The organism is Mycolicibacterium tokaiense (assembly GCF_010725885.1).
Classification (GTDB): Bacteria; Actinomycetota; Actinomycetes; order Mycobacteriales; family Mycobacteriaceae; genus Mycobacterium; species Mycobacterium tokaiense.
Genome location: NZ_AP022600.1, coordinates 798,577 through 856,247 on the forward strand (window position 1 = coordinate 798,577; position 57,671 = coordinate 856,247).

Annotated in this window: 52 protein-coding genes (2 of these 52 only partly in view); 24 read left to right on the forward strand and 28 right to left on the reverse strand. The window is 68.1% G+C overall.

Annotated elements, in window-relative coordinates; translation table 11 throughout:
• Positions 1-389: the 5' portion of a formate-dependent phosphoribosylglycinamide formyltransferase gene (gene purT / locus G6N58_RS03825; protein WP_264036056.1), read on the reverse strand. 883 nt of this gene lie to the left of the window's left edge; the window shows 389 of its 1,272 coding nt (coding positions 1-389); the start codon lies at positions 387-389; its stop codon lies beyond the left edge, outside the window.
• A gap of 98 nt (positions 390-487) precedes the next feature.
• Here purT and G6N58_RS03830 point away from each other — a divergent pair, with 98 nt between their 5' ends.
• Positions 488-2,047 (forward strand): Na+/H+ antiporter, encoded by a 1,560-nt coding sequence (locus G6N58_RS03830; protein ID WP_115279652.1) that lies wholly within the window; start codon positions 488-490, stop codon positions 2,045-2,047.
• A gap of 2 nt (positions 2,048-2,049) precedes the next feature.
• Here the strand turns inward: G6N58_RS03830 and G6N58_RS03835 are convergent, their stop codons facing one another.
• Complete coding sequence (locus G6N58_RS03835) at positions 2,050-2,520, reverse strand: MarR family winged helix-turn-helix transcriptional regulator (RefSeq protein ID WP_115281832.1); 471 nt, start codon at positions 2,518-2,520, stop codon at positions 2,050-2,052.
• Between the two features lie 54 nt (positions 2,521-2,574).
• Between G6N58_RS03835 and G6N58_RS03840 the strand changes: the two genes are divergently transcribed.
• Entirely contained in the window at positions 2,575-4,563 is a 1,989-nt protein-coding gene (locus G6N58_RS03840; RefSeq protein ID WP_276016455.1) for an MMPL family transporter, read from the forward strand.
• Positions 4,564-4,634: 71 nt separating this feature from the next.
• Here G6N58_RS03840 and G6N58_RS03845 read toward each other — a convergent pair whose 3' ends face one another.
• A complete protein-coding gene (locus tag G6N58_RS03845) occupies positions 4,635-5,408 on the reverse strand; it encodes an IclR family transcriptional regulator (protein WP_068918652.1) in 774 nt (257 codons plus the stop codon).
• 154 nt (positions 5,409-5,562) lie between these two features.
• Here G6N58_RS03845 and G6N58_RS03850 point away from each other — a divergent pair, with 154 nt between their 5' ends.
• From G6N58_RS03850 to G6N58_RS03890, 9 genes are all read left to right on the forward strand, one after another.
• Positions 5,563-6,525 (forward strand): hypothetical protein, encoded by a 963-nt coding sequence (locus G6N58_RS03850; protein ID WP_147289369.1) that lies wholly within the window; start codon positions 5,563-5,565, stop codon positions 6,523-6,525.
• A gap of 8 nt (positions 6,526-6,533) precedes the next feature.
• Positions 6,534-7,484 (forward strand): acetaldehyde dehydrogenase (acetylating), encoded by a 951-nt coding sequence (locus G6N58_RS03855; protein ID WP_115279650.1) that lies wholly within the window; start codon positions 6,534-6,536, stop codon positions 7,482-7,484.
• Positions 7,481-8,485, forward strand: coding sequence for a 4-hydroxy-2-oxovalerate aldolase (gene dmpG / locus G6N58_RS03860; RefSeq protein ID WP_115279649.1), 1,005 nt, complete (start codon positions 7,481-7,483; stop codon positions 8,483-8,485). The genes G6N58_RS03855 and dmpG overlap by 4 nt, the downstream gene beginning before the upstream one ends.
• A 110-nt stretch (positions 8,486-8,595) precedes the next feature.
• Positions 8,596-10,134: an APC family permease gene (locus G6N58_RS03865; protein ID WP_115279648.1), complete on the forward strand. Its 1,539-nt coding sequence runs from the start codon at positions 8,596-8,598 to the stop codon at positions 10,132-10,134.
• Positions 10,135-10,227: 93 nt separating this feature from the next.
• Positions 10,228-10,794 carry a TetR/AcrR family transcriptional regulator gene (locus G6N58_RS03870; RefSeq protein WP_079633276.1) on the forward strand — a complete coding sequence of 189 codons (567 nt, stop codon included), beginning with the start codon at positions 10,228-10,230 and terminating at the stop codon, positions 10,792-10,794.
• A 12-nt stretch (positions 10,795-10,806) separates the two neighbouring features.
• Entirely contained in the window at positions 10,807-12,243 is a 1,437-nt protein-coding gene (locus tag G6N58_RS03875; RefSeq protein WP_197746392.1) for an aminobutyraldehyde dehydrogenase, read from the forward strand.
• Positions 12,230-12,562, forward strand: coding sequence for a RedY/HapK family protein (locus tag G6N58_RS03880; protein ID WP_147289368.1), 333 nt, complete (start codon positions 12,230-12,232; stop codon positions 12,560-12,562). Before G6N58_RS03875 ends, G6N58_RS03880 begins: the two co-directional genes overlap by 14 nt.
• Positions 12,552-14,267: a phytoene desaturase family protein gene (locus G6N58_RS03885; RefSeq protein WP_115279646.1), complete on the forward strand. Its 1,716-nt coding sequence runs from the start codon at positions 12,552-12,554 to the stop codon at positions 14,265-14,267. Before G6N58_RS03880 ends, G6N58_RS03885 begins: the two co-directional genes overlap by 11 nt.
• Positions 14,264-15,997, forward strand: coding sequence for a dihydroxy-acid dehydratase (locus G6N58_RS03890; protein WP_115279645.1), 1,734 nt, complete (start codon positions 14,264-14,266; stop codon positions 15,995-15,997). Before G6N58_RS03885 ends, G6N58_RS03890 begins: the two co-directional genes overlap by 4 nt.
• A gap of 1 nt (position 15,998) precedes the next feature.
• On the opposite strand, the gene G6N58_RS03895 is transcribed toward G6N58_RS03890, so the two are convergent.
• Both G6N58_RS03895 and G6N58_RS03900 read right to left on the reverse strand, forming a co-directional pair.
• Positions 15,999-17,666, reverse strand: coding sequence for a CocE/NonD family hydrolase (locus G6N58_RS03895; protein ID WP_197746393.1), 1,668 nt, complete (start codon positions 17,664-17,666; stop codon positions 15,999-16,001).
• Positions 17,663-19,123: an APC family permease gene (locus G6N58_RS03900; protein WP_115279644.1), complete on the reverse strand. Its 1,461-nt coding sequence runs from the start codon at positions 19,121-19,123 to the stop codon at positions 17,663-17,665. The genes G6N58_RS03895 and G6N58_RS03900 overlap by 4 nt, the downstream gene beginning before the upstream one ends.
• A 288-nt stretch (positions 19,124-19,411) precedes the next feature.
• Between G6N58_RS03900 and G6N58_RS03905 the strand changes: the two genes are divergently transcribed.
• Positions 19,412-20,617: a cytochrome P450 gene (locus G6N58_RS03905; protein WP_115279643.1), complete on the forward strand. Its 1,206-nt coding sequence runs from the start codon at positions 19,412-19,414 to the stop codon at positions 20,615-20,617.
• A complete protein-coding gene (locus tag G6N58_RS03910) occupies positions 20,614-20,805 on the forward strand; it encodes a ferredoxin (protein ID WP_115279642.1) in 192 nt (63 codons plus the stop codon). The genes G6N58_RS03905 and G6N58_RS03910 overlap by 4 nt, the downstream gene beginning before the upstream one ends.
• A gap of 144 nt (positions 20,806-20,949) precedes the next feature.
• Here the strand turns inward: G6N58_RS03910 and G6N58_RS03915 are convergent, their stop codons facing one another.
• Positions 20,950-22,236: an IS110 family RNA-guided transposase gene (locus G6N58_RS03915; protein ID WP_163907886.1), complete on the reverse strand. Its 1,287-nt coding sequence runs from the start codon at positions 22,234-22,236 to the stop codon at positions 20,950-20,952.
• A 358-nt stretch (positions 22,237-22,594) separates the two neighbouring features.
• Between G6N58_RS03915 and G6N58_RS03920 the strand changes: the two genes are divergently transcribed.
• A complete protein-coding gene (locus G6N58_RS03920) occupies positions 22,595-23,971 on the forward strand; it encodes an HNH endonuclease signature motif containing protein (RefSeq protein WP_115279640.1) in 1,377 nt (458 codons plus the stop codon).
• A gap of 50 nt (positions 23,972-24,021) precedes the next feature.
• On the opposite strand, the gene G6N58_RS03925 is transcribed toward G6N58_RS03920, so the two are convergent.
• The 3 genes from G6N58_RS03925 to G6N58_RS03935 all read right to left on the reverse strand — a co-directional run bounded on the left by G6N58_RS03925 (position 24,022) and on the right by G6N58_RS03935 (position 26,674).
• Positions 24,022-24,684, reverse strand: a complete 663-nt coding sequence (locus tag G6N58_RS03925) for a hypothetical protein (RefSeq protein WP_232067722.1) — start codon at positions 24,682-24,684, stop codon at positions 24,022-24,024.
• An 83-nt stretch (positions 24,685-24,767) separates the two neighbouring features.
• Positions 24,768-25,385 (reverse strand): PaaI family thioesterase, encoded by a 618-nt coding sequence (locus tag G6N58_RS03930; RefSeq protein WP_068918664.1) that lies wholly within the window; start codon positions 25,383-25,385, stop codon positions 24,768-24,770.
• Positions 25,382-26,674, reverse strand: coding sequence for an adenylosuccinate synthase (locus G6N58_RS03935; protein ID WP_115279639.1), 1,293 nt, complete (start codon positions 26,672-26,674; stop codon positions 25,382-25,384). Before G6N58_RS03935 ends, G6N58_RS03930 begins: the two co-directional genes overlap by 4 nt.
• A 75-nt stretch (positions 26,675-26,749) precedes the next feature.
• Here G6N58_RS03935 and G6N58_RS03940 point away from each other — a divergent pair, with 75 nt between their 5' ends.
• Entirely contained in the window at positions 26,750-27,355 is a 606-nt protein-coding gene (locus G6N58_RS03940) for a peptidase M50 (RefSeq protein ID WP_172545012.1), read from the forward strand.
• 20 nt (positions 27,356-27,375) lie between these two features.
• Positions 27,376-28,155, forward strand: coding sequence for a site-2 protease family protein (locus tag G6N58_RS03945; RefSeq protein ID WP_115279637.1), 780 nt, complete (start codon positions 27,376-27,378; stop codon positions 28,153-28,155).
• Between the two features lie 152 nt (positions 28,156-28,307).
• Here the strand turns inward: G6N58_RS03945 and G6N58_RS03950 are convergent, their stop codons facing one another.
• A complete protein-coding gene (locus G6N58_RS03950) occupies positions 28,308-28,952 on the reverse strand; it encodes a TetR/AcrR family transcriptional regulator (RefSeq protein WP_232067723.1) in 645 nt (214 codons plus the stop codon).
• A gap of 100 nt (positions 28,953-29,052) precedes the next feature.
• Between G6N58_RS03950 and G6N58_RS03955 the strand changes: the two genes are divergently transcribed.
• Entirely contained in the window at positions 29,053-29,970 is a 918-nt protein-coding gene (locus G6N58_RS03955) for a cation diffusion facilitator family transporter (RefSeq protein ID WP_068918669.1), read from the forward strand.
• Positions 29,971-30,036: 66 nt separating this feature from the next.
• On the opposite strand, the gene G6N58_RS03960 is transcribed toward G6N58_RS03955, so the two are convergent.
• Positions 30,037-30,453 carry a DUF3151 domain-containing protein gene (locus G6N58_RS03960; protein WP_068918670.1) on the reverse strand — a complete coding sequence of 139 codons (417 nt, stop codon included), beginning with the start codon at positions 30,451-30,453 and terminating at the stop codon, positions 30,037-30,039.
• Between the two features lie 96 nt (positions 30,454-30,549).
• On the opposite strand from G6N58_RS03960, the gene G6N58_RS03965 reads away from it, so the two are divergent.
• Complete coding sequence (locus tag G6N58_RS03965; protein WP_179968210.1) at positions 30,550-31,338, forward strand: Rv0361 family membrane protein; 789 nt, start codon at positions 30,550-30,552, stop codon at positions 31,336-31,338.
• A gap of 59 nt (positions 31,339-31,397) precedes the next feature.
• Here G6N58_RS03965 and fbaA read toward each other — a convergent pair whose 3' ends face one another.
• On the reverse strand, positions 31,398-32,432 hold the full coding sequence (gene fbaA, locus G6N58_RS03970; RefSeq protein WP_068918672.1) for a class II fructose-bisphosphate aldolase: 1,035 nt from the start codon (positions 32,430-32,432) through the stop codon (positions 31,398-31,400).
• 179 nt (positions 32,433-32,611) lie between these two features.
• Here fbaA and G6N58_RS03975 point away from each other — a divergent pair, with 179 nt between their 5' ends.
• Complete coding sequence (locus G6N58_RS03975; RefSeq protein WP_232067724.1) at positions 32,612-33,304, forward strand: VTT domain-containing protein; 693 nt, start codon at positions 32,612-32,614, stop codon at positions 33,302-33,304.
• A gap of 13 nt (positions 33,305-33,317) precedes the next feature.
• Here the strand turns inward: G6N58_RS03975 and G6N58_RS03980 are convergent, their stop codons facing one another.
• On the reverse strand, positions 33,318-34,226 hold the full coding sequence (locus G6N58_RS03980; protein ID WP_115279636.1) for a LysR family transcriptional regulator: 909 nt from the start codon (positions 34,224-34,226) through the stop codon (positions 33,318-33,320).
• A gap of 84 nt (positions 34,227-34,310) precedes the next feature.
• Here G6N58_RS03980 and G6N58_RS03985 point away from each other — a divergent pair, with 84 nt between their 5' ends.
• The gene (locus G6N58_RS03985; protein WP_115279635.1) at positions 34,311-35,162 is read left to right on the forward strand and encodes an SDR family oxidoreductase; all 852 of its coding nucleotides are present in this window, start codon (positions 34,311-34,313) and stop codon (positions 35,160-35,162) included.
• 15 nt (positions 35,163-35,177) lie between these two features.
• Here the strand turns inward: G6N58_RS03985 and G6N58_RS03990 are convergent, their stop codons facing one another.
• The 9 genes from G6N58_RS03990 to G6N58_RS04030 are packed head-to-tail and all read right to left on the reverse strand — an operon-like array spanning position 35,178 to position 44,759.
• Positions 35,178-36,083, reverse strand: coding sequence for an LLM class F420-dependent oxidoreductase (locus G6N58_RS03990; RefSeq protein WP_115279634.1), 906 nt, complete (start codon positions 36,081-36,083; stop codon positions 35,178-35,180).
• Positions 36,084-36,094: 11 nt separating this feature from the next.
• Positions 36,095-37,285, reverse strand: a complete 1,191-nt coding sequence (locus G6N58_RS03995) for a vWA domain-containing protein (RefSeq protein ID WP_115279633.1) — start codon at positions 37,283-37,285, stop codon at positions 36,095-36,097.
• Positions 37,285-37,959: an SRPBCC family protein gene (locus G6N58_RS04000; RefSeq protein WP_115279632.1), complete on the reverse strand. Its 675-nt coding sequence runs from the start codon at positions 37,957-37,959 to the stop codon at positions 37,285-37,287. The genes G6N58_RS03995 and G6N58_RS04000 overlap by 1 nt, the downstream gene beginning before the upstream one ends.
• 34 nt (positions 37,960-37,993) lie before the next feature.
• Positions 37,994-38,875, reverse strand: a complete 882-nt coding sequence (locus G6N58_RS04005) for an AAA family ATPase (protein ID WP_115279631.1) — start codon at positions 38,873-38,875, stop codon at positions 37,994-37,996.
• Positions 38,872-39,756: an XdhC family protein gene (locus G6N58_RS04010; protein WP_115279630.1), complete on the reverse strand. Its 885-nt coding sequence runs from the start codon at positions 39,754-39,756 to the stop codon at positions 38,872-38,874. The genes G6N58_RS04005 and G6N58_RS04010 overlap by 4 nt, the downstream gene beginning before the upstream one ends.
• 11 nt (positions 39,757-39,767) lie before the next feature.
• A complete protein-coding gene (locus tag G6N58_RS04015) occupies positions 39,768-42,155 on the reverse strand; it encodes an aerobic carbon-monoxide dehydrogenase large subunit (protein WP_115279629.1) in 2,388 nt (795 codons plus the stop codon).
• Complete coding sequence (locus G6N58_RS04020) at positions 42,152-42,634, reverse strand: (2Fe-2S)-binding protein (protein ID WP_068918679.1); 483 nt, start codon at positions 42,632-42,634, stop codon at positions 42,152-42,154. Before G6N58_RS04020 ends, G6N58_RS04015 begins: the two co-directional genes overlap by 4 nt.
• A 15-nt stretch (positions 42,635-42,649) precedes the next feature.
• Entirely contained in the window at positions 42,650-43,540 is an 891-nt protein-coding gene (locus tag G6N58_RS04025) for an FAD binding domain-containing protein (protein WP_068918680.1), read from the reverse strand.
• Between the two features lie 58 nt (positions 43,541-43,598).
• Positions 43,599-44,759, reverse strand: a complete 1,161-nt coding sequence (locus tag G6N58_RS04030) for an XdhC family protein (RefSeq protein WP_163907891.1) — start codon at positions 44,757-44,759, stop codon at positions 43,599-43,601.
• Positions 44,760-44,804: 45 nt separating this feature from the next.
• On the opposite strand from G6N58_RS04030, the gene G6N58_RS04035 reads away from it, so the two are divergent.
• Positions 44,805-45,770, forward strand: coding sequence for a LysR family transcriptional regulator (locus tag G6N58_RS04035; RefSeq protein WP_115279628.1), 966 nt, complete (start codon positions 44,805-44,807; stop codon positions 45,768-45,770).
• Here G6N58_RS04035 and nhaA read toward each other — a convergent pair.
• The 5 genes from nhaA to G6N58_RS04060 are packed head-to-tail and all read right to left on the reverse strand — an operon-like array spanning position 45,767 to position 52,164.
• Entirely contained in the window at positions 45,767-47,575 is a 1,809-nt protein-coding gene (gene nhaA, locus G6N58_RS04040; RefSeq protein WP_068920154.1) for a Na+/H+ antiporter NhaA, read from the reverse strand. The two genes, G6N58_RS04035 and nhaA, sit on opposite strands and share 4 nt — an antisense overlap.
• Positions 47,576-47,619: 44 nt before the next feature.
• Complete coding sequence (locus G6N58_RS04045) at positions 47,620-49,560, reverse strand: acetoacetate--CoA ligase (RefSeq protein ID WP_115279627.1); 1,941 nt, start codon at positions 49,558-49,560, stop codon at positions 47,620-47,622.
• A complete protein-coding gene (locus G6N58_RS04050) occupies positions 49,553-50,647 on the reverse strand; it encodes a glycoside hydrolase family 76 protein (protein ID WP_115279626.1) in 1,095 nt (364 codons plus the stop codon). Before G6N58_RS04050 ends, G6N58_RS04045 begins: the two co-directional genes overlap by 8 nt.
• Positions 50,648-50,662: 15 nt before the next feature.
• The gene (locus G6N58_RS04055) at positions 50,663-51,307 is read right to left on the reverse strand and encodes a TrmH family RNA methyltransferase (protein ID WP_115279625.1); all 645 of its coding nucleotides are present in this window, start codon (positions 51,305-51,307) and stop codon (positions 50,663-50,665) included.
• Entirely contained in the window at positions 51,304-52,164 is an 861-nt protein-coding gene (locus tag G6N58_RS04060; RefSeq protein ID WP_115281827.1) for a hypothetical protein, read from the reverse strand. Before G6N58_RS04060 ends, G6N58_RS04055 begins: the two co-directional genes overlap by 4 nt.
• A gap of 690 nt (positions 52,165-52,854) precedes the next feature.
• Between G6N58_RS04060 and G6N58_RS04065 the strand changes: the two genes are divergently transcribed.
• From G6N58_RS04065 to G6N58_RS04075, 3 genes are read left to right on the forward strand one after another with little or no spacing between them, the layout of a single operon-like run.
• Positions 52,855-53,607, forward strand: a complete 753-nt coding sequence (locus G6N58_RS04065; RefSeq protein ID WP_115279624.1) for a hypothetical protein — start codon at positions 52,855-52,857, stop codon at positions 53,605-53,607.
• On the forward strand, positions 53,604-55,742 hold the full coding sequence (locus G6N58_RS04070) for an Rv1355c family protein (protein ID WP_232067725.1): 2,139 nt from the start codon (positions 53,604-53,606) through the stop codon (positions 55,740-55,742). The genes G6N58_RS04065 and G6N58_RS04070 overlap by 4 nt, the downstream gene beginning before the upstream one ends.
• Before the next feature lie 4 nt (positions 55,743-55,746).
• Positions 55,747-57,597 carry a putative bifunctional diguanylate cyclase/phosphodiesterase gene (locus tag G6N58_RS04075; protein WP_115279623.1) on the forward strand — a complete coding sequence of 617 codons (1,851 nt, stop codon included), beginning with the start codon at positions 55,747-55,749 and terminating at the stop codon, positions 57,595-57,597.
• 4 nt (positions 57,598-57,601) lie between these two features.
• On the opposite strand, the gene G6N58_RS04080 is transcribed toward G6N58_RS04075, so the two are convergent.
• A protein-coding gene (locus G6N58_RS04080; RefSeq protein WP_115279622.1) for a hypothetical protein crosses the window boundary here: on the reverse strand, positions 57,602-57,671 show its 3' end. It continues 764 nt past the right edge of the window; the window shows 70 of its 834 coding nt (coding positions 765-834); its start codon lies beyond the right edge, outside the window; the stop codon is at positions 57,602-57,604.

A 57,671-nucleotide genomic window follows, 5' to 3' on the forward strand; every position in this document is an offset into this window, starting at 1 on the left:
AGGGACAGCCGGGTGCTGCGCGCACTGGGTACCACCTCGATGCCGGCGGCTTCGGCCGCCTCCAGCGCATCGGCCGCCACGGCGCCGGTGGCGCTCACCACGTAGTCGGGCCGCACCGCCGCGATGAGCGCGGACAGCTGCTCTCCGTCGGCCAGTTCCACCACCCGGGCGTCGTCGGCGACGGCGTGCGCGGATGCGTCGGGCTGGGATTCGGCGGCCACCACGGCAGCGCCCAGGTGCTGCAGTGCCACCACCAGGTCATGGCCGTTCTCCCCGGCGCCCAACAACAGCACCGTCGGAGAGCTGTGTGCCTGCGGATCGTCGGCGACCGTGGCTTCGGGTTCGGTGCCGGACGCGGGCTCAGCCGCGTCGTCAGCCTCCGATGACACCGGTGCCAACTTCCCCCTGGCTCACGCGCACCTCCTGGCTGTGTCCTGCATGCTGTGCGTCCAAGGATAGGTTGCGGACTTCGGGGGGTCGGTCGGACGTGGGTGCCCAGACGGTGGCCGTACTCCTCGTCGCGGTGGCGGTGGCTGCGCTGGCCCGGCGGCGGGGCGTGTCGGCACCGCTGCTGCTGGTCGTGGTGGGCCTGGTGGGCGGGCTGATCCCCGGGGTGCCGACGATCACCCTGGAGCCAGATGTGGTGCTGTTCGTGCTGCTGCCGCCGCTGTTGTGGTCGGCGGGGCTGGAGAGCTCGTATGTGAACCTGCGGCGCAACATCCACCCGATCGGCATGCTCGCGGTCGGCTTGCCCCTGGTCACCACCTTCGCCGTCGGAGTGGTGGCCTTCGAGCTGGTGCCCGACCTGTCGCTGGCCGCCGCCCTGACGCTGGGGGCCATCGTCGCGCCGCCGGACGCGGTGTCGGCCACGGCGATCGGACGCCGGCTCGGGCTGCCGCGCCGGATGATGACGCTGCTGGGCGGTGAGTCACTGCTCAACGACGCCACCGCCCTGACCGCGTACAAGGTGGCGCTGGCCGCCGCCATCGGCACCGCGACGGGCTGGGACCGGGCTCTGGGCACCTTCGCGCTGGCGGTGGCGGGCGGCGTGCTGGTGGGCGTGGTCCTCGGGCGCGTGCTCGACGCGGCCCGGACCCGGCTCGACGACCCGCTGGCCGAGAGCGCGCTGGGACTGGTGGCGCCGTTCCTGATCTATCTGATCGCCGAACAGGTGCACGGTTCCGGGGTGCTGGCCGTGGTGGCCGCAGCCCTGGTGGTGGGACAGCGCTCCACCACGGCGGGCTATGCCACCCGGCTGCAGGACGACGCCGTGTGGAAGGCGCTGCAGCTGCTGCTGGAATCGTTTGCGTTCCTACTGATCGGGCTGCAGCTGCCCACCGTGATCGGCGAGCTGGCCGGCATCTCCGCGGCGACCTTGGTGGTGGCGTCGGCGGGCGTGCTGGCCGCGGTGATCGTGGTGCGGATCGCCTGGGTGTTCCTGGTCGCGTACACGCCGCGGCTGTGGGGAAGGTCCACCGCGCCGGCATCGCATCTGTTCGTGGTGACGTGGGCCGGTATGCGGGGCGTGGTGTCGCTGGCCGCGGCGTTCGCGGTACCTCTGACGACGCTGTCCGGGGACGCGTTCCCGGGCCGGCCGCAGTTGATCTTCCTCACCTTCGTGGTGGTGATCGGAACGCTGCTGTTGCACGGGTTGACACTGCCGTGGCTGGTTCGCGCTCTCGGGGTGGGCGGTGACGAGGCGACGGTCGATGCGCAGCGGGCGGCCGCCGCGCAGTACCGGGCCAGCGCCGCAGCGATCGAGCGGCTGGAACAGCTTCTCGACGAGCGGCGCAGCAGTGGCCGGTCTTCGGAGGTGCACGAGCGCGCCGGGGAGGTGCTGCGGCGGTGGAGCACCGCCCGGGCTGACGCCGCGCTGAACCCCGGGGAGACGACGGCGCCGGTGTTCCGCGACCTGCGTCTGCAGATGCTGGCCGCCGAGCGCGCCGCGCTGATCCAGGAGCGTGACGACGGCCGCATCGACGACGAGGTGTTGCGCGCGCTGTTACACGGCCTGGACCTCGAAGAGGCGACCCTGAACCGGCGCTGAGGTCAGCGAGCTTCGAGTCCAGCCTGGAAGGCGCGCATCGCTCCGATCAACGCCGTGAAGACGCGGTGCGCCGCGGCCAGGTCCTCCTCCGGCAGGTCGACCAGTGCCGCGTGCGTGTGCTCGGCCAGCGGGGTGAAGAAGTCGCGTGCGACGGCCATCCCGTGTTCGTCGTAACGCAGGATCACCTTGCGCCGGTCGTCGGGGTCGGACTCGCGACGCAGATGACCTGAGGCGATCATCCGCTCCACCAGGTAGGTGATGGCACCACCGCTGAGCCCCATCCGCTTGCGCAGTTCGCCGGCGGTCAGCGGTGCGCCGAAGTCGTCGGCGACCAGCACGTGCACCAGGGCCCGGAAATCACCGGCCGACAGGTCATGCTGGCCGGCGAACGTCCGGCCGATCTGTTCCGACTCCGCCGAGAGCGCGCGTACATCGGCAGCCAGCAGCCCTTCCAGCTGCGCGCGGTCGGTCATGGCCCGATCATAGTTCACTTGCTAAATGTTTCAGTAACTGAAATAGTTTTGAGCATGAGTTGGAACCGATTGGCCGACATGGTGACCGGCCGTCGCTCGTGGATCCTCGCCCTCGTCATCGTCGCTCTGTCGGGGCTTCTGATGGGACTGGCCGGCAGTGATGAGTCGGCGGGCCAATCCCCCGTTTCACTGCCCCCCGACGCCGAAGCAGCGCGAGCAGCGGCCCTGCAGACCGAGTTTCCCGGCGGCGACCAGGCTCCGGCCGTCGTGGTGATCACCCGCACCGACGGCGGCGTCCTCGATCCCGCCGACCGGGCCGCGTCCGGAGCGAGCATGTTCTCCGAGGACGGCAAAGCCGGGCTGTCGGTGGTCCCGCTGGACGGTGAGCTGTCCGGGTTCGCCCTCGACGACGCCATCAGCTCGCTGCGGCAGACCACCGCCGAGAATCTGGCGCCGCAGCTGCAAGCCGAGGTCACCGGCGGACCGGCCTTCGGCGCCGACATCGCCAACGCGTTCTCCGGGGCCAACATCACCCTGCTGGCCGTGACGGCGGCGGTGGTCGCGTTGCTACTCATCCTGACCTACCGGTCGCCGGTGCTGTGGTTGGTGCCGCTGGCGGTGATCGGCTTCGCCGACAGGTTGGGGTCGGTGGTCGGTGGTCGGGTGACCGCGCTCGCCGGCCTGATCGCCGACGGGTCGACGGCCGGGATCACCAGTGTGCTGGTGTTCGGGGCCGGCACCAACTACGCGCTGCTGTTGATCTCGCGCTACCGCGAGGAACTGCACCGTGTCACCGATCACCGCGCGGCGCTGCGCACCGCCGTGCGGACCGCGGGCCCGGCGATCGTCGCGAGCAACGCCACCGTGGTGCTGGCGCTGCTCACCCTGCTGTTCGCGGTGTCGCCGAGCACCCGCAGCCTGGGACTCCAGGCCGCATCGGGACTGGTTGTCGCAGCGGTGTTCTCACTACTGGTGCTGCCACCGCTGCTGGCGCTGTGCGGGGTGCGGCTGTTCTGGCCGTTCATCCCGCGCGGCGGCGGCCCGGAACTGGTCGAGTCCGGCGTGTGGCACCGGGTGGCCGCCGGGGTGGCGCGGCGCCCGGTTGCGGTGCTCACCGCGTCGGTGACCGCACTGGCGGTGCTGGCGTGCGGCCTCATCGGCCTGCACATCGGGCTGTCGCAGACCGAGCAGTTCCGGGTCGAGGCCGAATCCGTGAGCGGGTTCGAGACCCTGGCCGCACACTTCCCGAGCGGCCTGACCGACCCGGCGACGGTGATCGGCAGCGGCGATCTCAGCGCCGCCATCGCGGACACCCCCGGCGTCGTCTCGGTGAACGAGACGGGCCGGTCGGACACCGGCCTCACCCGGTGGTCGGTGGTGTTCGACGCCGCGCCCGCCACCGACGAGGCGTTCGACAGTGTTGCCGCTCTGCGCGATTCGGTGCGATCGGTGGATCCCACCGCTGTGGTGGGCGGGTCCGACGCCCAGGCCCTGGATGCTCGCGACGCCGCCGTGCGCGACCGGTGGGTGATCATCCCCGCCATCCTGGCCGTCGTCCTGGCAGTCCTGCTGGTCCTGCTGCGTGCGGTGGTGGCCTCGGCGCTGCTGGTGGGCGTGACCGTGTTGAGTTCCGTTGCCGCCCTGGCTCTCGGCGGCTGGCTCAGCGTGCACGTGTTCGGGTTCCCCGCCCTGGACAACAGCACCCCGCTGTTCGCCTTCCTGTTCCTGGTGGCGCTGGGCGTGGACTACACCATCTTCCTGGTCACCCGCGCCAAGGAGGAGACGGTGGGACACGGGACCCGCGCCGGAATCGTGCGGGCGGTGTCCGCCACCGGTGCGGTCATCACCAGCGCAGGCATCGTGCTGGCAGCGGTGTTCTGCGTGCTCGGCGTGCTGCCCCTGATCGTCTTGACCCAGCTGGGCATCATCGTCGGACTGGGAATCCTGTTGGACACCTTCGTGGTTCGCACGGTGGTGATCCCGGCCCTGTTCACCCTGATCGGTCCGCGCATCTGGTGGCCGGCCCGGCTGGACGCCGCCTGAGCGGCGCCCGAGATAGAGCTCAGTCGACAGACTCGGCGAAATCTGTCGACTGAGTTCTATCTGGAGCTCTGTCAGGGCAACTTCTTGGCGATCTCCGCAGCCCCCGCGATCACCTGTGCTCCAGCGTGTTCCAGGCGTTCGGGCGTCAGCCGGTGGGTCAGGAAGCTGATGCTCAGGGCGTAGCGGGACGGCCCGCCACCGGCCACCGGCACTGCCGCGGCCACGCAGGTCAGCTCCTCGGCGGCTTCCTCCCGGTCCACCGCGAAGCCCTGCTCACGCACCTCGGCGATCTCGGCGGCCATCTTCTTCATGGTGGTGATGGTGTGCGGCGTCAGCTCCGGCAGACCCGCTGACGCCACGATGTCGCGCCAGACACTGTCGGGCATGGTGGCCATCAGGGCCTTGCCCAGCGCCGAGGCGTGCCAGGGGTCTGACTGCCCGACGTTGCTCAGCTTGGTGACCGCGCGCCGGCCCTCGACCACTTCGAGGATGACCACGCTGCGGTCCTTGTTCGCGGCGAAGTTCACGGTTTCGTTGAACTCCAGCATCAGCCGCTCCATGGTGGGTAGCACCGCGTCGGCCGGGACCTGCCCCGAGAAGGCACGCTGCCCCAGCCGGAAGATCTCCCAGCCGAGCCGGTACTGCGCGGTGTTGAACCGCTCCACATATCCCAACGCAGCCAGGCTGTTCAGGTAGCGCAACACCGTGGCCTCGTTCAGGCTTGTCCGCCTGGCGATCTCGGTCAGATTGCCGTTCTCCGCATCGGCGACCGCGCTGAGGATACGGGCTGTGCGCTCCACGCCGATCAGGTTCGACCCCTTCTCGACCTTCGCCTCGTTTTTCACCCAGTGAAGGCTACCAGCACCCAGCGACAGCCCGGTTTGGTTGCTTCCTCTTGACAGGGCGATGGACGTCTTCTAAATTTTTCATTCAGCGCAGTTGTATTTCACTCAATGAAATCACGCGCTTCGCACCGCCGCTTCCCCGAAGGAGAACCCCATGTCCCCCGCAGCCGAGCGCCGCACATCCGAAGTGAACGGAGCCGGCATCCTGGCTTCCCAGGGCCTCTTGTCGGCCGATGACTACACCCTGGCCTCCTCGACCGCCTCGTTCGACGACGGTGGTAAGTACCGGCTGGAAATCTCTGGTGTGGAACGTCTTTCGACGCTGGAGGTGCTGCTGGACGAAGCCGCCAAGCAGGATGTCTTCATTCACCGCATCATCGCGTTCGGCGGTGGCACCACGCTGTTGAACACCTCCGAACTGCGCGACGTCGGCACACTCGCCGCGGAGAACGGCATCGAGCTGATCGCCGTCCCCGGCCCGCGAACGGGTTGGGACACCGGCCGTCAGGCGCTGAGCACCGAAGGCCAGGCCGGCGGGCGTCGCGTCCGGGGCCTGGACAACATCCGCTATCTGCTCGACGATTACCTGCGCATCTTCTCCACCGGTATCCGCGGTGTGCTGGTCTGGGACGAAGGGGTGCTCGACATCCTCAACAAGGCCCGCGATGCCGGCCACATTCCCGCTGACGCGAAGTTCAAGATCTCCGTCTACGCCGGCCACGCCAACCCCGCCTCGATCAAGATCCTGCAGGAACTCGGCGCCGACAGCGTGAACCCGGTGGGCGACCTGAGCCGGCCCATGCTGGGCGCCATCCGCCGCAATGTCGATGTGCCTCTTGATGTCTGGGCCGAGACCTTCGAATCGTTCGGCGGGATGAACCGGCTCTGGGAAGCCGGCGACATCGCCCGCGTCGCCGGGCCGGTCTACTTCAAGATCGAGCCGGGCGAGTCCGAGGCCGTGATGTACAACGGCTGGGTCCGGCCCGAGTTCCACGAGGAACTCATCCGCCACAAGGTGCGGCACGCGGCCATCCTCAACGAGCTGGTCGCCACCAGCACCCCCGACGTGGCCGTGTCACCCCGGCCCCGGCTGGCCGCTACGGCGCTGACGAACTGACGTCACGGATGCACACCACGCGAAGGCGCCCCGCGGCCGCGGTCATCGGCTCGGGGAACATCGGGACCGACCTGATGTACAAGCTGCGACGGTCGGAGGTGCTCGACATCGCGGCCATGGTCGGGATCGACCCGCGCAGTGACGGTTTGGCCCGCGCGGCGGGCCTGGACGTGGCGATCACCGCTGACGGTGTGGAAGGGCTGCTGGCGATGAGCGTCTTCGATGACGTCGACGTCGTATTCGACGCCACCAGCGCCTACGCCCACCGCCACAACGACGCCCGGCTGGAACCCACCGGCCGGCTCGTCGTGGACCTGACCCCTGCGGCCATCGGCCCGTACGTGGTGCCGGCGGTCAACTTGTCCGGATTGGCCGGCCGGCGCAATCTGAACATGGTGACCTGCGGCGGCCAGGCGACGGTGCCCATCGTCGCCGCCCTGTCGCGGGTCACCCGGGTGCACTACACCGAGATCGTCGCGTCCATCTCGTCGCGGTCGGCAGGCCCCGGCACCCGGGCCAACATCGACGAGTTCACCCAGACCACCTCGCGCGCACTGGAAACGGTGGGCGGCGCCGCCCGCGGCAAGGCGATCATCGTGCTGAACCCGGCCGAACCGCCGATGATCATGCGCGACACCGTGGCCGCGCTGGTGGCGAGTGTGGACCAGGCCACCATCAGCGCGGCGGTGGCCGCGATGGTGCACGACGTCGCTCACTACGTCCCCGGTTACCGGCTGCGTCAGGACGTCCAGTTCTCCACCGTCACGGCAGCTGATCCGCGCAGAAGACTTGTCCCCGAAGCGCATCGGACAGCCGATCTCACCCACGTGACGGTGTTCCTGGAGGTGGAGGGAGCCGGCGACTACCTGCCGCCTTACGCCGGCAACCTCGACATCATGACGGCGGCTGCGGTCCGGGTGGCCGAGCACGCAGTCTCCGGTGCGGGGGTGACGATGTGAAAGACGGCCTCTACATCCAGGACGTGACCCTGCGCGACGGGATGCACGCGATCGGGCACTCGTTCACCCTCGACGACGTGCGACGGATCGCCCGGGCACTCGACCAGGCCGGCGTCACCGCCATCGAAGTGGCCCACGGTGACGGTCTGGCCGGCGGCAGCCTGACCTACGGAGCCGGCGCCCACAGCGACACCGAATGGATCAGCGCCGCCGCGGAGGTCATCGACAACGCCCGCCTGACCACCCTGCTGCTGCCCGGTATCGGCACCGTCGACGACCTGCGCGCCGCCGTGGATCTCGGCGTCACGTCGGTGCGGATCGCCACCCACTGCACCGAGGCCGACATCGCCCGCCAGCACATCGGCACCGCAGTCGACCTGGGCCTCGACGTGGCCGGCTTTCTGATGATGGCGCATCTGACGGATCCGGAAACGCTGGCGGCGCAGGCGAAGATCATGGAAGACGCCGGGGCGCACTGTGTGTATGTCACCGACTCCGGCGGCCGGCTCACCATGGCCGGTGTGCGCGACCGGGTGCAGGCCTACCGCGCCGCACTCGACCCGAGCACCACCATCGGGGTGCACGCGCACCACAACCTGGCTCTGGGCGTGGCCAATTCGATCACCGCCGTCGAGCAGGGTGCCCATCGGGTCGATGCGTCCCTGACCGGGCTGGGCGCCGGGGCGGGCAACTGCCCGTTGGAGGCGTTCATCGCAGTGGCCGAACTCAACGGCTGGCTGCACGGGTGCGATCTGTTCGCCCTGATGGACGCGGCCGACGACCTGGTGCGCCCGCTGCACCAGCGCCCGGTGCGGGTGGATCGCGAGACCCTCACGCTGGGCTATGCCGGGGTGTACTCGAGCTTCCTGCTGCACGCCGAACGGGTTGCCGTCGACATCGGTGTCGACACCCGGGACCTGCTGGTCGAGGCCGGCCGCCGCGCGATGGTGGGCGGCCAGGAAGACCTGCTCACCGATCTCGCGCTGGACATGAGGAGGTGAAGAGTCGCTTTCTCCACCGTGCTCAGCGATCGGTCGCCGGGCACCTGGAAACGGATCCAACGCGGATCCGCCCCCCTACGATCGTCCCAAGCCACGAGAGATGAAACACCATGGAGAACGTCACCGCACCTGTGCCTTCCCGACGGCCGACCACGACGGCGCCCGTCACTCCCGCCGAACCCGGCGGGCGCCGTAACCACGGCCTGAAAGAGAACACCCTGGGTGTTCCGAGCATCTTCTTCTACATCATCGCCGCCGCATCCCCGCTGACCGTGGTGGTGGCGCTGTTCCCCATCATCATCGGCGCCGGCAACGGCGTCGGCATGCCCGGTGCCTTCGTCATCGCGGCGGTGGTGCTGATGATCTTCGCCGTCGGTTACGTGGCGATGAGCCGCCATGTCACCAACGCCGGCGCCTTCTACGCTTACGTCACGCTGGGGCTCGGCCGCGTTGCCGGCCTCGGATCGGCGTCGCTGGCCATCTTCGCCTACAACGCGATCCAGGCCGGTCTCTACGGCGGGTTCGGGTACTACGCAGCCGAACTGCTCAATCCGGCCCTGGGCATCAGCCTGCCGTGGTGGGTGTACGCCTTTGTCGGGCTGCTGCTGTGTCTGGGCCTGGGCGTGCAGGGCGTGCATTCGGGCGCCCGCGTACTCGGGGTGTTCATGACCCTCGAAGTCCTCATGATCACCGTCCTGAGCGTCTTCAGCCTGTTCGGCGATGCGGTTCCGGTCTCGGAGTTCAGTTTCGAGCCCTTCAACCCGAGTGTGGTGCTGGCCGGCGCCCTCGGAGTGGCGTTGATGTTCGCCCACGCGTCCTTCATCGGTTTCGAGGGTTCGGCCATCTACGGTGAGGAAGCCCGCGACCCGGCGCGGACCATCCCCCGGGCGACCTACCTGTCCATCGCGTTCATGGGCGTGCTCTACGCCGTGTCGGGCTGGCTGATCATGAACGCCCTCGGCCTGAATGACGTGGTGGCCATCGCCACCGAGACCGGCGGCAACTTCATCTTCGTGGCCAGTGACACCATCATCGGCCACAACATCTCGCTGCTGTTCCAGATCCTGATCGTCACAGCCACTTTCGCGGCGATTGTCACCTTCCACAACAACGTCTCGCGGTACCTGTTCTCGCTGGGGCGCCAACACCTGGTGTGGAAGCCGCTGGGGTGGACCCTGCCGCGCCGGCAGACGCCCTGGGTGGCCTCCATCGTCCAGAGCCTGATGGTCGGGGTGGTCATCGTGGCGTTCGCCATCGCGGGCCAGGATCCGTTCGCCACCCTGTTCACCTGGGCCACCGGCATCGGCACCATCGGCGTCATCGCCTCGCAACTGGTGGCCGGGATCGCGATCTTCGTGTTCTTCCGCAAGTCGAACGTGGACAAGCGGCCGTGGAACACCGTGATCGCTCCGCTGCTGGCGATCGTCGGACTCAGCGGGTTCTTCATCCTGACCCTCAACAGCCTCGACGTGCTGCTCGGTGTGCAGGGCGCCACCGCGGTGCTGATGGTGTCGCTGGTGTTCCTGGCCTTGCTCGGCGGGGTCGCCTACGGTCTCTACCTGCGCTTCTTCGCGCCGGATCGTTACGAGCTGGTGGGCAAGGCGCTCAACGAACGCGACCTCGAGGACCCCGCTCCCGAAGCCGTCTGAGGCAGGTTCCGCCGAAATCGAGCACGCCGGGGCGTCGATAGGTACGTTTGTCCTTATCGATACGTACAGACGTTCCTAAAGGAGGGTCCGACCATGGCCACGGCTCCCCGGCGCGCTCGCCGTCACGACCCCGACAGAAAGGAGCGCATCGTGGAATCGGCGCTGGAGGTCCTGGCCCGCGACGGAGTAGCGGGCATCACCCACCGCGCCATCGGCGAAGCTGCCGACGTCCCACTCGGTTCCATCACCTACCACTTCAAGACACTCGACGACATCGTGCAACTCGCCTTCCGGACGCACGTCGACAAGTTGGCCACCCGCTTCGAAAACCGGCTGGCCGCCTGCGATTCGGAGTCGGATCTGATCGAGTGCATAGCCTTGGCCATCACCGACGATCTGGCCGCCAACCCCAACGAGCTCGCCGTCACCTTCGAACTGTACGGCGACGCGGTGCGCCGAGCCGACACCAAGCGCATCACGCAGGAGTGGATGGAGCGGGCCGAGGACGCCCTGGCCCACCACTTCGATCGTGCCACCGCTCGCCTGATCGACGTCGTGGTCGAGGGCCTGATGGTGCACATGTCCATTGCCCAACAACCGATTTCGAAGGACGCGGTACGCGCCCTGCTGATCACGGCCGCCAATCCCGGCCCGAACTGAACTGGAGCCATCATGACCTTTCACGACAAGATGTTCGTAGGCGGAAGCTGGACCGAAGCCTCCGGAGGAGCAAAAGACCAGATCCTGGCACCCGCCACCGGTGAGGCGTTTGCGGAGGCCGCCCACGGCACGGCCGCCGACGTCGACCGCGCCGTCGCCGCCGCCCACGCCGCATTCCCGGACTGGGCCCGCACTCCCGTCGGCGAACGGGCTCGCGCCTTCCTCGAGCTCGCCGACCGCATCGAAGCCGACGCTCGCAACCTCGCCGAGATCGAGTCTCGCAACGCCGGCAAGCCCATCAGCGGCGCGCTCGAAGAGATGGAGATGATTCCCGACCATCTTCGGTTCTTCGCCGGGGCTGCCCGCACCACCGAAGGCCGTGCCGCCGGCGAGTTCGTCCCCGGTACCACCAGCATCATCCGGCGCGATCCACTCGGGGTGGTCGGCTCGGTCGCCCCGTGGAACTTCCCGCTGTTGATGGCCATCTGGAAGATCGCCCCCGCTCTGCTCACCGGGAACACGTTGGTGCTCAAACCTTCTGAGCACACTCCGTTCTCGGTGCTGCGCCTGGCTGAGCTGGCCGCCGACCTGTTCCCCGCCGGGGTCTTGAACATCGTCACCGGTGACGGCGAGGATGTGGGCGCGAGCCTGGTGTCGCACCCGCTGGTGCGGATGTCCTCGCTCACCGGTTCTGTCGAGACCGGCCGGTCGCTGCTGCGGGCCTCCGCAGATTCCAACCTCAAGCGGCTGCACCTCGAACTCGGTGGCAAGGCACCGGTGCTGGTGTACCCGGACGCCGATGTGGCACTCGCGGTCGAGAAGATCATGCAGGGTGCGTTCGGCAACGCGGGCCAGGACTGCATGGCAGCGTCGCGTATCTACGTCCATGACTCCCTGCATGACGACCTGGTGTCCGGACTCGAGAAGGCAGTCAAGGAGTTGAATCTCGGTGACCTCGCCGACGAGAACACCGTCATGGGTCCGGTGATCACCGCCGCGCACCGCGACCGCGTGGAAGGCTTCGTCTCCCGCGCGAAAGCCACCGGCCACACCGAACTGCTCCAGGGTGACAACCCCGGCACCGGCTTCTACACCGCCCCCACCGTGGTGGTCGGCACCAAGCAGGACGACGAGATCATCAGCGCCGAGGTGTTCGGCCCGGTGACGTCGGTGACCCGGTTCAGTGACAACGACGACGTGCTCGCCTGGGCGAACGACACCGAATATGGCTTGGCTGCTTCGGTGTTCACCCGGGACGTGGGCCGTGCCATGGTCACCTCCGGCGCACTCCAATTCGGCACTGTGTGGGTCAACGACCACGCTCCGGTGACGCCGGAGATGCCACACGGCGGCTTCAAGCAGTCCGGCCACGGCAAGGACATGTCGGTGTACGCACTCGAGGCCTACACCGAGATCAAGCACGTGATGATCAACCATGCGACCGCCTGACATGACGGTCAGCGCCATCAACACGTTCCGTCTGCGGCCGGGTGTTCCGGTCGCCGACTTCGAGCAGTTCTCCGCGGGACTCGATCGCCCGGTGTGCCTGGGCTTCGACGAGGTGCTGGGGTTCGACGTCTATCTCTCCGACGACGGCGTGGTCGTCGAGGTGATGACGGTGACCTCCTGGCCCGACTGGGAGCAGGTGCGCGACAACGCACCCGAGCTCAAACCCGTCGTCGCCCGCTTCGACGAGCTCGTGGAACCAGGCAGCGTCAGCACCATCTTCACCCGTCATTCCCCACTCAGGAGTTCCGATGCCCACTGACTACGACGCCGTCATCATCGGCGCCGGCCACAACGGCCTCGTCACCGCCAACTACCTGGCCCGCGCAGGCAAGTCGGTGCTGGTGCTCGAGGCGCGCGACCTCGTGGGCGGCGCCTGCGTCACCGAGGAGCTGATCCCCGGCTCCAAGTGGTCGTCGTGCGCCTTCATCGCCGGCCTGCTGCGCCCCGAGATCATCACCGAGCTGGAGCTGGCCAAGTACGGCCTGGAGCTCTACCAGGGTGATGCACTGTCGTTCAGCCTGTTCCGCGACGGCACCTCCTTCACCATGTGGAAGGAGACCGACCGGACGCTGCGGGAACTCGAGAAGCTCAGCAAGAAGGATGCGCAGGCGTTCCTCGACTTCGGCATCCGGCTGCAACGCTTCGCCGGGCTGGTCACGCCGTACCTGCTGAAACCGCCACCGGAACGGTCCGAGGTGTTCGCCGCCTTCGAAGCCGCCGGCGAGCAGACGCTGTTCGACGAGTTCACCCTGCTCTCGGTGCGTGATCTGCTGGACCGGTATTTCGAGGACGAGCGGCTCAAGAGCATGCTGACGTTCTTCGGCATGGTGTCGATCTTCGGCGGCCCCTCCACCCCCGGTACCGCCTACACCTACGGCCACCATTCCTGGGGCGAGTTCAACGGCAACTTCGGCCAATTCGGGATGGCCCGCGGCGGCATGGGTGCCATCAGCGAGGCGCTGGCGGCCTCGGCCCGGGCACACGGGGCCACCATCCGCACCTCGGCCCCGGTGGACCGGGTGCTCGTCGAGCGTGGGGTCGCCACCGGGGTGCGGTTGCGGGACGGCTCGGTGATCACCGCGAAGCAGGTGTTCTCCAACGCCGATCCCAAACGATCCCTGCTGCAGTTGCTGGAACCGGGGGTGCTGGCGCCGAAGCTGGTCCGCGACGTCGAGAACATCGACACCCGCGGTTCGATGGCCCGGATCCACCTGCTGATCGATGAACTGCCGCAGTACCTTCCGTTCACCGACGCCACCGAGGGACCCCAGCACCACGGCCACCAGCTGCTCGGCCCCAGCCGAGAGGCGTTCGAGGAGGCCTACGAGGCGCAGCGACGCGGCACGTTCCCCAGCACGTTCGTCATCGAGGCCGTCACCCAGTCGGTCACCGACGACACGCTGGCGCCCAAGGGTCTGCACACGATGACCCTGGGCATCCAGCAGCTGCCATCCGAGCTCACCGGCACCACCTGGGCCGCGGAAAAGGAGAAGTGGGCCGACCTGGTGCTCGAGGACCTGTTCACCTACGCACCGAACTTGCGTGAACACATCCTCGACCGAGTGATCATCACGCCCGACGACCTGCACAACGAGTATCTGATCACCGACGGCAACATCTTCCACGGTTCGATGATGCTCGATCAGTTGTTCGGCGCCCGGCCCATCCCGGAGCTCGCGAACTACCGCACGCCCGTGCGTAATTACTACCTGTGCGGCTCGGGTACCCATCCCGGTGGCGGAGTGATGGGGGCCAACGGCCACAACGCCGCCGAGGCGGCCCTGGCCGACGCCGACGGGTTGGCCCCGGCCGCACCACTGCGCTCGGCTGGCGCCAGAGCGCCCTGGCAGCAGCGGATGGTCGGCACCCTGATGGGCACCAGGCCGGGGCGCTGGTTCGGATACCAGGCCGCGCGCCAACCTGCACTGCGCAAGATCACCGCGTACGCCGCTCGCGTCCGATGAATCAGCTGCGCAGCGCCAAATGGTTTGCCGGGCAGGATGTTCCCGGCTTCGTGCACCGCTCGGCCATGCGGGCGTCCGGGTTCTCCCGGATGGCGTTCGAGGGCAGACCCATCGTCGGGATCTGCAACTCGTGGTCGGAGGTGGTCAACTGCAACATGCACTTCCGCGGGCTGGCAGACTCGGTGCGGCGCGGGGTGCTGGCCGCCGGCGGGTTCCCGCTGGAGTTCCCCACCATCTCCCTCGGTGAGCAGTTGATGAAGCCGACCACCATGTTGTTCCGCAACCTGATGGCCATGGACGTCGAGGAGTCCATCCGGGCCTACCCATTCGATGCCGTGGTGCTGCTGGGTGGCTGCGACAAGACGGTGCCCGCGCAGCTGATGGGTGCGGCCAGTGCGGATGTCCCGGCCATTGTGCTCACCGGAGGGCCCGCCGCACCGGCGGTGTTCGACGGCAAGCAGATGGGCGTCGGCACCGACCTGTGGCAGTACATCGACGATGTGCGGGCGGGCCGGATGTCGATGGCCGACTACGAGCGTCTCGAGGCCGCGGCCGGCCCGTCCCGCGGGCACTGCCCGGAGATGGGCACGGCCTCCACCATGGCCACGATCGTGGAGGGGCTCGGCATGACACTGCCCGGCGCCGCCGCGGTGCCGGCCATGGACTCGCGGCGGTTGCAGGTGGCCGAAGAGGTGGGTGCGCGTGCGGTGGGCCTGGCCGCCGAGGGAGTGCGGCCCTCGCACGTGCTCACCGCCGAGGCCTTCGACAACGCCATCACTCTGATGCTGGCGGTCGGCGGATCCACCAACGCGATCGTGCACCTGCTGGCCATCGCCGGCCGCGCCGGGGTGCCGCTGACCCTGGACCGGTTCCACGAATTGTCCGCGCGCACACCGCTGATGGTGAATGTGCGGCCCGCCGGGGAGCACCTGGTGGAGCAGGTGTTCCACGCCGGCGGCATCCCCGCGGTGATGAAGTCCATCGAGACCCTGCTGCACACAGACGCGCTGACCGTCAGCGGCAAGACCGTCGCCGACAACCTGCCGTCCGGCATCTCCACCGCCGCAGACGTCATCGCCACCATCGATGCCCCGTTCCAGCCGACGCAGGGCCTGGCCGTGGTGCGCGGCAACCTGGCGCCCACCGGCGCAGTGATCAAGTGCAGCGCGGCCACCCCTGCCCTGCTGGTGCACCAGGGGCCCGCCGTGGTGTTCGACGACATGCGCGACATGATGGCCCGCTTCGACGACCCCGACCTGGACGTCACCGCGGATTCCGTGCTGGTGCTGCGCAGTGCCGGCCCGCGCGGTGCCCCCGGCATGCCCGAGTGGGGCCAGCTGCCCATCCCCAGCAAGCTGCTGCGCCAGGGCGTCACCGACATGGTGCGGATCTCCGATGCCCGGATGAGCGGAACCGCCTACGGCACGTGTGTTCTGCACGTCAGCCCCGAGTCGGCCGCGGGCGGTCCGCTGGGCCTGGTCCGCGACGGCGACATCATCGCGCTGAACGCCCACGCCGGCACGCTGGACCTACTGGTTCCCGACGACGAACTGGCCACCCGCCAGGCGCCACCCCCGCGCCATCGACAGCGTCGTGGCTACGCGGCCATGTACGTCGACCGTGTCCTGCAGGCCGACCGGGGGTGCGATTTCGACTTTCTGGTCGGCCGCTCCGATCAGCCCGAGAACGAACCGGACGCCATCTTCGACGGCTGGGTGGGCGGCTGGTGAACTAGGGGTTCCTGGTGGGCAGCACGATCCACGACGGTCGGCTGCTGTCCACCGACAGGGTGGCCCGTTGCGGCCGGTGCCCTTCCGGCGACGGGCACCGGTCCCACCGGGGGAACGAACTGTTGGCCACATCCACCCGGATCCGATGTCCCGCAGCAAAAACCATGCTGGTGGACCACAGGTCCACCTCGTGTGGACCGGGGCCGGCCGCGTCGCGAACGCGGAGCACACCGTCGCAGATGTTGACGGAAAGCCCGTCCGGATGCACATCGCAGATCCGGACCACCCAGTCCACGCTCGACGCCGAACTGCTCGCGTGCAGGTGCGCACGCAGGCGACCGCCCACCTCGAGGTCGGCGGTCAGCACGTCCGAGGTGAAGGACACCACGTCCGGCCGAGACTCATTGCCTCGCTGATCAATTGGACCGGCAGAAAGCACCCCGGTCATGAAGGTGTTGCCGCCCACCGACGGCACCGGATCGGACAGATCGTAGCCGTAGGTCAGCGCCGCGACGCCCGGCTTCGGCGATTGCGGCGACAGCACGCCGTCACCGTGCAGGTACCACGACATCTCTCGCGCGTCGACCGGCGGCCACTGCGACTCGTTTCGCCACTGGTTGCGGCCCATCACGAAGATCCGCACCGGTGGATCGTCGTCGGGGTCCAGACCCTTCCCCCCGAGCTGACCGCGCAGCCAACCGAGCTGACTGTCGATCCACGTTCCGCCAGGATGGACAAACGGGCTCTCCCTGTTGGCCCGTATTCCGAAAGCCAGATCGCCCATCGCATCAGCGAAATTCGTGTGCGACCACGGCCCGACGAGCAGCCTGGTGTGATGACCGGCCGCCACCATCGCCTGGTGATTGTCCAACGTGCCCTGCAGGAAGATGTCGAACCAACCGCCGGTGTGGAAGCTCGGCACACCCGCCTGGGCCTGCCGTCCCGAGATGTCTGCCGGTTCGAAGTCGGCGCGGCCCCGGGCAGCGGTGCGCACGGTGCCCAGTTCGCGCACATCGTGACGCTCGATCAGCTCCAGGAGATCGTGGGTCGTGCTCCAGTATCCCTGCTGAGCAAGGTGATCGAGCTCGTCGATGATCGCTTCCAGCCTGGCGTATTCCGTTCCGGTCCCCGCGTAGCGCCGGTACACGTCATCGGCTCCGGTCAGCAGCGTCCACGGCAGCGCGAGCCCCACCTCCGCCGCCCCACCGCGGGAGTACAGCCCGTCGCTCGCGTCAGCCCAGGTCATCAGCGGCGCGATGGCGCGCAGCGACGGTGTGCCCGACAATGCGGCCTGCCACTGGGTGTTTCCGGAATAACTACCGCCGAACATCCCCACCTGACCGTTCGATCCCGGGAGCTGCGCAGCCCATTCGACGGAATCCGCGCCATCCTCGACGTCGGCGGTCAGCGGTGCCCAATCCCCGCCTGAGGCCCCACGGCCACGGACATCCTGGATCACCACCAGGAAGCCCGACCGGGCCGCTGTCACGGGGTCGAGACCCGACCAGGCGTTCTCGGAGTACGTGTTCTTGCCGTACGGCGTGCGCATCAGCAGCACCGGCCACGGTCCACCACCGACGGCGGGGGTGTAGACGTCGGCCACCAGTCTGACACCGTCCCGCATGATCGCCGGAACGTCGAAGTCGACGCTGACCGATGCCGCACTCACGCCGACTCCTTGGCCGTCAGGACCTGATCGAGCGATGCGTAGCGCTGCGGCGCGGAGACCCGCAGGCGCCAACCGTACGCGAGCCCGAGCAGCAGCGGCGCCAACAAGACCGACACCAGGGCGAGGCCCACGCTACCGCTGACTCCGAGCAGGACATCGAGGTTGCGCAGTGCCGCAACGATAATCGCTGTCAGTGCGGCGGTCGCCAGGGCCGGAGCGATCACCGTGTGCCACGGTCGGCGATCCACCCCTGTGCGGCGGAAGAAGGCGAAGATGGCCACCGACGCGATGGTCTGCGACAGGATCACCCCGATCGTGCCGATTCCCCCGATACCCGCGAAGAGCGTCACGATCGGGTCCAGATGCGCGACGGCCGCCACCACGATCACGGCCGCGACAATGCCCGACTGCACGGCGGACGCGACATACGGTGTCTGGCGCGACCTCAGCGTGCGTCCCAACGGCGACCACACGAGCTGTTGGCGTCCCAGGGAGAACAGATACCGGGACACGTTGTTGTGGAACGTCAGAATGGCGGCGAACATCGCCGTGACGATCAGGATCTGGAACACCGTCGCCACGTTGCCACCGATGAAGCGTCCGCTGACGTAAAAGAGGAAGTCACCACCCTGCTCCGCGGCAGCATCTTTCGCCACCGGCAGCCCCAGCGCATTCACCAGGATCCACGCGGTGACTGCGTAGAGCACGCCCATGAACACCACGGACAGATACGTCGCCCGCGGAATGGTGCGGCGGGGGTCCTTCGCCTCTTCCGAATAGATGGCCGTGCCCTCGAAGCCGATGAACGCGCACACTGCCAACAGGATCGAGATCCCGAACGCACCGGAGAACACAGCATGGGGTGCAAAGGGTTCTAGCGAGTAGGACGAGACCGACACGTCTCCCCGGAACAGGCTGAAGATCACCAACGTCGCGATCATGACCAGTTCGGCGGTCATGAACACACCCAGCCAGCGGGCACTCGAGTGGACCCCCTGGATGCCCAGCGCCGTGCACAGGATCAGTCCCAGCAGCGCCAGCAGCCACCACGACACGTCGATCCCGAAGTGCGAGCTGAGCAGCGAATTCAGGTAGAACCCGAAGCCGCCGAAGAGCGCTGCTTGAATGGCGATGTAGGAGAACATCGTCAGGAAGGCCGACCCGAGCCCGAGTTCCTTGCCCAGGCCCGCGGTCACGTAGGAATACAGCGCGCCCGCGTTCGCGATGTGCCTGCTCATGGCCACGTATCCAACCGCGAACACCAGCAGCGCCGCTGCTGCCAGCACGAAGGCACCCGCGGCTCCGATGCCGTTGCCCAGCCCGATGATGATCGGCAGCAGCCCGACCACGACCGTGAACGGCGACGCCGCCGCGATGACGTAGAAGAAGATGCTCGACACCCCAAGCACGTTCTTCTTCAGGGCGTCACGGGCGTCGCCCGCGCTCTCATCGACCATGTTCCCGCCTGACGTTGAATTTCACTCAATGACATTTGACTTCGTCTAGCGAAAACTCTAGGACGAGCGGGGTACGCGGTCAATGGACGATGCCGCTGCCGATGATCCGCCGTCATGCAATACGAGCCGAGCTGATCGAGCCGGCTCCACGTTCAGGTGAGCAACAATCGTGGTCCGGCGAAGCTCCTGTGGCCCACTCGGCGGGATTCCAGGATCCCGCCCTGGTCAACCGCCTGATCGACGATTCCCCAACGCAGAGCCAACAGCCCCGCGCGTACCGTCGACACCATGACCCAGGCACCCGCCTCACCACCGCTGCACATGCAGCGCGTCGGCTTCGACCCCATCCCCACCCTCGGCGAGATCCGGGAGGCCGAGGGCGTGCGCACCGTCGTCAACGCCTTTGGCATGCCGGTGTATCTGGTGACCCGCCACGACGACGTGAAGACGGTGCTCTCGGATCCGGAGAGGTTCTCCAACGAGCGACCCCCGGGGTTCTTCGTCCCCGGGGCTCCCGAGATGTCCGAGGAAGAGCAACGCGCAGCCCAGTCTGGCAACCTGCTGGGCCTGGACCCGCCCAGGCACACCCGGTTACGCCGCATGCTCACCGGCGAATTCACCGGCCGCCGGATGAAGCGCCTGGAGCCGAGGATCACCGACATCGTGAGCCAGCATCTGGATGCCATGGAAAAGTCCGGTTCACCACGTGATCTCGTGACCGACTTCGCGCTGCCCATCCCGTCACTGGTGATCTGCGAGTTGCTGGGTGTGCCCTACGACGACCGCGACGATTTCCAGCACCGCACCAGCCGCCAGCTCGACCTGTCGATCCCGATCGAGGAGCGCTTCGAGCTCCAGCGCGCCGGGCGCGCGTACATGCACGCGCTGGTGGCCGGCGCCCGTCGCTCCCCCGGCGACGACATGCTCGGAATGCTGGTGCGCGAGCACGGATCCGAGCTCACCGATGACGAGCTGGTGGGCATCTGCAACCTGCTCCTGGTGGCCGGCCATGAGACCACCTCCAACATGCTCAGCCTGGGCACGCTGGCGTTGCTGCGGCACCCGGATCAGCTGGCCCTGGTTCGTGACGACCCCGATGCGGTGGGTCCGGCGGTGGAGGAGCTGCTGCGCTGGCTGTCGATTGTACACTCCGGCATCCCGCGCATCACCACCACCGACGTCGAGATCGCGGGCGTGCAGATCCCCCGGCACCAATTGGTGTTCGTCTCGCTGCCGTCCGGCAACCGCGACCCGAGCTTCATCGACAACCCGGAGGTATTCGACATCCGCCGCGGCGCCATGGGACATCTGGCGTTCGGCCACGGTGTCCATCACTGCCTGGGTGCACCGCTGGCGCGTATGGAGATGAAGATTGCCTTTCCGGCTCTCCTGCAACGCTTCCCGACCCTGCGCCTCGACGAACCTTTCGACGACGTGGCGTTCCGGTCTTTCCACTTCATCTACGGGCTGCAGTCTCTTCAGGTGGCCTGGTGAGGGTGCGCGCCGACCGCGACGTCTGCATCGGCGCCGGGGTCTGTGTGATGAACAGCGAGGCGGTCTTTGATCAGGACGACGACGGCATCGTGGTACTGCTGGTCGACGAGGTACCCGCGGCCGAGCAGGGCAACGCGCGGAAAGCCGTGCAGCTCTGCCCCTCCGGAGCGCTCAGCATCGTCGAATGAACGGGCGTTGACACTGCACTGAGCGCGAAGAAGTGCGAGTGGCGCTCGCGGTGAGTGCAGTGTCGACGAGGTGCGAAAACCCCTGTGTCACTTGAGTATCGGGCGTAACATCACGCGAATTTTGAGTTCCTAAGCGATGTCAAGTCATGAGGCGGCTTCTAGACTGTGGTTGACGGGCCGGTGGATTGGAGCGCTTGGCGACTCCTGTTGTCCCCGGCCCGTCCTTCCTTTGAGTCGCTGTGTGCGGCGGGTGTCGGCGGCCTTGACTCGAATCTTCTGGTCGACGCGGTGGTGGGCGGTGACCAATTTTCGGCCTTCGTCAGCGTGGATGGGTCGGCCGTCGATATCCCGCATTTTGTAGGGCTGACCTGTGCGGAGGCAGGTGGCGATACGGGTCAGCAGTATGGTGGCGATGTGGCAGAGCGCTGAGTCATGATGACGCTCGGTTTGCATGAGCCGTTTGTACTTGGCGGCCAACTGGGGATCGGTCTTGCGGGCATGATCGGCGGCGGCGAAGAGCGCTTCCCGCAGCAGCGGATCGCCGGCCTTGGTCAATCCGGTCTGTTGATGGGTTTGCCCGGACTGGTTGAGCTTGGGAATCAGCCCGGAGTAGGCGCGGATGGCAGCTAACGAGTGGAATCGGTGGGGGTCCCCGAGACGGCCGGCGATGACGGCGCCAATGATCGGACCGACGCCGGGCGCGGAGGCGATGATGCCGTTGGGGTCGGCTTCGGCGTAGAGGTTGGCGGCTCGTTCATCGAGGTCGTCGATTTGTTCGGTCAACGCAAGGGCTTGTTCGGCTTCTACGGCGATATCGGCGGCCAACTCGGCGAAATCGATGCGCGCGTCGTCGCCAGAGCCCCACAGCTGCAACGATTCCCGAGCTGCAGCGAGGATCGCGGTGGCGTAGGTTTCACGCCAGGCGCCGCGGGAGTGGCGGATCAGGAATCGGGTCAGCCGTGCATGTCCGAGGCGGATCACTGTGTTGGGATCGGCGTAGCGGGCCAGCAGTTCTAGGGCGGTCTTGCCGAATCGGGCACTCAAGGCGTCGTACCAGGCCGGGCCGAGCAACTCCAGTTGGGCATCGAGGCGTTGAAAGACCGCGGTGCGGCGTTTGACGATGGATGATCGGATTTTGACGATCCGGCGCAGTGGCTCAGCCGGGCCGCCGCCGGTGTGATCGCGCAATCCTTCGGGGTGCAGGAGTGGCAGCCGGGCCAGCATTTTGGAGTCGAGGTGGTCGTTTTTGGCGTGTTTGGAGTAATAGGCTCGTAGATCGGCAGATTGCGTCGTGGGAACCATGGACACTCGTGCACCTCGGTGGCGGAACCACGATGCCAACGGCGCCCAGGCGTTGCGGGTGGGTTCCATGATGATGCGTACGGTGTCGCGCTTCTTTAGTCCGCAAGCGGTCCAGAGCTTCGAGTTCATCGGGGCGAGTGAAGAATCGCCGACCTGTCCAGACGAAGGTCCCGTCAGGGCGCGCCAGGGACGCTTGATGAGCAGCCCTGCAGGCGACATCAATGCCTAGGATCAGTTCCATGCCATGTCCTTTCGATCAAGTGGGTGGTTAACCTGCGATCGAGGCTGGCATAGCCCAGACATTCCATAAGCAGGAGTCCAACCATCAGTCGGCTCCAAGTTCCCGAACAGGGACACCAGAATCGCGCAGGTTGTGCCGCGACAGCCACTCAGAAATCAGGAATCCCAGAAGGTTCCAGTCGGTAGCCTGGCTGTCCGCGAGCACTCACTCAATCTAAATGTCGGTGCTCGCCCGTATGTTCGAGGCATGGGTTCCTCCGCTGTCGCCGATCGCGAGGCGATGCTGGCTGCCCTGGCGCAGATCGAAGAGCTGACCGCGCAGATGAATCGGTTGTCGATCGACGCGTTCTCCGATGCCGAGTTGTTGAATGTGCAGCAGCGTCGTGAAGCCGTGCACCGCGCCCAGCCGGTGTTCGATCATCGGGTGTATCAGCGGATCACCTCCCAGAGCGCACCGATCTCCCTGGGCGCCAAGAATTACGCGGCAGTGCTGTCGCAGCGGTTGCGGATTTCCAGCTCGGAGGCGCGCCGCCGGTTGGATGAGGCGGCGCTGTTCGGGCCGCGGACCTCGATCACCGGTGAACCGATGGCACCCTCCATGCCCACGTTCGCGCGCGGTCAGGCGCAGGGGTTGATCGGCGCCGAGCACATCAAGCATGTCCGGTGGTTCTTCCGTGAGCTGCCCGGCTTCGTGGACTTCCAGACCCGGGCCAACGCCGAAGAACAACTGGCCCAGCATGCCTGCGAACTCGGCCCCGAAGCGTTCCGGACAGCCGCAGCGCACATGCTCTATCTGCTGAACCAGGACGGGGAACTCTCCGATGAGGACCGCCAGGCCCTGGCCTACATCCGGGTCGGCAAGCAGCGCCCCGACGGGATGCGGCCCTTCGAAGGCTTGTTGACTCCGGAGGCGTGGGCCACCCTGGAGCCGCTGCTGGAGCGCAACGCCGCCCCGGGGATGTGCAACCCGGCTGACGAGCAACCCTGCCTCGACGGTGAGCCCACCGAAGAGCAGATACGCAACGACACCCGCACGGCCGGCAAACGGAACCACGACGCGCTACTGGCGTTGTGCCAGCGCATGCTCACCACGGCGACCGGCACCATCAACGGCCTGCCCGCCACCGTCGTCATCACCGCCAGCCTCACCGATCTGGAGAAAGGCACCGGCCACGGGCTGACCGCCGGCGGCACGAGGCTGCCCATCGCCGACGTGCTCAAGTTCGCTGCGCACTCGAGGCCCTGGCTGGCGCTGTTCGACGGCAAGGGCCTGCCCCTGCACCTGGGCCGGGCCCGCCGCACCGCGACCCTGGCCCAGCGCCTGATGCTGCTGGCCAAACACCGCGGCTGCACCATGCCCGGCTGCAGCGCGAGTGCCTACCGCTCCCAGGTGCATCACGCCAACCAAGACTGGAAGGACGGCGGGCGCACCGACATCGAGGACCTGACGTTGGCGTGCGGACCGAACAATCGCATGGTGGAGACCGCCGGCTGGACCACAAGGAACCGCCCCACAGACGGCGTCACCGAGTGGATACCGCCCCCACACCTCGACTGCGGGCAATCCCGCACCAACAACCTCCACCACCCGGAACGGATCATCGACCCCGGCGACGACCCATAGCAGATCGGGCCCAAAGTCGCTCGCCGACAGCGGAATTACCGCCCGACGGGTCAGTCGCCGTCGCGGTGCAGGTCGATCAGCCCGGCCTTGCTCAGCGCGAGCACGCTGACGATCAGCACCCAGACCGGGAACGCCAGCGTCAGCCACACCGTCACGTCACTGGCCACCAACAGCGTCAGCGCCACCACGTAGGTGAAGATCACCAGCCCCCGCGACACCAGGCCGGTCTTGAGCCAGATGGTGGCCAGCGACATCATGAACACCGCTGCCATTCGCAGGGCGTAGGTCTTCGACAGCGCGATCAGCAGTGCCTGACCGAACACGTGCACATCGGCTCCGTAGTCGGCGCTGCGGCTGGCCACCAGCGCCACCCCCACCGCAGACGACACGAAGATCATCGCGAGGAACAGCAGCCCACTGCCCAGGAAGACCGAGGCGAAGAACTTGTCCTCGAACCTGCCCAATCCGTCGCGCACCACTCCGATGAACCACAGGAAGCAGATGCCGGCGAACGGCATCAGCACCGCCGCCGCGCGCACCTTGCCCTCCGAACCCTCCACCCACTGCGCGCCCGGCTGGGCGCCTTCGGGAAGTGCGGTGTGGATCAGCGCGATCGCGACGCCGAACAGCACGGCGAACAACACGCCGGCCAGGCCAGCCGCGCGTGGGGTGGACAGCCGGCGCACATCGCGCTCGGGACGTTCGGTGGTCACGTGATCATGGTGCCGCCGAACTGCACGGGGTGCGGTATTTCAGGGCAAAACGCCGCACTGCCTGCAGTCTCGGCGCCGACCCGTCAGGGCTGGCCGGCGAGCAGACGCACCATCAACCCGTTGGCCTCGGCGAGCACATTGCCGTCGGGGTCGCGCAACTCGGCGTTGACGAACGCCTTGCGGCCGTCGGTCTCCCGGATCCAGCCGCGCGCGGTCAGCGTGGTGTCGATGGGCGTGACCTTGCGGTAGTCGACGTGCAGGAAGGCGGTGCGGCTGATCGGCCGGCCCGCGGCGTGGATCACCATGCCGAACACCGAATCGAACAGCAGCGGCAGCACCCCACCGTGGACGGCGTGGTTACCGCCCACGTGGAAACGGCTGAACTGCACGGTCAACTCGACACCCTCGGGCTCGAAGCTGCTGAGCCGAAACGGCGGCATCAACAGGCTGCCGCCGCCGGGCAGTTCGACGACCCGGTTGGCCGGGCCCACGCCCTCGGCGGCCTCGAAGGGGGCCAGCTGTTCCACCAGCGCCTCGACGCGATCAGCGGCGTCGTCCCACGTCGCACTGTCGGGGTCGGCGGACACCGCGAGGTCCTGCAGCCGTCGCATCGACGCCACGAAGCGGCCGAACCCGGGACCGGGCTGGGCGGGTTCGAAGATCGGGAACCCGCCGTGGCGGTCGTAGTCGGGGTCGGTCACGAAGCCAGGATGTCGCGGCGCACGATCGTCTGGTCGCGCCCCGGTCCCACGCCGATGCATGAAACATGGGCTCCGGCAAGCTCTTCCAGGCGCAGCACGTAGTCACGGGCCTTGGCAGGCAGATCGTCGAACTCGCGGGCTCCGGAGATGTCCTCCCACCAGCCGGGCATCTCTTCGTAGATCGGCTCGGCGCGCGCGATGTCGCTCTGGGTCATCGGCATCTCGTCGGTGCGCTTGCCGTCTATCGCGTAGCCCACACAGATGGGCACCGTCTCCAGGGACGACAACACGTCCAGCTTGGTCAGGAAGTAGTCGGTGATGCCGTTGACGCGGGTGGCGTAGCGGGCGATCACGGCGTCGAACCAGCCGCAGCGCCGGGGCCGGCCGGTGGTGACACCCACTTCGCCGCCGGTCTTGGCCAGGTACTGGCCGTACTGGTCGAACAGTTCGGTCGGGAACGGGCCCGAGCCCACCCGGGTGGTGTACGCCTTCAGAATGCCCAGCACCGTGGTGATCCGGGTGGGGCCGATGCCGGACCCGACGGCCGCACCACCCGAGGTCGGGTTGGATGACGTGACAAACGGATAGGTGCCGTGGTCGACGTCGAGCAGGGTGCCCTGGGAGCCCTCCAGCAGCACCGTCTCGCCGTTTTCCAGGGCCTGGTTGAGCAGCAACCTGCTGTCGGCGATGCGGTGCTTGAACCCTTCCGCCTCGGTGAGCAGCTGGTGCACCACCTCGTCAGGGTTGAGGGCCTTGCGGTTGTAGATCTTGACCAGGATCTGGTTCTTCAGCTCCAGGGCGGCCTCGATCTTCTGCGCCAGCAGCGCTTCGTCGAGGACGTCGGCGACCCGGATGCCGATGCGGGCGATCTTGTCCTGGTAGCAGGGACCGATGCCACGGCCGGTGGTACCGATCTTCTTGCTGCCCATGTACCGCTCGGTCACCTTGTCGATGGCCACGTGGTAGGGCATCAGCAGATGCGCGTCGGCCGAGATCAACAGCCGCGAGGTGTCGACCTTGCGCTCGTCGAGGCCCGAGAGCTCCGTGAGCAGCACACCGGGGTCGACGACGACACCGTTGCCGATGACGTTGGTGACCCCCGGTGTCAAGATCCCCGAGGGGATGAGGTGCAGGGCGAAGTTCTCCCCCGTCGGCAGTACCACCGTGTGCCCGGCGTTGTTCCCGCCTTGATAGCGCACGACCCACTGCACCCGGCCACCGAGTAGATCGGTGGCCTTTCCTTTGCCCTCGTCGCCCCACTGGGCGCCGATCAGGACGATTGCCGGCATGGCGTTTCTCCTGCGTATTGTGTTCCAGCCGGTGAGCTACCTTATCCGAACATTTGCCTGCGCATTTCGACGGGAGTGTCTTTGACCACGGTGCTGCGTTTCGGAGGGCGCCCGGTACCCCGTGCGCTGGCCGCGATTCCACGTGCGGACATCACCGAACCGGCCGACGTGGATGCGGCCACCGACGGAGTGTCGCGGGCGGTGGTGCTGGGCACCGAGGCCGATCTGGCGACGGTGCTGACGCGGCTGTTGCGGGCCGACCGCCTGGAGGTGGAGGTGGCGCACCTGCCGGGATCCCGCGGTGCGCGGCGCGCGTTACGCGCTGGGGCACAACGTGTTCCGCTGATCCGTGACGAAACCGGAACGGTGTTGGTACGACGCGCCCTGTGGCGTCCGGCGCCCGATGGCCGACTCCTGGAAGGGGAGGGCATCGTCGATGACACCGTGCTCTTCGACGGTGCGGTGGCGGGCGTGGCGGTGGAGCCCACTCACACCATGCCCGGGTTGCGGGCGCGGGTGCTGGGCTCCGGCTGGCGCTCGGGGCCTTGGGTCAGCGGCCGCGCGGCCCAGCTGGGTACGCCGGCTGCGGTGGTGGTGCGTGACGGCGTGGCGGCCCCCCGACCGGTGCGCCGCTCGACGTTCTACCGGCACATCGAAGGCTGGTTGAGGGTCACGGTGTGAGCCGCCGGTAACGTCGAAACGTGAGTCTTCGTCCCCTGGGGCAGTCGGTCCGGCCCAGCCCGGTGTTCCTCGTGATCGTCGCGTTGACGGTTCTCGGCGGGGTGCTGGCCTGGCTTGCCGCCGAATCGGTCACCGTGCTGGCCTACGCCGGGGTCTTCGTGTTCGTCATCGCAGGCTGGGTGTTGTCGCTGTGCCTGCACGAATTCGGGCACGCATACACCGCCTGGCGCTACGGCGACCACGACGTCGCAGTGCGCGGCTACCTGACCCTCAATCCGCTGAAGTACTCGAGCCCCCTGCTGTCGCTGGGCCTGCCGCTGCTGTTCATCGCGCTCGGCGGGATCGGCCTGCCGGGCGGGGCCGTCTACGTCCAGACCGCGGGGATGACCCCACGTCAGCGCACCGTGGTCAGCCTGGCCGGGCCGTTGGCCAACCTGGTGCTGGCGGTGCTGCTGCTGACCTGCGCCCGACTGTTCTACGACGCCGCACACGGGGTGTTCTGGGCCGGTGTGGCGTTCCTGGGCTTCCTGCAGGTGACGGCGTTGCTGCTCAACCTGTTACCGATCCCGGGGCTGGACGGCTACGGAGCACTGGAGCCGCACCTGAGCTACGACACCCAGCGTGCGCTGGACCGGTTCAAACCGTGGGGCTTCATCATCCTGCTGCTCCTGCTGATCGCTCCGCAGCTCAATCAGTGGTTCTTCGGCGGCGTCTACTGGCTCTACGAGTTGTCCGGGGTGCCGGCGTACCTGTCGTCCGTCGGTGGTCAGCTGACCCGGTTCTGGTCGGCCTGGCTGTAGCGGCTCCGGTGGTGCGCCAGGGCCGCATCAGACCCCTCGTCGGGCTCGCACGACCCCCTCTACCGTGCCGCCCTACCCGATGCCACCCCGGCGCACCGCCCGAAGCTGCAAATAACATACAGCGCTGTATGTAAGTGCGTCTACTCGACGGCTCAGTTGGCGCTCTGGGCCAGCGCCCACTCGGCGACCTCGGGGTCCACGATGCGCCGCAGGTTCGCGCTGGCACGGTCCCAGCGCCGCCGGGCGCGGGTGGGGTCGGCGTCGACGAAGCTCGAGATCAGGATTCCACGCAGCGCGTCCATCGCGGTGTAGACGAAGTCGGCCATCGACCGGTGAATGCCCTCGGGCGCGAACTCGGCGATGACCGAGATCAGCGTGGTGTTGGCCACCGACTCGAACTTCGCCACCTCCTGCCCCAGGGCGGAATCGGTGCGGCCGGCCACCCACAGCTCCACGATCGGGATGAAGATGGGCGCGCTGTGAATGTCCCAGAGCAGCTCCAGGATCGCGTCGATCAGATCGCCGCCGCCGGCGAAGTCCAGCGAGAAGCGGGCCACCTCGGCCGAGATCCGCTTGGCCGTCAGGTGCTGCAGCGCGGCCAGCATCAGGTCGTCCTTCGACCCGAAGTGGTGCACCTGCGCCCCGCGGGTGACACCGGCCAGTTCGGCGACCCGCGGCGTGGTGGTGCCGGCGTAGCCGTAGCGCAGCAGGCATTCGATGGTGGCGTCGAGCAGACGGGTCCGCGTCTCCGCGCTGCGCTCCTCCTGGCTGCGCCGCCGCGTCGTCTGTCGGATCACTTCTCCAGGATACATTTCTGAATGTATGTAAGCGGGCCGCGCAACAGGCTGGTAACTGGCGCCTTGCGACATATGCGGAAATGCGCATATATTGCTGGGCATGGGTGCCGGTCACGATCACAGCCACGGCGGCGACACGCGGGTGAGCCGCATGCTCATCGCCGCCGGGATTCTCACCACCTTCTTCGTCATCGAGCTGGTCACGGCGCTGATGATCAACTCGATCGCCCTGCTGGCGGACGCCGGCCACATGCTGACCGATCTGGTGGCGATGTTCATGGGGCTCACCGCGGTGCTCCTGGCGCGCCGAGGTTCGGCGTCGCCGGCACGAACCTACGGCTGGCACCGCGCCGAGGTGTTCACCGCCGTGGCCAACGCCGTGCTGCTGATGGGCGTTGCGGCCTTCATCCTCTACGAAGCGTTCGAACGGCTGGGCGGTGCGCCCGAGGTGCCGGGCGTCCCGCTGATCGTGGTGGCACTGGCCGGGCTGATCGCCAATGTCGTGGTGGTGCTCCTGCTGCGCGGCGACTCCGAGAAGAGCCTGGCCGTCAAGGGCGCCTACATGGAGGTGGTGGCCGACACCGTGGGCAGCATCGGGGTGCTCATCGCAGGCATCGTCACCGTCACCACCGGCTGGCCCTATGCCGATGTGGTGGTGGCCGTGTTCGTCGCCCTGTGGGTGCTCCCCCGGGCGGTGGCCCTGGCCCGCGCAGCCCTGCGCATCCTCTCGGAGAGCTCCCCCACCCACATCGACGTCGACGAGTTGCGGCGGGCCCTGCGCGACGTCCCCGGGGTCACCGAGGTGCACGACCTGCACGTGTGGACCCTGGTGCCGGGCAAGGACATGGCCACCGCGCACCTGACCAGCACCGATGATTCAGCGCGCGTCCTGGGTGATGCCCGGGCGGTACTGGCCGCCCGCGGCCTGGCCCACGCCACCGTCCAGGTGGAGCCGCCGGGCTGCACCGACGACTGCTCGGGCCCACCGGAACCCGACAGCGGATCCCACAGCCACTAGATACTCGAGCCCGGCCCTCTCTCCCCCTCGCTCCGCTGGGTTGCCCCCACGGGCTCGTCGACCGTGCTATCCCAGGCCGAGCTGCCCACGTGCCGCCGGATCGCAGTCGTCGAGCAGGTCGAGGCAGCGGGCGTACTCGGGCGTCTCGCCGATCGCTTCGGCCGCCCGCGCCAGCGCGGCCACACACCGCAGGAAACCCCGATTCGGCTCGTGCGAGAACGGCACCGGCCCGAAACCCTTCCAGCCATTGCGGCGCAGCTGGTCGAGACCGCGGTGATAGCCGGTGCGGGCGTACGCGTACGCCGTGATGGCCTTGTCCTCGTCCAGGGCCGCCTCGGCCAGCGCCGCCCAGGCCACCGACGCCGACGGATGCGCCGCGGCCACGATCGCCGGGTTCTCCCCGGCGGCCAGATCGCCTTCGGCCTCGATGTCAGCGGGCAGGAACACCGGTTCGGGACCCAGAAGATCACCCATGCGCGTCATGGCGACTATTGTGCCGTGCGGGTGGCAGAGGGCATGCGCCGGTGGCACTAGTCTCGAACCACAGTCATGCAGGCAGCACGGGAGGACCGCAGATCCATGTCAGACCCCTCAGGGCCGGACCAGGAACCCTCCAGGACCGACGCCGAGGCCGACACCGAGGCCGGCCGCACGCACGACGACCCAGCCACCGAGGTGTTCGCTGCCCCTGACCAGGCCAACCAGCAGACCGAGCCGGCCATCACTCCGGGCGAGCGGCGCTACACCGCCCCCTCGGGCATGGACGCCGGATCCACCCAGATCATCGGCCGGACCGCCGACGAGCCGGCGACCGAGGTCTTCGCCCCCCAGGTCGATCCGGCGTTCGCCGGACCCGGGGCGGGGCCCCGCCCGGCCGGGCCGCAGACCATCCCGCCGCGCACCGACGCACCCAAGGTCCCGGGCCGCAAGCGCAGCTGGGGCTGGGTCATCGCCGTGGTCCTGGTGATCGCCGCGCTGGCCGCCGTCGCCATCCTCACCACGGTGCTGCTGACCCGGGGCGAGGACTCGGCCGCCTCGCAGGAGGACCAGGTCCGCGAGACCATCCAGAGCTTCGACACCGCGATCCAGAACGGCGATCTGGCGAAACTGCGCAGCGTGACCTGCGGCGCGACCGCCGACAGCTACATCAAGTACGACGACCGGCAGTGGCAGGACACCCATGCCAAGGTGTCGGCCGCCAAGCAGTACCCGGTGGTCGCCAGCGTCGATCAGGTGGTGGTCAACGGCGATCACGCCGAAGCCAACGTCACCTCGTTCATGGCGTTCGACCCGGCCACCCGCTCGACGCGCAGCTTCGACCTGGAGTTCCGCGACAACACCTGGAAGATCTGCCAGGCCCCCCAGTAACTCCTGCGATTTCGGCGCGCTGGTAACCGCTCAGCGATTACCAGCGCGCCGAAATCCCTCTAGGCCGTGACGCTCTTGCCGGCGCTGTGCAGGTCGTTGCAGGCCTCGACGACGCGCTCGCTCATCGCCGCTTCGGCCTTCTTCAGGTAGCTGCGCGGGTCGTAGACCTTCTTGTTGCCCACCTCGCCGTCGATCTTGAGCACACCGTCGTAATTGGTGAACATGTGCGCGGCCAACGGGCGGGTGAAGGCGTACTGGGTGTCGGTGTCCACGTTCATCTTCACCACACCGAACTTCAGCGAGTCCTCGATCTCGGACTTCAGCGAACCGGAGCCACCGTGGAACACGAAGTCGAACGGCTTGGAGCCCTCGGCCAGCCCCAGCTTCGCCACGGCCACCTTCTGGCCCTGGTCCAGCACGTCGGGGCGCAGCTTGACATTGCCGGGCTTGTAGACACCGTGCACGTTGCCGAACGTCGCCGCCAGCAGGTACTTGCCGTGCTCGCCGACGCCCAGGGCGTCGATGGTCTTCTCGAAGTCCTCGGGCGTGGTGTAGAGCTTGTCGTTGATCTCGGCCTCGACGCCGTCCTCTTCACCGCCGACCACGCCGATCTCGATCTCCAGGATGATCTTGGCCTCGGCCGAGAGCTTCAGCAGCTCCTTGGCGATCTCGAGGTTCTCGTCGATCGGCACCGCCGAGCCGTCCCACATGTGCGACTGGAACAGCGGGTTCTCGCCCTTGGCGACGCGCTCGGCGGAGATCGCGAGCAGCGGGCGCACGTAGGTGTCCAGCTTGTCCTTGGGGCAGTGGTCGGTGTGGAGCGCCACCGTGATCGGGTACTTGGCCGCGACCACGTGGGCGAACTCGGCCAGCGCCACCGCGCCGGTCACCATGTCCTTGACGCCCAGGCCGGAACCGAACTCGGCGCCACCGGTGGAGAACTGGATGATGCCGTCGCTACCCGCGTCGGCGAAGCCCTTGAGGGCGGCGTTGACGGTCTCCGACGACGTGCAGTTGATGGCCGGGAACGCGTAGGAGTTCTCCTTCGCGCGGCTCAGCATCTCGGCGTAGACCTCGGGCGTGGCGATCGGCATGGGCGGACTCCTCGTGCGTGCTGGTCGGCGAAGTTACTCCTGGGCCAGTATGTCAAGAAGTGTTCCCGGGCAGCAGCGCGGACCGGGTCAAGACCTTCGCAGTCCGGCCCTCCCTCCCCGGCTCGTCCCTCGCCGGCTCATCGACCGGACTGACAGCCCCCGGCGGTAGTCTTGTCGCCGTGACCGCCCTGGCCTCCGCCGAAACCGTGACCCATTTAGCCCTTCTACCAGGCTTTCTGGAACCGGTGACGCTGCTGAACTCATTCGGCACCTGGACGCTGGCGGGCCTGCTGCTGGTGGTGTTCATCGAGTCGGGTCTGCTGTTTCCCCTGCTCCCCGGCGACTCGCTGCTGTTCACCGCCGGCCTGGTGGCGGCGGGCGGTTCCGAAGAGGTGCCGGCGTTCGCCCCGCTGTGGGTGCTGATGCTGACCATCCCGATCGCCGCGGTGCTCGGTGACCAGGTGGGCTACTGGATCGGCAAAAACGGTGGTGAGCGGCTTTTCAAAGAGGACGCCAAGCTGTTCAAGAAGAGCTACATCGACGAGGCTCACGACTTTTTCGAGCGTCACGGTCCGGCGATGATCTTCTTGGCCCGCTTCGTGCCGATCGTGCGGACCTATGCCCCACTGGTGGCGGGTGCGGCCAACATGAAGTACTCCACCTTCATCAAGTGGAACGTCCTGGGCGGCATCGTCTGGGGCGCGGGCCTGACCCTGCTCGGGTATCTGCTGGGACAGATCGCCGTCATCCGTGACAACGTCGACATGATCTTCATCGCGATCGTGTTGGTCTCGATCATCCCGATCGCCCTCGAGGTGGTGAAGCGCTCCCGGGGCCGGTCAAAGGAAACACCGGCCCCCGAGCAGCCCTGACGGTTGTCGGGGTTCATGCGTCGGCCTGGACGATCTCGCGGAGGATTCTCCGCACGGCACTGATACCCGGATCAGCGTCCACCCGGGTGTGCCAGAACAGCCGCACATCGAAGCTCGGCAACTCCAGCGGTAACTCGAAGAGCGTGAGCGCTGAGTGGCGCGCGTAGTGCCGGGCCACGCGCCGCGGGGCGACGGCAATGCAGTGACCGTTCTCGACGACGGGGAACAGCGAACTGTAGTGCGGCACTGTCAGACGGATACGGCGGCGGCGGCCGAGCCTCGCCAGCGCATCGTCGACCTCGCGACCTCGCCGCGGACTGATGCGGACGTGCGCGTGGGGCAGCTCGACGAACCGGTCGAGTGTCATGGTTCTGCCGGCGTCAGGGTGGTGGGCGGCGATCACGCCGACGGTGTCCTCGCTGAACGCCGGTTCGGAACGCCACCCCGGCGGCGTGGTGCTGGGAATGCCCATATAGAAGTCGACTTCACCCGTGGCGAGCACGTCCGCCTCACTCATCCGGTCCACCGACACCACCTGAACACTCGACCGCGGAGCCTGCTGCTGCAATCGCCGGTCGAGCTCGGGCAGCACGAGGGGACCGTACAGATCAGCGAAGGCGATGACCCACTCCCGGGTGGTCGTCGACATGTCGAAGTCGTCGAGATCCTGCACCACTTCCTCGAGCAGCCGAAGCGCCGCCTCCAGGCGCGGTTGCACGGCGAGCGCGGCGGGAGTCGGACTGAGACCCCGCCCGGCGCGGACAAAGAGCGGATCACCCAACAGAACCCGCAGACGCGCCAGCGCATTCGACACCGCGGGCTGGGTGAGATGAAGGCGTGCAGCAGCCCTGGTCGCACTGCGCTCCTCCAGCAGTGCCTGCAGCACGACGAGCAGGTTGAGATCCACCCCGGAAAGATTCACCCGATGAATGTCGCACATTTTAAAAGATGATTGGTGCTGATGGTTGAGGGTTCCTACAGTCGAGAACGACCGAGGGAGCCGAACATGACCACACGAGTACTCATCACCGGAGCCACCGGAGGCGTGGGCTCCAGCATCATCGAACAACTCCGCGACACCGGGATCCAGGTGCGCGCGACGTGCCGCCGGCCCGAGTCCCGACGCTGGCCCCAGCTGGACATGGTGCCCGGCGACCTCGACCAACCGCACACGATGCGACCCGCCCTCGAGGGTGTCGAGGCAGTCTTCCTCTACAGCTTCGCGCAGCCGGATTCTCTCCCCGCGCTGGTCGAGGAGATAAAGCACGCGGGCGTCGCCAAGGTCGTCGTGCTGTCGACGATCGACACCACGCGTGACGAGCCCTTCGTCGAATACAACAAGCAGCGCCACCTCGCGGTGGAGAACGCGGTCATCGACGGTGGCTTCACCACCGTGTGTCTGCGCCCGGGCGCATTCGCCCGTAACGCGATCCGCTTCTGGGCCAACCAGATTCGGCAGCGCCGCGTGGTCGGGCTGCCATTCCCTGAGTCCCATCAGGCGCCCATAGCCGATGAGGACATCGCCGCCGTGGCGGTACGCGCACTGACCACCTCACAGCTCGACGGGGACAGAATCGTCCTCACCGGGCCCGAATCGTTGACCATGCGGACTCAGGTGGGCCTGATCAGCGAGGCCATCGGCATGGCAATCGAGATCGACGTCCTGTCCGAGGCTCGAGCCCGGGCACTCTACGGGCAGATGCTGCCGCCGGCATACCTCGATCTGCTCATGGGTCAATGGGCATTCGAGGTGAACGAGGACGCCGTCGTCACACCGGCGGTCGGTGAGATCACCGGCCGGGCGCCCATCGCCTTTCGCGACTGGGCGGCGCGCCACCGCGACGCCTTCCGACGCTAGATCTCCCGGCGCCGGCTAGAGCGGCAGCACCTCGGCGAGCTGCTTGAGCGCCTCCCGCGGATCGTCGGTCGGGCTCTCCCCCAGGACCTGGATGACGACGTGGTCGGCGCCGGCGTCCAGATGCGCGGTCACCGCAGCCGCGGCCTCGTCCACCGAACCCATCCCGACGACCGCGCGGGCCAGCCGGTCGGATCCGCCGTGCACCAGATCGGACTCGTCGAAGCCCTGTCGCAGCCAGGAATTCCGGTAGTTGGGCAGTCCGCTGTAGACGTTGAGGTGCCCGTGGGCGTACCGCAGTTGCTGCTCCTCGCTGCCGCCCACCACCACCGCCTGCTCGGAGACGATCCACTTGTCCGGGCCCAGGATGGAGCGTGTGGTTGCCGTCTGTTCCGGAAGCACCAGATAGGGATGGGCGCCGTCGGCCAGTTCGCCGGACAGCTCGATCATCTTGGGACCCAGAGCCGCCAGCAGCCGGACCGGGCGCCCCGCACCGGGCTCGATCGCCTCGGGCAGAGCAGCCATCCGCTCCAGATAGCCACGCATGGTCGCCAGCGGCTTGGCGTAGGTGCCGCCCATGCCGTGCTCCACCAGCGGCGCGTGGCTGACACCCAGGCCCAGCACGAAGCGGCCCGGATAGAGCGCCGAGAGCGTGCGGGCCCCCGACTCCGCGGCCGTGGCGATGCGGACGTGGATGTTGGCGATGCCCGTGCCGATCACCAGCCGCTGCGTGGCCGCCAGCAGCGCCGCCGACTGGGTGAGGCACTCCTTGCCGGTCACCTCGGGGATGAACAGCGACCCGTAGCCGAGCTGTTCGATGTCCCGGGCCACCTCCTGCGCCGCGGTGATGGGCCAGGTGTCCGACGCCCACCAGACACCGATCCGAGAGGGAAAGTCGATTCGCGCACGAGGGCTGTTGGTCATGCTGACCGATGTTAAGCGGACAGCACCTTGACCAGTTCACGCAGCCCCACCAACGAGTTGGCCGGGAGGAAGACATCGCAGTACGGCAGGGCTGCCGCCATGGGCCGCACCAGCGGCACGTACCCCGAAGCGGCCGCCCTCGGGTTGAGCCAGACCACGGTGTGCGCCCGGCGCGACAACCGGGCCATCGCGTGCTCGAGCACCTCCGGCGGGTCCGAATCCCACCCGTCGGAGGCGATCACCACCACCGCACCCCGCACCGCCGCTCCGTGCACACCGCTCAGCAGCGCCGCCAGCCCCGCGCCCAGGTGGGTGCCGGAGTAGCGGTCCTCGACGGCGTCGTTGGCGCGCGCCAGCGCCACCTCGGCGCTGCGGTGGGCCAGCACCGGTGTCAGCCTGCGCAGCGAGGTGGCACAGGCGAACACCTCCGGCCGCAGCACCGTGGCATGGATCGCCGCCGAACGCATCAGGTGCAGGTAGACCCCGACGTACGGCTGCATGGATCTGCTGACGTCGCAGATCAATACGATGCGCCGCGGCCGGAGCATACGGCGGGACAACGCCAATCGCAGCGGCTCCCACCCGGTGCCGCGGGACGCGCGCAGCGTGCGACGCAGGTCCACGCGCCTGCCGTGCGGACTCGAGGTGTGACGCAGGCTGCGCCGACGCGGCCAGGTGGCGCCGGCGCGTTCCAGCCACGTGCCGATGAGCTGCAGGTCGGCGGCGTCGAACTGGTCGAACGGTTCGTCGGCACGGGCGGCGAGACGGCTGGGCAGGACGTCGAGGACCAGGCGCTCGGTGTCGGCCGACGCCCCGGCCCGCACCGCCGCGGGCCGCGTCGACCACGGCAGCCCGCCGTCAGGGCCGGCACCACCGTCCGCACCCTCCATCGATTCCGCTGCCGATACCCGTTGCAGTAGAGATGATGTGAGGCTCGATGGATCCAATCCCAGCACGGCGTCACCGAAGACCGCGGCAAACACGTCGTCGAATACCGGAAGGTCATCGGCCCGGCTGCAGAGTGTCACGCGCGCCGTCCAGTACAACTCGCTCAAGACAACTGGCTGCAGCAACGCCAGCGCCTGCACCAACGATGCCGGGCCACTGGGCGGCACCGCGACACCCGCAGTGCGCAGCCGGGCCACCAGCGCGACGGCGAACGCCGCCCGGTCCACCCCGCGCAGTACCAGCGGCGTGGCCATCAGCCCCGGCGGGACACCCGCCGCGCCACGGCCACCGCGATCAGCAGCACCACGACCGCGACGGCAGCGGGCAGGTACTTCTTCAGCGCCGTCCCACCCGCGAGTTCGATCAGGTCGATGGGTGCCGGCTCCTGGGCGGGGGGTACGACGGTGGGCCGCGGTGCGCTCGGCGCCGGCTCCGCAGCGGCGACGTCGCCGACGACGGGGCTGGGACCGGGTTCGGGCGCCTTGTCTGCGGCCAGCTTGGCCTCCAGCGAATCGACGAACTGCCCCAGCAGTTTCTCCGAAACCTGTTGCAGCATACCGCTGCCGAACTGGGCCAGCTTGCCGACGATCTTGAGGTCGGTGTCCACGACGACGCGGGTGACGTCACCGGTCTGGTGCAGCTGGGCGGTCACGGTGGCGGCCGCGTTACCGGTGCCGCGGGCTTCCTTGCCCTTGGCGTCGATCACCGCACGGTAGGTCCCGGTGTCCTGTTCGACGAAGTGCACCTTGCCGTTGAACTCGCTGGTCACGGGGCCCACCTTGATCTTCACCTTGCCCAGCACGTCGTCGCCCTCGCGACCGGTCATCTGCGCGCCCGGCATCAGCGGGATCACCTGCTCGAGGTCGTTGAGCACATCCCAGGCCTTGTCGATCGGGGCGCTGACGGTGAACTCGTTGGCGATCTTCATGGTGTCCGGATCCTCTCGGGGTCAACTGCTGTCTTCACTGCGGGCAGTACTGCGCAAACGCGGTTTCCAACGCATCGCGGTCATCGGGTGTCTTGGCCAGCGCACCCAGGCTCATCAGCGCCGTAGCGGCGCCGGCCGGCGCCAGGTCGGCGACACCCAGCGCGGCCAGGGCAGCCACCCAGTCGATGGTCTCGGCCACCCCGGGTGCTTTGTCGAGGTCGAGATCGCGGGCTGCGCCGACGAACTGGGTGGCGTGTGTGATGAGCGCCGCGCTGGCCCCGGTGACGGTCCGGCGCACGATCTCCGCGGCCCGCATCGGGTCCGGGTAGTCGATCCAGTGGTAGAGACAGCGCCGCCGCAGCGCGTCGTGCAGGTCGCGGCTGCGGTTGGAGGTCAGCACCGCGATCGGCGGCCGACGTGCGGTCAGGGTGCCCAGTTCGGGAACGGTCAGGGTGGACTCACCCAGGAACTCCAGCAGCAGTGCCTCGAATTCATCGTCAGCACGGTCGATCTCGTCGATCAACAGCACCGGGCGTGCCTCGCCGGCATAGCGGACACACTGCAGGATCGGACGGTCCACCAGATAGGCCTCGGTGTAGAGATCGGCCTCACTAATCGCCGCACCCTGCGCCTCGGCCAGCCGGATGGACAGCAGCTGACGCTGATAGTTCCAGTCATAGAGCGCTTCGGCGGCTGTCAGACCCTCATAACACTGCAGCCTGATCAGCGGTGAACCCAGGATGGCGGCAAGGGTTTTGGCCGCAGAGGTCTTACCGACGCCGGGCTCGCCCTCGAGCAGCAGCGGCCGTCCCATCAAGACCGCGAGGAAGAAGGCGGTTGCGGTGCCCTCGTCGATCAGGTGATCGTGGGCGTCGAACCGGCGCACCACGTCGGCGACGTCGCTGAAGGCCGTCATCGGGGCTCTGGCCGGGCGGCGTAGGCGTCCCGGCAGCCGGCGCCGCAGAACCAGTAGGACACTCCGTCGAGGTGCAGAACCAGCGTGCCGGGCCCGGCGGTCACGGTCATCCCGCACACCGGGTCCACCGCCTCCGCCGCAGGCGTGACCCCGCCCCCGGCGGGTGCCAGACCGTCGACCCTGATGCCGCGGATCACCTCGGCGATGATCGAGACCGCGATCTCGGACGGGGTTCTGGCCCCGATGTCGAGACCGACGGGGGTGTGGATGCGCGCGCGTTCGGCGTCGTCGAGGTCGAGTCCGGACAACACCGAGGAGCCCCGGACGCGGCTGGCCACCAACCCGATGTACCCGACGCCGGCATCCAGTGCGGCCCTGATCTGGCCTGCCTCCGCGCCGCCGTGGCTGGCGATCACCACCGCGCTGACGCCGGCCAGATCACCGGGGTGATCGTCGCGCGTCACGTCGTACCCCAGGGTGGTGCACAGGTGCGCCAGGGCGTCGGCGATGGGCGTGGTGCCGCAGATGTGCACCAGCGGCGGTGGCACCTCGGGCACCAGGAAGATCTCCAGCGCCCCACCGGACAGGCACGGGTTCACCACCACACACGCACCGGGCGCCTCCGGAAAGTGGAGGTCCCCGTCGGGCAGCACCCGCAACAGCACACTCTCGCCGGCCTGCAGCGCACCGAGGGCGGCCCTGCGCACCGAGGTCTGGGCACATTGTCCGCCGACAAAACCCTCGATCGTGCCGTCGGCCAACAGGATTGCCTCGTCGCCGGCGTGGGCGGAGGTGGGCTGCTGCGCCCGCACCACGGTGGCGTGGACAAACGGGGTGCGATCCAGTCGCAGCTGCCGCACCCGTTCGCCGATGGTCTGCATCCGGCCCCTCCCTAGATCGGCGGGGTGGGGCGGCCCTGCATGGCCTCCCAGACCCGCGACGGGGTGAGTGGCATGTCGGCATGGCGCACTCCGAACGGCGCCAGCGCATCCACGACCGCATTCACCACGGCAGGCGGGGAGCCGACGGTGGCCGATTCCCCGATTCCCTTGGCGCCGATGGGATGGTGGGGCGACGGCGTGACGGTGTGACCGGTCTCGAAGTGGGGCACCTCCATGGCAGTGGGAATCAGGTAGTCCATCAGCGACCCGCCCAGGCAGTTGCCGTCGTCGTCGAAGGCGATCATCTCCATCAACGCCATCCCGATCCCGTCCACCAGACCGCCGTGCACCTGACCCTCGATGATCATCGGGTTGATGCGGGTACCGCAGTCGTCGACGGCCAGGAACCGGCGCACCTTCACCACAGCAGTGCCGGGGTCGATGTCCACCACACAGAAATAGGCGCCATACGGGTAGGTGAGATTGGCGGGGTTGTAACAGATCTGGGCGTCCAGTCCACCCTCGAGACCCTCGGGCAGCTCCGCGTTGCCATGGGCACGCATGGCGATGTCGGCGATGGTGACCGACGCGGTGGGATCACCTGCGACGTGGAAGCTGCCCTTGTCCCACTCCAGGTCGGCCACCGACACCTCGAGCATGCCCGCGGCGATGATCTTGGCCTTGTCCCGGATCTTGCGGGCCACCAACGCCGCCGCCGCACCGGACACCGGAGTGGACCGGCTCCCGTAGGTCCCCAGTCCGAACGGGGTCTGGTCGGTGTCGCCGTGCACCACCTCGATGTCATCCGGCGGGATCCCGAGCTCTTCGGCGATGATCTGGGCGAACGTCGTTTCGTGGCCTTGGCCCTGCGTCTGTACCGAGAGCCGCACCACCGCCTTACCGGTGGGGTGCACCCGCAGTTCACATCCGTCGGCCATGCCCAGCCCCAGGATGTCCATGTCCTTGCGGGGCCCTGCCCCCACCGCTTCGGTGAAGAAGGACATGCCGATGCCCATCAGCTCGCCGCGCTCCCGCTTGGCCTTCTGTTCGGCACGCAGTTCGTCGTAGCCGATCATGTCCATCGCCAGCCGCATGGTGGTCTCGTAGTCACCGGAGTCGTACACCCAACCGGTCTTGGAGGTGTACGGGAACTGCTCGTTGCGCAACAGGTTTCGCAGTCGCAGCTCCGCCGGATCGATCTGCATCTCCTGGGCCAGACAGTCCACCAACCGTTCGACGAAGTACACCGCCTCGGTGATCCGGAACGAACAGGCGTAGGCCACCCCGCCGGGCGCCTTGTTGGTGTACACGGCCGTCATGTGGCAGTAGGCGGCCTCGAGGTCGTAACTCCCGGTGAACACGCCGAAGAAGCCCGCCGGGTACTTCACCGGCACCGCAGTGCCGTTGAAGGCGCCGTGATCGGCCAGCACGTGGGAGCGGATCGCCAGGATCTTGCCCTCCGCGCTGGCCGCGATCTCGCCCACCATGATGTAGTCCCGGGCGAATCCGGTGGAGGTGAGGTTCTCGCTGCGGTCCTCCATCCACTTGACCGGCTTGCCCAGCAACAGCGAACCGACGATGGCGCAGACGTAGCCGGGGTAGATGGGCACCTTGTTGCCGAAGCCGCCGCCGATGTCTGGAGCGATCACCCTGATCTTGTGCTCGGGCAGCCCCGCCACCAGGGCGTACAACGTACGGTGGGCGTGTGGTGCCTGGGTGGTGGACCACAGCGTCAGTTTCCCGCTCACCGGGTCCAGATCTGCGACGGCGCCGCAGGTTTCCATGGGAGCCGGGTGCACGCGCGGGTAGACCATCTCCTGCTTGACCACGACGTCGGCGCGAGCGAACACGGCCTCGGTAGCCGCGGCGTCGCCGGTCTCCCAGTCGAAGCAGTGGTTGTCGGTCTTGCCGTCCAGGTCGGTGCGAATCACCTCGGCCGACGGGTCGAGTGCGCGCCGCACATCGATCACCGGGTCCAGCGGGTCGTAGTCGACGTCGATGAGTTCCAGGGCGTCGCGCGCCGAATACCGGTCCTCGGCGACGACGAACGCCACTTCCTGCCCCTGGAACCGGACCTTGTCGGTGGCCAGCACCGCCTGGACGTCGTTGGACAGCGTCGGCATCCACGCCAGGCCCTTGGTGGCCAGATCGGCTCCGGTGACCACGGCGCGGACCTTGGGATGGGCCAGGGCAGCCGAGGTGTCGATGGAGGTGATCCGCGCGTGCGCGTACGGCGAACGCAGGATGGCCAGGTGCAGCATGCCCGGCAGGTTCACGTCATCGACGTAGGTGCCCCGGCCCCGGATGAAGCGGGGGTCCTCCTTGCGGAGCATGCGTCCGTAACCGCAGGGCTTCTTGTCGTTGTCGGCCAGCTCCTCCGGCGATTCCAGCGTGGTCATGCGGGGCTCACCTCCGTCGAATCCTGATGGCGCGCAGCCCATTGCACGGAGCGCACGATGGTGGTGTAACCGGTGCACCGGCAGATCTGACCGGAGATGGCCTCGCGGATCTCCTCTTCGGTGGGGTCGGGGTTCTCCCGCAGCAGCGCCCGGGCGGTGATCATCATGCCCGGGGTGCAGAATCCGCACTGCAGACCGTGGCACTGCATGAAGCCCTCCTGCACCGGGTCCAGCCGACCGTCGACCTCGAGGCCTTCAACGGTGATCACCGAGTGTCCCGAGGCCATCGCGGCGAGCATGGTGCAGGACTTCACCGGCTCGCCGTCCACCTCCACGACGCACGTTCCGCAGTTGGAGGTGTCGCAGCCCCAGTGGGTGCCCGTGAGCCGCAGCTGGTCACGCAGGAAGTGCACCAACAGCATTCGGGGTTCGACGTCGGCGCTGACCTGCTCGCCGTTGACGGTCATCGTGACAAGCATGATGTGGGGGCTCCTCTAGTTGCCGCTGGGGACGGGGGCGTTGCGTACACGGTCGACGGAGGTACGCAGCGTGCGGATGGTCAGTTCACCGGCGAGGTGACGCTTGTAGTCGGCGCTGCCGCGCATGTCCGATGTCGGTTCGCACGCGCCGGCCGCAGCCCGGCCGGCCTCGGCGTAGGTCTGTTCCTCCGCCGGCTTGCCGACCAGTTCCGCAGCGAGCGCGCGCAGCGCCTCGGCGTCGGGTTCCACCGCGGTCAGGCCCACCCGCGCGGCCGCGATCAGCCCGTCCTCGACGGTGACGGCGGCGCCGGCGGCCGCCACCGCCCAGTCCCCCACTCGCCGCTCCACCTTCGCGTAAGCACTGGAGGTGTTCAGCCGCAGCGGTATTCGGACCTCGATCACCATCTCGTTGTGCGCCAGAGCGGTCTCGTAGGGCCCCAGCAGGAAGTCGTCGATGTCGATTTCCCGTTCCCCGCCCGGACCCCGGGCCAGCACGGTGGCGCCCAGCACCGCGCACACGGTGGTCAGATCTTCGGCCGGGTCGGCCTGACACAGCGAGCCGCCGACCGTGCCGCGGTTGCGCACCACCGGATCGGCGATCACCCGTTCGGCGTCGCGGAAGATGGGGCACACCTGCGCCAGCGGGTCGGACTCGAGTACTTCGCGGTGACGGGTCATGGCGCCGAGTCGGGCCAGCGTCGGATCGGTGACGACGTAGGACAGCTCCGCAGCCAGGTCGTTGATGTCCACCAGATACTCGGGGTTGGCGATGCGAAGTTTCATCATCGGCAGCAGGCTGTGCCCGCCGGCGACGATCAGTGCGCCCTCCCCCAGCCGGTCCAGAAGTCCGACGGCGTGATCGACACTGGTGGCGCGTTCGTACTCGAATGGGCCGGGAACCTGCATGTGATGGGCCTCACAATCGCCGAAGGTGACGATAGTGTGGGCCCGACTGAGGGCGCCGTCAATACCTGGTTAAGGAATCACTTAACTCACTCGAGAAGCCCTGCTCGTGGTGGATTCGGCCGGGCGTCTCGGCCAGCGGGCGGCCCTGCCCGCCCCACTTGCGGGCGACGATCTCGGCGGCGATCGACACCGCCGTCTCCTCGGGGGTGCGCCCGCCGAGGTCGAGTCCGATCGGGCTGGAGAGCCGGTCCAACTCGGAATCCGACAGCCCCGCCTCACGTAGTCGCTGCATCCGGTCCTCGTGGGTGCGCCGGGACCCCATGGCGCCGATGTAGGCCACCTGCGGCAACCGCAGCGCCACCTCCAGCAGCGGAACGTCGAACTTCGGGTCGTGGGTGAGCACGCAGATCACCGTGCGCGCATCGATGGCGTCGGCCTCGACCTGGGCGTTCAGGTAGCGGTGCGGCCAGTCCACCACCACCTCGTCGGCGGTGGGAAACCGTGCGGCAGTGGCGAACACCGGCCGCGCGTCGCAGACGGTGACGCGGTATCCGAGGAAGGTGCCCTGTGCGGCCACCGCGGCGGCGAAGTCGATGGCGCCGAACACCAGCATCCGGGGCCGCGGCGCGTAGCTCGCGACGAACACCTCCATGCCCTCGCCCCGGCGCTGGCCGTCCGGGCCGAAGGTGAGCACCTCGGTGCGGCCGGCCGCCAAGAGGCCCCGCGAGTCGTCTGACACCGCGGCGTCGGCCCGCACCGATCCCAGACTGCCCAGCACGTCGTGCGGTCGCACGATCAGCCGCCGACCCAGCCACGCGGGGTCGGGATGACGGATCACCGTGGCCACTGCGGTCGGGCGGTGGTTCGCGATGTCCTCGGCCACCGACTCGAACTCCGGGAAGGTGGCCTGCGACACCGCCTCGACGAACACATCGAGGATGCCGCCGCAGGTCAGACCCACCTCGAAGGCGTCGTCGTCGCTGACCCCGTAGCGCTGCAGCACCGGGATACCGGTGCCCGCCACCTCGGCGGCCAGATCGTAGAGAGCTCCTTCGACGCACCCGCCGGACACCGAGCCGCTGACAGTGCCGCCCGGCGCCACCACCATCGAGGCACCGGCGGGCCGCGGGGCCGACCGGAACGTGCGTACCACCGTCCCGACACCCGCCGTCTCACCGGAGCGCCACACGGACATCAGATCGTTCAGAACTTCGCGCACGAATCCAATCTAGTTGCACCGGAGATCGGGCCGTACTCTCATCGCGTGACGCCTGCGCAACTTCGCGCCTACTCCGCCGTGGTCCGGCTGGGGTCGGTGCGGGCCGCCGCCGAGGAACTGGGCATGACCGATGCCGGCGTATCGCTGCACGTCGCCGCGCTGCGCAAGGAACTGGACGACCAGTTGTTCAGCCGCACCACTGCGGGATTGGCATTCACCCCCGGCGGCCTGCGGCTGGCCAGCCGTGCCATCGAGATCCTGGGCCTGCAGCAGCAGACCGCCATCGAGGTCACCGAGGCTGCGCACGGCCGCAGGCTGCTGCGCATCGCGGCGTCCAGCGCCTTCGCCGAACACGCCGCCCCGGGTCTGATCGAGCTGTTCTCCGCGCGGGCCGACGACCTGTCGGTGGAGCTGTCGGTGCATCCGGCCAGCCGGTTCCGCTACCTCATCGAGTCCAGGGCCGTGGACGTCACGCTGGGCCCGGTGGGTGACGGAATGGCGGAAGCGGGAGCCGCCATCGCACTGCGACCGTTCCTGAAGTACCAGATCATCGCGGTCACCGGACCCGACAACCCCGTCGCCGGTGGCACCCCGACGCCCGCCCAACTGCGCGAACAGCAGTGGATGCTGGGCCCGTCGGCGGGCAGCGCCGAGGGCGAGATCGCCACCGTACTGCGCACTCTCGCGATTCCCGAGGCTTGTCAGCGGATCTTCCAGAGCGAGGCGGCGGCGCTGGAAGAGGTGCAGCGTGTCGGCGGGATGGCGCTGACCGTCGGGTTCGCCGTCGCCAAAGACCTGGCCGACGGCCGGCTGGTGCAGGTGAAGGGCCCGGGACTGCAGCTGCCCGGCGAGTGGTCGGCGGCCACCCTGCCCCCGGCGTCGCGCCAGCCCGCGGTCTCCGAACTGGTCCGCTTCATCACCACCCCGCGGTGCACCCAGGCAATGATCCGGGGTTCCGGTGTGGGCGTCACCCGGTTCCGCCCGAAAGTGCATGTGACGCTGTGGAGTTAACGAGATTCTGATTCCAGCGCGCGGATCAGGCTGGCCGCGTCCCACGGACCCTTGTGGCGCTTGCCGTTGACGAAGAACGTCGGCACCGCCTGCAGGTCCATCAGCTCGGCATCCTGGGCGTCGTCCTCGACACGGTGCAGCACCTTCGACGACTGCAGATCCTCGTCGAACTGGCGGACATCGCAGCCCACGCTGTCGGCATAGCGGTAGAGGTGCTCCCACTCGAGATAGTCCTGGAACTCGAACATGGTCCGGCCCATCTCGAAGTACTTGCCCTGCAACCCCGCCGCCTCGGCGGCCAGTGCGGCGTCCTTGGATCGCGGGTGCACCTTCTCCAGGGGCAGGTGCCGCCAGACATAGCAGAGCCGGTCGCCGAAGTACTCCCGCACCTGGTCGATGGCGCCGGTGGCGCGGCTGCAGAACGGGCATTCGTAGTCGCCGTACTCGACCAGTGTCAGCGGGGCGTCGGGGTTGCCGCGTATGTGATCCCGCTCCGGGCTGATGGGCCGGATCAGCTTGGCGCCCACCGCCTCCGGAGGGCTGATCCGGTCAGTGATCCGGAAGATGGCCCAGCCCAGGGCGAATGCGGCCACCGACGCCGCCAGCACACCCACGCGGGCCTCGTCCTGCTTCACCGGATCCTCGATGGCCAGGTCGATGATGAACAACGAGATGGTGAAGCCGATGCCGGACAGGGCGGCGCCGCCGGCGATGCGGCGCAGGGTCAGCCCCGGCGCCAGCTGCCCCAGCCCGAATCTCTGCACCAGCGCGGTGGCTCCGGTGATGCCGACCAGCTTGCCGATTACCAGGCCGGCAATGATGCCCCAGGTCAGAGTGGACGACATGGCCGCGGTCACTGTCTCGCCGTCCAGCCGCACCCCGGCGTTGGCCAGCGCGAACAGCGGCAGCACCAGGAAGGACACATACGGCCCGAACCCGGTCTGCAGGCGCTCGTTGATCGAGATCGATTCACGCAGACTGCGGCTGGCGTCACGGGCGTACTCGGAGTTCGGCGACTGCCGGAAGGCGCGGATCACCTCCACTGCTGCCTCGACCCGCTGCCGCTGCGGCGTGAAGACCGGAATCAGTAGAGCCACACCCACACCCGCGAGCGTGGGGTGCACTCCCCCGTTGTACAGCGCCACCCACAGCCCGAAGGCCAGCACCGCGTACACCGGCCCGCGCCAGGCGGGCAGGCGCCGAACCAGGGCCAGTGCGACCAACAGCACCACCGCCGCCACCAGCGGCCCCAGCTTCACCTCGTCGGAGTAGAACAACGCGATCACCAGAAGGGCACCCACGTCGTCGACCACCGCCAGCGTCAGCAGGAAGGTCCGCAGCCGCGCCGGGAACTTGGGGCCGATGATGGCGAGCGCGCCCACCAGGAAGGCGGTGTCGGTGGAGATCACCACCCCCCAGGCCACGGCGTCTTCGCCGCCGAAGTTGAACAGCAGGAACACCACGGCCGGCAGGATCAGTCCTGCGAGTGCGGCCAGCACGGGGACCACCGCCCTGGCCCGGTCGGTGAGTTCACCGATCTTGAACTGGCTGGTGACCTCGAGACCGACGATGAAGAAGAAGAACGCCATCAGTGCGTCGTTGACCAGGTGCTTCATCGACATGCCCACATGCGCGTCGCCGAAGCTCAGACCCACCTCGGTGCCCCAGAAGTCGGTGTAGGTCTGCGCCCACGGCGAGTTCGCCCACACGATGGCGATCACCGTGAACAGCAGCAGCATCCCGGCAGCGGTGTTCTCACCGTTGCGGGGAGCGGTGGGATCGTTGCCGAAGCGCCGCGGCAGCATCTTGGCCAACCGCGAGCCGCTCTCGGTGCTCTGCTGGGATTCGGTCACGTGCGGACGTATCCGGTGAAGGCCGAAAGTGTTTCCGGGCGGTCGATGGCGGTGGACGCCACCGCCTGCTCCGGGTCGGTGCCCTGCAGGATGCGTTTGATGGGAACCTCCAGACGTTTACCGGTCTTGGTGCGCGGAATACCGGGCACGGCGATGATCTCATCGGGAACGTGGCGGGGCGAGGCATGCTCGCGGATGGCCGCGGTGATGCCGGCACGCAACTGGTCGTCGAGTTCCTGTCCGTCTACCAGCGCGACGAACAGCGGCATCCAGTAACCGCCGTCGTCGAGTTCGACTCCCACCACCAGGCAGTCCTGTACCTGGGGCATGGTCTCGACGGCGTCGTAGATCTCGGCGCTGCCCATCCGGACCCCGTTGCGGTTCAGGGTGGCATCGGAGCGACCGTGCACCAGCACCGACCCGCGATCGGTGATGGTGATCCAGTCGCCGTGACACCAGACGCCGGGATACTTGTCGAAATACGCTGCGCGGTATCGGGATCCGTCATCGTCCTGCCAGAAAGACACCGGCATCGACGGCATCGGTTCGGTGACCACCAATTCACCGGGCTCACCGATCACCGCAGCACCGTCCTGCGACCACGCCTGCGCCGCGACCCCCAGTGCCAGGCAGGCCAACTCACCTGCGACGATCGGCACGGTCGGGGCCGCGCCGGCGAAGGCGGTCACCACATCGGTTCCACCCGAGCAGGATTGCACCGGAACGGCGCGGCCCACCGCGTCCTGCACCCAGCCGAACACCGACGCGGGCAATGGCGAGCCGGTCGAGCCCACGGCGCGCAGCGCTGTCAGATCGTGGTGCTGCCCGGGACGCAGATCCTCCTTGGCGCAACCGATCAAATAGCCGGCGCCGGTGCCGAACACCGTGACGCCGTGGCGGGCCACCATCTGCCACAGACCGTCAGGTTCGGGGTGGGTGGGGCTGCCGTCGTAGGCCACGGCCGTCGCCCCCACCAACAGGCCGCCCACCAGAAAGTTCCACATCATCCAGCTGGTGGTGGTGTACCAGAGAAAGCGGTCTTCGGGGTGCAGATCAAGTTGCAGAGCATGGTATTTCAGGTGTTCGAGCACCACTCCGCCGTGCCCGTGCACGATGCCCTTCGGCGTGCCGGTGGTTCCCGAGGAGAACAGCACCCACAGCGGATGGTCGAACGGTACCTCGGTGATCTCCAGAGGCACATCGGCCGACACCGCCCGGTGCCATGGCACCGCCCCGTCGGGGAGGTCCAGCCCCAGGCGGGATACCACGACGGTGGTCGTCAGAGTCGGTAATCTGCGCCGGATCTCGGCGAGCTCGGCGCGCTTGTCGTGGCGCTTGCCGCCGTAGTGGGTGCCGTCTGCGGCCACCAGCACGGTCGGCTCCAGTTGGGCCAATCGCGCGATCACCCCGTCCACGGCCAGGTCGGGATTGCACACTGCCCAGGTTGCCCCCACCGACGCGGCGGCCAGGAACGCCACCACGGTTTCGCCGATGTTCGGCAGATATCCCACCACCCGGTCCCCGGCCTGCACTCCTACACCACGCAGGTGATGGGCGAAAGCTGCTGTCTCTCTGCGCAACCGCTCCCATGACCACTCCGCGGTGCCGTCCTCGCCCACAGCCACCAGGGCGGGACGGTCCGCATCGCTGTGCCGGAACACCTGGGCGGCGTAGTTCAGCGTCGCGCCCGGGAACCAGGTGGCGCCCGGCATCCGCGTCTGCTCCAGCGGAGTCGACGCACGGGTGCCGGCCGGCACGTCGAAGAAGTCCCAGATCGCCTGCCAGAACCACCCCACGTCGCTGACCGACGCTTGCCACAGTGACGAGTAGTCGGCGAAATCCCCGCGGCCGGTGTCGCGCAGCCAGTCGGTGAACCGGGTCAGGTTGGCCTGCGCCACGGTGTGGACATCGGGCTCCCACCCCCCGGCTTCAGCCATCGCTGTCCCCCTCGGTGACGGCGTGGGCGGCCTCCATCAGCATCCACCCGGACAGTTGCACCGACAGGTCGCGCTCGGGCACCTCGGAGGCGTTCACGGCCCCTTCGACGAACTCGGCCGACTTCCCGTCGGCGGTCGGCAGGGCGGCGGGACGGTCCCAGAAGGCACCGAACAGCGGCAACCCGTCCACGGTCTGCCGGTTCTCCCACGCCGACTCCGCCGAGGTCAGCACCAGCTCCCGCGCCTGATCGGCCACCTCGGGCAGCTGGGTCGCCGCCAAGGCCAGATAGCGTGCGGTCACACCGTGGAACAGTCCGCCGTCACCGCCGCCGGCGCCGCGCAACACCCCGTCATCGGTCATGTGCTCGGCGATGGCGCTGACGAGCCTGGCCGCCCGGGCGGCATGCCGGGGGTCGCTCGTGCGCACCGCGAGTTCGGTCTCCAACCCCACCACCACACCCTGGCAGTAGGTGTACTGCGCGCGGACCAGGGAACCGGCCTTGATGCCGTCGAACACCAGGTGGGTATCCGGGTCGATCAGGGTTTCGTCGATCCAGTCGGCCATCTGCTGGGCGCGGCGCAGCCGGTCGTCGTAGCGCGCCAGGAAGATCCCCGCCGGGCCGTTGGCCGGGGCGTTGAAGAACTGGTCCTGCTTGCGCCACGGGATGCCGCCGCCGTCCTCGGGCACCCACGCCGTGACGAACTGCTCGGACAGGGTGGCCAGCGCCTTGGGTTTGTCGACGTCGACCAGGCGGCCCGCGCGTTCCAGGGCCAGGGCCAGCCAGGCCATGTCGTCGTAGTAGCTGTTGGTCCACGCCAGGTTGTTGCGCAGCCGGTGGGTGCGGATCTGGCGGATGATGCTCGTGACGCGGTCCCACTGCGGGTCGCGCAGGTGGGCGTCGACCAGGCAGTCCAGCAGGTGCGCCTGCCACCAGTAGTGCCAGGTGAGAAATCGCTTGTCCCGCTTGGTCGGCGGCCACGCCACGGCACCCAGCTGGGTGCCGGGCAGCCCCCAGAGCTTGCGGAGGTGACGGGTGGTCACGGCGCTCTCGGCGGAGGCCGCGCGATTGGCCCAGAGCTCGCTCATATCGAGCATCCTTCCCTACCAGGCGGCGTCGAGGTCACCCCATCGACGGATCCAGGCGTGCATCGCGATACCCGCCGCGACGGAGGCGTTGATGCTGCGGGTCGAACCGAACTGGGCGATGGAGACCACCATCGCCGCGCCGCGGGTCGCCGCCTCGGAGATACCCGGGCCCTCGGACCCGAACAGCAGCAGCGACCGGTGCGGCAGCTCGGTGCGTTCCAGCCGGGTGGCGCCGGGCACGTTGTCGACGGCGACCACGGTCAAACCGGCGTGCGCGGCGAACGCCAGCAGATCCTCGGTGGCGTCGTGGTGGGTCAACCGCTGGTATCGGTCGGTCACCATGGCCCCGCGCCGGTTCCAGCGCCTGCGGCCGACGATGTGCACCGTGTCGACGGCGAAGGCGTTCGCCGTGCGCACCACCCCGCCGATGTTGGCGTCGTTGCCGAAGTTCTCGATGGCGACATGCAGGGGGTGGCGCCGGGTGTCGATGTCGGCGACGATCGCCTCCCGGCGCCAGTACCGGTAGGCGTCCACGACATTGCGGGAGTCGCCGTCGCGCAGCAGATCCGGGTCATACCGCGGGTCCTCGGGCCACGGGCCCGGCCACGGGCCGACGCCGTTGACCTGGGCACCCCACTCGGTGGGTCCTGGCGCGCTCACTCGGTCCAGACCGCCGCGTGGGTACCGACCGCCGAGACCGTCGCGTAGAGCAGCGCCTGGTTGATCTCGCCCTGGGTGCACAGGGACGCGTTGAGGTGCACCGAGTTCAGCGACGCGTCCGGGAGCACCAGCAGCGAGGCTCCGTATGCGGAGCAGGCCGGGTTGATCCCCGGGGGTGGCCTGGTGGGCGCCACCACCACCATCATCGGACCGCCCCGGGCCGCGGAGTCGTCCCGGTACTGCTGTGCCACCGCGTCGATCTGCAGGCCCAGCAGCATGTAGCCGTTGCCGGTGAACGCCGTGGGGTCCCCCAGCGACTGGGCGGTCAGCGGCACACCGTCGGCCCGCCACGCTTCGACGCTGGTGGTACTGACCTTCAACCCGGTGTCGGCGGGGTTGGTCTCGGGCAGCCCGACCGGGAAGGCCGCGGCGTAGGCGGCGGTGGTGCCCGGGATCCGATCAGCTGCCGAGTACGCGTAGACGCCGCGCACCTGGGCCTGATCGCGGATGGGCCCCAGGCACACCGTCCCGGACAGCCGTTCGGGATCCTGCACCGTCAGCGGCAGCGGCGCGGCGCCCAGCACCTCGTCACAGCTGCCGACGCCGGTCCGTTCGATGGGGTGCAGCAGGGCTCCGTACAAGCCGAAACGCAGGTCCTGCGGGGCAGCGTGCGGAGAGCCGGGATCGGCCGGCGAGGCATCGATGTCGACCAACGCGTGATCGGCCTCGAAGCGCAGGTTGGCCACCGCGACGTTCCAGCCCAGCAGGGTCTGCGACTCCCCGATCCGGGCCGTTGTGGCACCGTAGGCCGACGGCACGTCGGTAGAGCCGCCACCACAACCGGTGAGAACGAGCATCGCGATCACGGCGATGACGCGTGGGGCGTACACATCTGCTCCAACTCGCAGGCGGCGGACAGGAACTCCGTTGCACTGTACGGTCCCTGGGGTCGACGCCTGCGCGCACGGTTGGCGCATAATTCGCTGGATGCCGGCTGCGACGCCGCCGCAGGCCACCTGCGGCGCGCCGCCGGCGCCACTTCAGTGCGCTGACCAGCAAAGAGGCCACCTGGGTGGGCGGCCCACCCGGCCAGTGGAGCCCCAGCGACCTCGGGCAGCGAGCGCGGCGGGACGCCAGGACCTCTCGCGAACCCGCAAGATGAATTCAGAACGGCGGCCCCACGGACCGATTCCGGAACGCCGGATCGCCCTATGAAACCTCACCACACTCCTGTCACACAAGTCTGACCGCCGGCCTTTACTGACGCTTCCGCAAATATTGAATTCACCGCCCGGCCCGCTCGCCGGGCATCGGTTGTCTGTTTGCTACTGACCAGTTCCGATGGCAAACGCCCCGCCGGCGCCACCAAGGGCATCCTGCCCTATCAGGACAGACGTCAAAAAGGGCCGTGAACAGCAGGAACGCCCGTAACTATCGGGCGATCCGAGCGATAATTAGGTGTGCACAAAGGCTTGCCGGGGGGATGCGCAAACCAAATAACGCTGTGGCAAACGATCGGCCAACAGCCCGAATGAAACGGAAACTCTGTGACCATTCTGCAAGAGGATGCCATCACCCGCTCTCTGCAGCTCTCCGAGAACTATAGTTGGCACGACGCCGAAAGCGGTGCCACCATTGTGGTCTCGCAACCTCGGATCGATCCGAATCTGTGGACCGAATATCTGGCCGGCGCTGAGCGTAGCTACCACAAATACGGTGTGGACGCGGCATTGGACTGGGATGAGATCGCCGACGGTAGTGCCACTGCACTGTTCTTTGCCGCCATCGACGCTTCCGGCAAAGTTGTCGGCGGCGTGCGGGCCAAGGAGCCGTATGACGACGCCGAGGAATCCCACGCGGTGGTCGAATGGGCAGGCCAGCCGGGGCTCGACACCGTGCGCAAGATGATCGGCGACCGCATCCCGTTCGGGCTCTCGGAGATGAAGACCGCGTGGGTGTCCGACGACCCGGGCACCAGCCGCGAACTCACCACCACCCTGGCTCGCACCGCGATGCACACCATGGCACTGCTCGACATCCAGTTCATCATGGCCACCGCAGCCGCACACGTCCTGGACCGCTGGCGGTCCTCCGGAGGAGTGGTGGTGTCCCGGGTCCCCGCCACTCCGTATCCCGACGAGCGTTACCGCACCAAGATCATGTTCTGGGACCGCCGAACCTACGCCAACCACGCCCAACCGAAGCAGGTCGCCAAGATCGTCACCGAGGCGGCGTACCTTGCTCCGGTGACCTCCGGACTGCGCCCGGTCCCCGCGGCGATCGCCGGGGTGGGCCGGTGAGCCGACCCAACGGCATCGATCACCCACAACCACACACCGCCACCGTGCTCGACGAGAGCGACGAGCAGCACCGTCGTGTCCTGGCGGCGCTGCGGGCCGACCCCGCCACCGAGTTCACCGACACGTTGGCACAGCAACGCGATACCCTCTCGCGCCTGCGGACACCGGATGCGGCCGAGCTCCAGAACGAGGCCCCCCGCTGGGTGCACTACCCGTGGCGGCGCACCGTCGTCGCGGTCCTGGGTCCCCGGTCGTTCGCCACCTTGCGACTGGACCGCAACCGCAACCTGATCACCGCCGCCGAGCAGGCCCGGCTGAGCGGGCTGCGGGTGGGAGTGGTGGGCTTGAGCGTCGGCCACGTCATCGCCCATACCATCGCCATGCAGGGGGTGGCCGGTTTCCTGCGGCTGGCCGATTTCGACGAGCTGGAGCTCTCGAACCTCAATCGGGTGCCGGCCACCCTGTTGGACCTCGGCGTGAACAAGGCCGTCATCGCAGCCCGTCGCATCGCGGAACTGGATCCGTACCTGCCGGTGGACGCCCTCACCAACGGGCTGACACCCGACGACCTGGACCGGTTCTTCGACGGCCTCGACGTCGTGATCGACGAATGCGATTCGCTGGACATGAAAGTGGTGATCCGCGAGGCCGCCCGGGAACGCGGACTGCCGGTGCTGATGTCGACCGCCGATCGAGGTCTGCTGGACGTCGAGCGGTTCGACCTGGATACCCAGCTGCCCATCCTGCACGGGCTGCTCCGGGGTATCGATTCGGCACAGCTGGCCGGGCTCTCGACCCGTGACAAGATTCCCCACATGCTCCGATTCGTCGACATCGCGCGCTCGTCGGCGCGCGGCGCGGCGTCCATGCTGGAGGTGAACTCCACGCTGACGACCTGGCCGCAGCTCGCCGGTGAGGTGGTCCTGGGCGCCACCGCTGTGGTCGAAGGGGTGCGGCGGATCGGGCTGGGCGAGCCGCTGCCGTCGGGACGGACTCGCATCGACGTCGCGGCTGCGCTCGATGATCTGCGTCCGCCGCCACCGCCGGCCGACCTGCCCACGCCGTCAGCGGCCCGAGAAGTCGTTCCCCAGGACGCCGTCCTGGCCGTCGCTGCCGCCGCCGCACGGGCGCCCTCGGGAGGCAACACGCAGCCCTGGCACATCACCACAGGCATCGGGAGCGTCACCGTGCGGATCGCCCCGGAACGGTCATCACGGATGGACGTCGGCTTCCGCGCCAGCGCGGTGGCGCTGGGGGCAGCGGTGTTCAACGCGCGGGTCGCCGCCGCTGCGTCAGGGCACACCGCGGACGTCCGGATCGACGAACACCTCACCGACGGATGCCCGCTGCAGGCCACGGTCCGGCTGTCCCCCGGTTCTGTCCCCGATCTGGCCTCGCTGTACGGGCCGATGCTGGACCGGGGCACCAACCGCAATCACGGCACGGGCGGCTCCCTGGACCCCGCCTCCGCCGAGGTGCTGCGGACGGTCACCGACCACGAGGGTGCGACGGTCCGGCTCATCACCGACCGCGGCGACATCGAGGCGGCGGGCCGCCTGATGGCCGCCGCCGACCGGGTGCGCTATCTCACCGCCGACCTGCACCGGGAGATGATCTCGGAACTGCGCTGGCCCGGTGACGCCGACCAGGACACCGGCATCGACATCCTGGGGCTGGGCATCGACCGCAATGATCTGGTGCTGTTGGAGATCCTGCGCCGTCCCGACGTGATGGCCTGGTTGGCGGACTGGGACGCCGGTCACGGGCTGGGCGACGATACGTTCGACAAGGTGAGTTCCAGTTCGGCCCTGGCGGTGGTGAGCATCGACGGCGACAGTCTGACCGACTATGCGCGCGGCGGTGCTGCCACCGAGGCGGTGTGGATCGCCGCCCAACAGCAGGGCCTCGGCGTACAGCCGATGTCGCCGGTGTTCCTCTACGCCCACGACAGCACGGATCTCGCTGATCTGTCCGCGACGTTCGCCGAGGAGCTGCACGGGCTCCAGACCGCGTTCCACCGGCTGGCCGGTACGGTAGGGCTGCGCCACGCCCTGGTGCTGCGACTGTCCGACGCGCCGCAGCCGTCCACCCGTAGCCGCCGCGAGGCCTACCCGAGAAACATGGTTGAGGTCTGACGGCATGTCGAGACGCTTGGACCTCCTGGTCACCGCTGTTGCCCAGCGCCTGATGGCCGCCACCGCCGAGACCTCGGTGGAGCTAAGCACGCAGGTCCTGGCTCAGCTGGTCGAGTACTTCGGCGTCGACCTGAGCTTCCTGCGCTACAACGACCACGAGATCCGGGCCACCAAACTGATCGCCGAATGGCCGCGACGGGAGTTCATCCCGGATCCCGATCCCATCGGGGTGGTGTACTTCGCGGACGCCGACCCCGTGTTCGCAGCGGCCGAACACGCCAAGGAGCCCGTGGTGATCCGGCCGACGCCGGCCACCGACGACTACCAACGCACCATCGAAGAGAGCAGCGGCGTGGTGGCCACCTCGGGTGCTTTCGTTCCGCTGGTCTCCGGTGACGTCACCACGGGCGCAATGGGTTTCGTGAAGTTCGGTGACCGGGAATGGCTTGCCGAGGAAGTCGACGCACTCAAGGCTGTGGCGTCGCTGTTCTCCCAGGTGCAGGCGCGCATCCTGGCCGAGGAGCAACTGCGCTATCTGGCCGAGCACGACGACCTGACCGGACTGCACAACCGGCGCGCGCTCATCTCGCACTTGGAGAAGCGGCTGGCGGCCGGCCAACCGGGACCCGTTGCCGCCCTGTTCCTCGATCTGGACCGGCTCAAGGCGGTCAACGACTACCTCGGCCACAATGCCGGCGATTGGTTCATCCGGATCTTCGCCGAGCGGCTGCGGGCCAAGGCCGGCGGCGACAGCCTGATCGCCCGGCTCGGCGGCGACGAATTCGTGGTGGTACCCAACACCGCCACCGACGTCGACAGCGGCGAGGAGCTCGCCCACCGCCTGCAGGCAGCGCTGCGGGAACGGGTGGCTATCGACGGTGAAATGCTCACGCGCACCGTCAGTGTGGGCGTGGCGCTCGGCGAACCGGGGGTGGACTCCGCATCGGACCTGCTGCGCAAGGCCGACCAGGCCGTGCTCACCGCCAAAGGCGCCGGCGGTAACAAGATCGCGGTGTTCTCCGAGGACATGTCGCTGGAGACGGCGTTCCGCAACGACATCGAGCTGCACCTGCAGGGCGTCATCGACGGCGACTCACTGGTGCTGCACTACCTGCCCGAGATCGACATGCGCACCGGCGAAGTCCTGGCCGCCGAGGCCCTGGTCCGCTGGCAGCATCCCACCCGCGGGTTGCTGTACCCGGACTCGTTCATCGCCGTGGCCGAGTCCATCAACCTGGCCGGTGAACTGGGCCGCTGGGTGATGCGCGCTGCATGCGAGGAGTTCAGCGGGTGGCGCTCGCGTGGCGTGGCCCTGGATGCTGTTCTTCGGGTGAATGTTTCGCCGGTGCAACTGGTGTCCGACGGTTTCGCCGACACAGTGGCCGACATCCTCGACGAGTTCGGCCTCGCGGGTGAATCGGTGTGCCTGGAGATCACCGAGAGCGTGGTCGTCCAGGACATCGAGACCACCCGCATCACGCTGGCAGCCCTCAAAGAGGTGGGCGTGCAGATCGCCATCGACGATTTCGGCACGGGCTACAGCGTATTGTCCCATCTGAAGTCCCTGCCGGTGGACACCCTGAAGATCGACCGCAGCTTCGTACACGACTTGGGCAGCAGCGCAGGCGATCTGGCGATCGTGCGCGCGGTGATCGCGCTGGCCGAGGCGTTCGATCTGCAGCTGGTGGCCGAAGGTGTGGAGACCGAATCAGCAGCCCGCACCCTGGTCCAGCACGGCTGCAACCGCGCTCAGGGCTTCCTGCTGTCGCGGCCGCTGGTGGGTCCGGCGATGGAGGCGATGTTCGCCCAGAAACGCATTCCGGCGCCCATCCCGGCACCGACCCCGTCGAGCTAACGCCTCAGGTCCGGCGCAGCAGCTCCAGCCGCCCGAACCTGCTGGCCGCGCGCGACACCAAGGCCACCTCGGCT

Coding starts and splice junctions, on each gene's coding strand:
- nhaA (WP_068920154.1), bottom strand. CDS start 47,575: ATGCTGCCGCGGCGCTTCGGCAACGATCCCACCGCTCCCCGCAACGGT.
- G6N58_RS03840 (WP_276016455.1), top strand. CDS start 2,575: ATGAGTTGGAACCGATTGGCCGACATGGTGACCGGCCGTCGCTCGTGG.
- G6N58_RS03995 (WP_115279633.1), bottom strand. CDS start 37,285: ATGGCCACGCCGCTGGTACTGCGCGGGGTGGACCGGGCGGCGTTCGCC.
- G6N58_RS03920 (WP_115279640.1), top strand. CDS start 22,595: ATGGGTTCCTCCGCTGTCGCCGATCGCGAGGCGATGCTGGCTGCCCTG.
- G6N58_RS03955 (WP_068918669.1), top strand. CDS start 29,053: ATGGGTGCCGGTCACGATCACAGCCACGGCGGCGACACGCGGGTGAGC.
- G6N58_RS04005 (WP_115279631.1), bottom strand. CDS start 38,875: ATGACGGCCTTCAGCGACGTCGCCGACGTGGTGCGCCGGTTCGACGCC.
- G6N58_RS03965 (WP_179968210.1), top strand. CDS start 30,550: ATGTCAGACCCCTCAGGGCCGGACCAGGAACCCTCCAGGACCGACGCC.
- G6N58_RS03855 (WP_115279650.1), top strand. CDS start 6,534: ATGCACACCACGCGAAGGCGCCCCGCGGCCGCGGTCATCGGCTCGGGG.
- G6N58_RS04025 (WP_068918680.1), bottom strand. CDS start 43,540: ATGCAGGTTCCCGGCCCATTCGAGTACGAACGCGCCACCAGTGTCGAT.
- G6N58_RS03875 (WP_197746392.1), top strand. CDS start 10,807: ATGACCTTTCACGACAAGATGTTCGTAGGCGGAAGCTGGACCGAAGCC.
- G6N58_RS03905 (WP_115279643.1), top strand. CDS start 19,412: ATGACCCAGGCACCCGCCTCACCACCGCTGCACATGCAGCGCGTCGGC.
- G6N58_RS03865 (WP_115279648.1), top strand. CDS start 8,596: ATGGAGAACGTCACCGCACCTGTGCCTTCCCGACGGCCGACCACGACG.
- G6N58_RS03835 (WP_115281832.1), bottom strand. CDS start 2,520: ATGACCGACCGCGCGCAGCTGGAAGGGCTGCTGGCTGCCGATGTACGC.
- G6N58_RS03960 (WP_068918670.1), bottom strand. CDS start 30,453: ATGACGCGCATGGGTGATCTTCTGGGTCCCGAACCGGTGTTCCTGCCC.
- G6N58_RS03900 (WP_115279644.1), bottom strand. CDS start 19,123: ATGGTCGATGAGAGCGCGGGCGACGCCCGTGACGCCCTGAAGAAGAAC.
- G6N58_RS04060 (WP_115281827.1), bottom strand. CDS start 52,164: ATGCTCGTTCTCACCGGTTGTGGTGGCGGCTCTACCGACGTGCCGTCG.
- G6N58_RS03885 (WP_115279646.1), top strand. CDS start 12,552: ATGCCCACTGACTACGACGCCGTCATCATCGGCGCCGGCCACAACGGC.
- G6N58_RS04050 (WP_115279626.1), bottom strand. CDS start 50,647: ATGAGCGAGCTCTGGGCCAATCGCGCGGCCTCCGCCGAGAGCGCCGTG.
- fbaA (WP_068918672.1), bottom strand. CDS start 32,432: ATGCCGATCGCCACGCCCGAGGTCTACGCCGAGATGCTGAGCCGCGCG.
- G6N58_RS04010 (WP_115279630.1), bottom strand. CDS start 39,756: ATGCAGACCATCGGCGAACGGGTGCGGCAGCTGCGACTGGATCGCACC.
- G6N58_RS04075 (WP_115279623.1), top strand. CDS start 55,747: ATGTCGAGACGCTTGGACCTCCTGGTCACCGCTGTTGCCCAGCGCCTG.
- G6N58_RS04045 (WP_115279627.1), bottom strand. CDS start 49,560: ATGGCTGAAGCCGGGGGGTGGGAGCCCGATGTCCACACCGTGGCGCAG.
- G6N58_RS03850 (WP_147289369.1), top strand. CDS start 5,563: ATGTCCCCCGCAGCCGAGCGCCGCACATCCGAAGTGAACGGAGCCGGC.
- G6N58_RS04020 (WP_068918679.1), bottom strand. CDS start 42,634: ATGCTTGTCACGATGACCGTCAACGGCGAGCAGGTCAGCGCCGACGTC.
- G6N58_RS04015 (WP_115279629.1), bottom strand. CDS start 42,155: ATGACCACGCTGGAATCGCCGGAGGAGCTGGCCGACAACGACAAGAAG.
- G6N58_RS03915 (WP_163907886.1), bottom strand. CDS start 22,236: ATGAACTCGAAGCTCTGGACCGCTTGCGGACTAAAGAAGCGCGACACC.
- G6N58_RS03880 (WP_147289368.1), top strand. CDS start 12,230: ATGCGACCGCCTGACATGACGGTCAGCGCCATCAACACGTTCCGTCTG.
- G6N58_RS03990 (WP_115279634.1), bottom strand. CDS start 36,083: ATGACCAACAGCCCTCGTGCGCGAATCGACTTTCCCTCTCGGATCGGT.
- G6N58_RS03985 (WP_115279635.1), top strand. CDS start 34,311: ATGACCACACGAGTACTCATCACCGGAGCCACCGGAGGCGTGGGCTCC.
- G6N58_RS03870 (WP_079633276.1), top strand. CDS start 10,228: ATGGCCACGGCTCCCCGGCGCGCTCGCCGTCACGACCCCGACAGAAAG.
- G6N58_RS04000 (WP_115279632.1), bottom strand. CDS start 37,959: ATGAAGATCGCCAACGAGTTCACCGTCAGCGCCCCGATCGACAAGGCC.
- G6N58_RS03935 (WP_115279639.1), bottom strand. CDS start 26,674: ATGCCGGCAATCGTCCTGATCGGCGCCCAGTGGGGCGACGAGGGCAAA.
- G6N58_RS03890 (WP_115279645.1), top strand. CDS start 14,264: ATGAATCAGCTGCGCAGCGCCAAATGGTTTGCCGGGCAGGATGTTCCC.